Below are 56882 nucleotides of genomic sequence, written 5' to 3'. Positions count from 1 at the left end.
ATACACCGCGCCCGGGTGCACCGAGGCCGGGGCTCGATCGACACCCGCGCTGCCGAGCAGCCGCCCCGTATCGGCCTCCACGATGACGATCTGGCCGCCGGCCGACCCGCGGATGTCCACCGCGCCGTGCGGTTCGATCCCGGCGGCCGGAAAGTATTTGCCGTTACGGCGCCGCAGCAGCCCCTGCTCAACCAGGGAGTCGACCAGGCCCTGCGCTGCCTCGGCGGGGCCGAAGTTCCGCACCTCCGCCTCGTCGAGCGGCATTTCCGTTGCCGCGCAAAGCAATTGGGGGCCCACGATGTAGGGGTTGGCGGGATCGATGACCACGCGTTCGACCGGCTTGCCCAGCAGCGCGTCGGGGTGGTGGACCAGGTAGGTGTCCAGCGGATCGTCGCGGGCGATCAGCACCACGAGCGCGCCCTGACCGCGCCGGCCCGACCGGCCCGCCTGCTGCCAGAACGAGGCGACGGTCCCCGGGAACCCGGCGAGCACCACCGCGTCCAGCCCGGCGATGTCGACCCCCAGCTCCAGCGCATTGGTGGTGGCCAGGCCGCGCAGCCCGCCCTCGGCCAGCGCCCGCTCCAGCGCGCTGCGGTCCTCGGCCAAATATCCGGCCCGATACGACGCCACCTTCTGCGCGAGCTCGGGCGCGATGTCGGCCAGCCGCGCCTGCGCCCCCAGCGCGGTCAGCTCCGCGGCGCGCCGCGACCGCACGAACGTCAGCGTCTGCGCCCCTTCGGCGATCAGGTCGGCCATCACCCGCGCCGCCTCCGCGCCGGCCGAGCGGCGCACCGGGGCGCCGTTCTCGCCGACCAGGTCGGCCAGCAGCGCGGGCTCCCACAGCGCCACCGTCCTGGACCCCTGCGGCGAGCCGTCCTCGCTGACCTCCTCGACCGGAAGGCCGATGAGCTCGGCGGCGGTCGCGCCGGGCGAATCGGTCGTCGCGCTGGCGAAGATGACCGTCGGGGCGCTCGAGTACCGCCCGCACAACCGCAGCAGCCGGCGCAGCACCATCGCCACGTTGGAGCCGAAAACGCCGCGGTAGTAATGGCATTCGTCGACGATCACGAACCGCAGGCCGCGCAACAACACCGCCCAGCGGGCGTGGTTGCGCAGGATCGACAGATGGATCATGTCGGGGTTGGAAAACAACCAGCGGGAGCGTTCGCGGGCGAAGCCGCGCACCTCGGCGGGGCTGTCGCCGTCGTAGGCGGTGGGCGCGACCGCAAAACCGGGCTCTTGCAGCCGCGGGATGGCCGCGGTCAGCGCGTGCGCGGCGCGCAGCTGGTCGTGGCCGAGCGCCTTGGTCGGCGACAGGTACAGCACCCGGGCCCGCGGGTCCGTCGCCAACGCGTTGAGAACGGGAAGCTGATAGGCCAGCGACTTGCCCGACGCGGTGCCCGTGCTGACCACCACGTGGCGCCCCGCGTGCGCCAGCTCGGCCGCGACGGCCTGATGCGACCACGGGCGGCTGATGCCGCGGCCGGCGAACGCGCGCACCACGTCGGGATCGGCCCATTCCGGCCAGGCGTGCGGCCGGCCGGTGCGCGCAGGCAGCTCGGCGACGTGGCGCAGGGGGCCTTCGCCCGCCGCGGTACCGGCGAGCGCGACGGCAAGCAGGTCGCTGCCGAAACTCGCCAAGTTCACACCCTCCTAACATCAGCCGGTCACACAAGTCTGTCGCCGACGCGATGAACATGATTGGATGATTGCGGTCGCAGCTTCTGTGTTCGTGTCAAACTTTCGCAGGAACAATGTTGCGGCCGCGGTTCCTGCGAGGTTATCGGTCGGGTGAAGTTCCGGCGACTACGCGAGGTATGGCGGTCGCAGCTGGCCCGGGGCACCGAAAGGCGGTGCACCGCACCCATAAGAGAAGGAAAAATCAGGAAATGCCACAGGGAACTGTGAAGTGGTTCAATGCGGAGAAGGGGTTCGGGTTCATTGCCCCCGAAGACGGTTCCGCGGATGTTTTTGTCCACTACACGGAGATCCAGGGTTCGGGCTTCCGCACCCTCGAGGAAAATCAGAAGGTCGAGTTCGAGATCGGCCACAGCCCTAAGGGCCCCCAGGCCACCGGAGTCCGCTCCGTCTAAGGAGAGCAGACACTCCACCGGAACCCCCCGTGCAGTCCCGCCCAGCGGGCCCCGCCGGGGGGTTTTCGTTTCGGCGTCCCGTGCCGCCCAAACCGCCGCCGCGCCGGTTAACTGAACGCGCGGAGGGGCGAGCTGGCCTACTGTCGGTGGCGTGAGCCAGCTTTCCTTCTTTACAGCGGAGTCGGTGCCGCCCGCGGTCGCCGACCTCTCGGGGGTGCTGGCGGCCTCTGGCCAGATCGTGTTGGTCGGTGCCCCGGAGGCGCAGGGCGCCCGGCTTTCAGTGGTCGTCGACCACGAGTGGCGGGCCGCGGCGCTGGCCGAGATGATCCAAGAGGCGGGCCTAAAGCCCGAAATCGGGCGCACCGACGAAGACACCCCGCTGGTGCGGACGGCGGTGACGCCGTCGTTGGTGGCCCTGGCGGCCGAGTGGACCCGCGGCGCGGTCAAGACGGTGCCGCCGCGATGGCTGCCCGGCCCGCGGGAGCTGCGGGCGTGGACGCTGGCGGCCGGTCGCCCGGAGGGCGGGCACTACCTGCTCGGTCTGGACCCGCACGCCCCCGACACCCATTCCCCCCTGGCGTCGGCGCTGATGCGCGTCGGCATCGCGCCCACCCTGATCGGCACCCGCGGCGGCCGGCCGGCGCTTCGGATCAGCGGCCGCCGGAGGCTATCGCGCCTGGTAGAAAACGTTGGGGAACCTCCCGACGACTCGGCGGCGTTGCCGCTGTGGCCCCGCAGTGCGCCGTCGGTTACGGCGTGATTTTCGGCTAGCCGGTTTGCGCAGCCACGCCCGAGGGTGCGAAATTGTCAGGTGCCCCAAAGCGAAGGAACGCCGGCGTACCTGAAGTTCACCGGAATTTCAGGCGCCGGCCTGTCATTCTTCCTGCAGGGCGGTCTCGTAGGGGGGCCGGGATAAGAGATGGAGCGTAAGCGCAGTTGGCTGACCCGAAGCTAAAGGACCCACAAAGCCCGACCAGTGGCGGAAATGGGACCCCTAGGCGACTCGTGATCGTCGAGTCGCCCACCAAGGCGCGCAAACTGGCCAGCTACCTGGGCTCCAGGTACATCGTCGAGTCCTCCCGCGGACACATCCGCGACCTGCCGCGGGCCGCGGCCGACGTCCCCGCCAAGTTCAAGTCCGAGCCTTGGGCCCGGTTGGGGGTCAACGTCGACGCCGACTTCGAGCCGCTCTACATCATCAGCCCGGAGAAGAAGAGCACCGTCAGCGAGCTCAAGGGGCTGCTCAAGGACGTCGACGAGCTCTACCTGGCCACGGACGGTGACCGCGAAGGCGAGGCCATCGCCTGGCACCTGCTGGAGACCCTCAAGCCGAACATCCCGGTCAAGCGGATGGTGTTCCACGAGATCACCGAGCCGGCCATCCGCGCCGCCGCCGAGCACCCCCGCGACCTGGACATCGACCTGGTCGACGCCCAGGAGACGCGCCGCATCCTGGACCGGCTGTACGGCTACGAGGTCAGCCCGGTGCTGTGGAAGAAGGTCGCCCCGAAGCTGTCGGCGGGGCGGGTCCAGTCGGTGGCCACCCGGATCATCGTGCAGCGCGAACGCGACCGCATGGCGTTCCGCAGCGCGTCGTACTGGGACATCGTCGCCCAGCTGGACGCCAGCGCGTCCGACCCGCAGGCCCAGCCGCCCGTTTTCGCCGCCCGGTTGGCCGGCGTCGACGGCCTGCGCGTGGCCACCGGCCGCGATTTCGACTCGGCGGGCCAGCTGCGCAATAGGGGCGGCGAAGGCCCCGCAGAAGTCGTAGTGCTGGACGAGGCGGCCGCCACCGAGCTGGCCGCCGGGTTGCGGGGCGCTCAGCTGTCCGTCGCGTCGGTGGAGGAAAAGCCCTACACCCGGCGCCCCTACGCGCCGTTCATGACGTCGACGCTGCAGCAGGAGGCCGGGCGCAAGCTGCGGTTCTCCTCGGAACGCACGATGAGCATCGCCCAGCGGCTCTACGAAAACGGCTACATCACCTATATGCGCACCGACTCCACGACCCTGTCGGAGTCGGCGATCAGCGCCGCGCGCACCCAGGCGCGTCAGCTCTACGGCGAGGAGTACGTCTCGCCGGCGCCGCGCCAGTACACCCGCAAGGTGAAGAACGCGCAGGAGGCGCACGAGGCGATCCGGCCGGCCGGCGAGACGTTCGCCACCCCGGACGCGGTGCGCCGGGAGCTCGACGGCGACGAGTTCCGGCTTTACGAGCTGATCTGGCAGCGCACGGTGGCCTCGCAGATGGCCGACGCCCGCGGCACGACGCTGAGCCTGCGGATCGCGGGCAGGTCTGGGGGGCCGCAGACCCCAAGAGAGGTCGTGTTCGCCGCGAGCGGGCGCACCATCACCTTCGCCGGCTTCCTCAAGGCCTACGTCGAGACCGTCGACGAGCTCGCCGGCGGCGAGGCGGACGACGCCGAGCGCCGGCTGCCGCGCCTGACCGAGGGGCAGCGGCTAAACGTTATCGAGCTCACCCCTGAGGGGCACGCCACCAACCCGCCGGCGCGCTACACCGAGGCTTCGCTGGTCAAGGCGCTCGAGGAGCTGGGCATCGGCCGCCCGTCGACGTATTCGTCGATCATCAAGACCATCCAGGACCGCGGCTACGTGTACAAGAAGGGCAGCGCGCTGGTGCCCTCGTGGGTCGCGTTCGCCGTCACCGGCCTGCTCGAGCAGCACTTCGGCCGCCTGGTCGACTACGGCTTCACCGCGGCGATGGAAGACGAGCTCGACGCGATCGCATCGGGCAACGAGCGGCGCACCAACTGGCTCAACAACTTCTACTTCGGCGGCGAGCACGGGGTGCCCGACTCGGTGGCACGCTCGGGCGGCCTCAAGAAGTTGGTGGGCGTCAACCTGGAGGGCATCGACGCGCGAGAAGTCAACTCCATCAAGGTGTTTGACGACGCGCAGGGCCGGCCGGTCTATGTTCGGGTCGGCAAGAACGGGCCCTACCTGGAACGCATCGTCACCGGTGACGACGGGGAGCCCACGCCGCAGCGGGCCAACCTCAACGACTCGCTGACCCCCGACGAGCTGACGCTGGAAGTGGCCGAGGAACTCTTCGCCACCCCCCAAGAGGGACGCGTGCTGGGCGTGGACCCCGAAACGGGTCACGAGATCGTCGCCAAGGACGGCCGCTACGGGCCGTACGTGACCGAGGTGCTGCCGCCGTCCGAAGACGACGACGGCGGCGCCCCGGCGAAGAAGGGCAAGAAGCCCACCGGACCCAAACCCCGCACCGGTTCCCTGCTGCGCGGCATGGACCTGCAGACCGTCACGCTCGAGGACGCGCTGAAGCTGCTGTCGCTGCCCCGCGTCGTCGGCGTCGACCCGCAGACCGGCGAGGAGATCACCGCGCAGAACGGGCGCTATGGCCCATACCTTAAGCGCGGCAACGATTCTCGCTCGCTGGCGACCGAGGACCAGATCTTCGATATCACCCTCGAGGAAGCGCTGAAGATCTACGCCGAGCCCAAACGCCGTGGCAGGCAGAGCGCTTCGGCGCCGCCGCTGCGCGAACTGGGGAACGATCCGGCGTCGGGCAAGCCGATGGTCATCAAGGACGGCCGGTTCGGGCCGTACGTCACCGACGGCGAGACCAACGCCAGCCTGCGCAAGGGCGACGACGTGATGTCGATCACCGACGAGCGCGCGGCCGAACTGCTCGCCGACCGGCGGGCCCGGGGCCCGGTGAAGCGGGTTGCCAAGAAGAGCACCCGAAAGGCTGTTGCCAAATCGGGGGCCAGGAAGGCGGCCAAGCGCAGCTAGCGCGCGGCGTCAAAAACTCGGCCCGATGGACTCGCTGGACACCTGGTCCGGCCTGGCCCGCCCCGGCTGGGAGGCCGTGACTCCGGCGAGCTTCGCCGGCCGCGCCAGCTGAGTGGGTGCCGTGCGCCCGCGCAGCTCGACGACCTCGCCGACGTCCCAGCACAGCGCCTCGGCGTCCAGGGCGCCGCTGACCGCGATCGCCGACGCCAGCACGTGGCCGGCCTCCAGCTTGGCCAGCTCGGTGAGCCGCGCGGCCTCGTTGACCGGATCGCCGATCACCGTGTATTCGAAGCGGGCCTGCGCCCCGATGTGGCCGGCGATGGCCCGGCCGGCCGACACCCCGATGCCGAACTCCGCCGAGCCGATCACCGGCAGCAGCGCGTCGTGCAGCTCGCGGGCCGCCGCGAGCGCCCCGCCGGAGGCGTCCGGGTGCTCGATCGGCGCGCCGAAGATGGCCAGCGCCGCGTCGCCCTGGAACTTGTTGACGAACCCGCCGTGCTTGCCGACGGTGTCGACCACCACGCGGAAGAACTCGTTGAGCAGGTGGACCACTTCGGCGGGCGGCCGCGTCGCGGCCAGCTTGGTGGAGCCGACCAGGTCGACGAAGAGCACCGCCACGTTGCGCTCCTGGCCACCCAGCTCGGTGCCGCGCTCGAGGGCCCGGCGGGCCACGTCCTCACCCACGTAGCGGCCGAACAGGTCGCGCAGCCGCTGCCGCTCGGACAGGTCGCGCACCATATCGTTGAAGCCGGCCTGCAGCAGGCCCAGCTCGCTGGCGTCATAGATCTGCATGTGCGCGTTGTAGTTTCCGCGTTGCACCTCGCTCAGCGCCCAGCGCAGCTGACGCAGCGGGTCGGCGATCGACATGGCCACCAACAGGGTGCTGACCAGGCCGATGCCCAGCGCGGCCAGGGCCAGCAGCAGGATCGGGTTGAACAGTTTTTCGGGGGTGGCGTGCAGCAGGGAGGCCTTGTCGGCCACCACGGCCAGCACGATGGCCAGCAGCGGCACCGCGGTGGACAGCATCCAGCTCAGCATCTGGCGCAAAATGACCCCGGGCGCCTTGACGTTCTCGGGCACGCCGCTGCGCAGCGCCGCGACCGCCACGGGCCGCAGCACCCGCTCGGACTGCAGATAGCCGATGATCGCCGTGGCGGCCGCGCCCAACGCCACGGCGACCGCGACGACGGGCGCCGTGTACTTGGCCACCGACCAGCTGGCGATGATGAACACCAGCCCGCCGATGCACCAAGCCACCCCACTGGTGAGCGTGCGGTAGAACGGCATGCGCAGCGCGCGGCTGCGCGCCAGTTCGGTCTCGGCCGGATCGGCCTCGGCCAGCAGGTTGTCGCGGCGCTGCCAGCGAAAGACCGGCAGCAGCAGCTTGAGGTTGAACACGATGCCGGCGAGGAACAGCGTGATCACGACGCTGATGAAGATCGCCAGGTTGACCGGGGGCAGATCCTGCAGCTGGATGCGGTCCTGGGGCGGCAAGCCGTAGCGCAAGAAGCCCAGCACGAACAGGCCGCCGATGATGTCGGCCTGCAGCATGCTCAGCGAAAACAGCGGCCACGGGGTGCGCACCACCCACCGGACGAATTCGCTGATCCGCCCCGGCAGTTCCGCCATGGTTGCCACCGATCCACCGTATCGGTCGGTATGGACTTGACGGAAAAGTTCGCGCGACTCGGCACGTCGCATATAGCTGCTGAAACGGCCCGGGAAGTTACGGAAATATCGCGATCCGATGGCGGATCGGTATCCGTCGGCAGGTGTCACTACTGTTGCCGGTGATGTCCGGGGTGTTTACACGGCTGGTAGGCCAAGAGGCGGTGGTGGCCGAACTGCTCGCCGCCGCCCGTTCCGCGCGCGGTGATTCCACTCACAGCGAGTCCGGCGCCGGAACTATGACACATGCCTGGCTGATCACCGGCCCCCCCGGTTCGGGGCGCTCCATCGCCGCGGTCTGCTTCGCCGCGGCGCTGCAGTGCACCTCCGATGGCGAGCCTGGCTGCGGGCGGTGCCGGGCCTGCTCGACGACGATGGCCGGCACCCACGCCGACGTGCGCCGAATAATCCCCGAGGGCCTATCCATCGGTGTGGACGAGATGCGCGGCATCGTGCAGATCGCGTCGCGCCGCCCGACCACGGGACACCGGCAGATCGTCGTCATCGAAGACGCCGACCGGTTGACTGAGGGGGCCGCGAACGCGCTGTTGAAGGTCGTCGAGGAGCCGCCGCCGTCCACGGTGTTTTTGCTGTGCGCTCCGTCGGTGGATCCCGAGGACATCGCGGTCACGCTGCGGTCCCGGTGCCGCCACGTCTCGCTGGTCACCCCGTCGACCGAGGCCATCGCGCGCGTGCTGGTCGACGGCGGCCTGGATGCCGACACGGCGAAGTGGGCCGCCTCGGTCAGCGGCGGGCACGTCGGGCGCGCCCGCCGCCTGGCCGTCGACGCCGACGCCCGGCAGCGACGCGAGCGGGCGCTGGGGCTGGTGCGTGACGCCGCGACCCCGTCGCGCGCCTACGCCGCCGCCGAGGAGCTGGTGGCCGCGGCCGAGGCCGAGGCCGTGGTGCTGACCGCCGACCGCGCCGAGGCCGAAACCGAGGAGCTGCGAACCGCTTTGGGCGCCGGCGGCACCGGGAAGGGCACCGCGGGTGCGCTGCGCGGAGCCACCGGCGCGCTCAAGGACCTGGAGCGGCGGCAGAAGTCGCGGCAGACCCGGGCGTCGCGCGACGCGCTGGACCGGGCGCTGATCGACCTGGCCACCTACTTTCGCGACGCGCTCGTGGTGTCGGCGGACGCGGGGGGCGTGCGGGCCAACCACCCCGACATGGCCGATCGAGTGGCGGCGCTGGCCGCCCACGCCTCGCCCGAGCGGCTGCTGCGCTGCATCGAGGCGGTGCTGGAGTGCCGAGAGGCGCTGGCGATCAACGTCAAACCCAAGTTCGCCGTCGACGCCATGGTCGCGACCATCGGGCAGCAACTTGGGTGACTCGGGACGCCTGCCGTAGACTCGTGCCGCCCGGCAGGGCACGCCACCTTAGCTCAGTCGGTAGAGCGGCTCACTCGTAATGAGCAGGTCAGGAGTTCGATTCTCCTAGGTGGCTCCAGTTTTATGTCGCAGTTGTCGCGCGAGAGGGGTATCGCCCTTCCGCGTCGCGCGTCGGCGGTTCGCACGATCAGGCGGGCGCGACGAAGCCCACGGGTCCCGACGCGAGGCACAACGCCAGTGCGGCGGTGTTGGCCCGCACCGTGATGGCGTCCCCGGCGCCGGGCAGCCGGACGAAGATCCGGTTGAGGCCGGGACGCACCGGCACCCTGACGTCGGGCCCCTGGCTCAGCGACAGCGTCATGGAACCGTCGCTGTTGGCCAGGTAGTTGAGTTCGACGGTCCAGTCGGCCGGCAGCAGCGGCCCGTCCAAGACGAGCCGCGCCGGCTTGTCCGGTTGCGCGAAATAGCCGCACCGCGGCATGGGGCCGGGGGCGATCGTGCGGATCCAGGTCACCCGCCCGTAGATCAGCCGGCCCGAGCTGTCGATCATGCGCAATTGCGTTGTCGCAGAGGAAAATTCGGGCCGATCGCGCAGCAGTGCGAACATGTGGCTGGCCAGGTTCTGCGGCGCCGCCACCCGCTGCAGCACCAGCGGATCGACCTCCTGGTCGAGCAGCGGCGCATCCGAGGCCGCGCGCGCGGCGGCCAGGCCGGCCCGGGCGTTTTGCAGGTAGGGCTGCGCGGGGTTGTCGCGCCAGCTGGCCAGAAACGTCGCCGTCGAATACAGGCTGCTGGCCACGAACGCGACCGCCAGACCCGCCGTCACCGCGGCGCGCTTGGGCGCGGCATCCAGCCACCGCGGCGCGGCCGGTCGGTTCGGGGCGCACAGCGCGACGGCGGCCAGCAACGCCAGCACCACCGCGAGGTCCGGCAGGTAGCGCAGGGTCTGGGCGAGTTCGAGGGCGGTCTGCTTGGACGAGCGCATCAGATAGATCGGCACCTGACACGCCACGGCATAACCCGCCGCGGTCAGCCACACGGCACCGATGCGCTGCTTGCGCAGCAGGGACACCGCCACCACCCCGGCGAGCACCAGCCAGCCGAGCGCCATCACCGACGGCGGGGGCGTGGCCCACGGCGACGCCGGCGCCCACCGGTCCCAGCGCCACGGCCCGCCGGCCAGTGCCGGCACGATGCCGTGGGTGATCGACCGCCACAGCAGCGCGCCCGTCATCGCCAGGTCGGTGCTCCAGCGCCGCTGGTCGACGACGCCCAGATACAGCCCGACCCAGCCGGCGGTCAGCGCCAGCGACGCCACCCACAACCGCAGACCGGCCCGCCACACCGTCCGCACCGCCGACCCGTCGCCGGTCACGTGCCACAGCAGGGCCGCCACGGCGAACGCCACGAACGGGATCACGGCGGCCTTCTCGAAGAACAGCAGCCCGCCGAGGTACGCCAGGACGCCGGTCACCGCGTAGCGCTGGTTTCCCGTGCGCACCAACAGGATCGCGTCGGCGCACGTCCACGCCAGCGCCGCCAGCATCGGCAGCGAGTTCAGCGCCGCCGCCCACCACGCGAAACCCGGCACGGCCAGCGGCGTGAACAGCGCGAAGGTCAAGGGGGCCAGCAGCGCCCGGCGCCAGCCCAGGATGACGTGCAGCGCGCGCAGCAGCGCCAGCGACGCCAGCAGTTGCAGCGCCAAAAGGCTGACCGCCGGCCAGGTCCAATCCAGCGGCGCCGCCCGGATGATCGCGCCGGCGACCAAAAAGGCGCCCGGCATGACGTGGCCGTCGTGGTCGTCGAACAGGTATGACGGCGACAGCAGCCCCTCGGTTCCCGCCTTGCCGACCAGAATCAGGTCGTCCCAGTAGAAGTAGCCCCCGAACGCCAGGACCGCGCGGATCGTCAGCTGGACGGCGATCAGCGCGGCGGCGGCCAGCGCCACCCGAGGTAGCCGCGCGGACCGCCGGTATGGTGGGCCGGTGCACGCACTGGTCACCGGGGCAGCCGGATTCATCGGCTCGACGCTAGTCGACCGCCTGCTGGCCGACGGCCACACGGTGGTGGGGCTGGACAACTTCGCCACCGGCCGCGCGACCAACCTTGAGCATTTGGCCGGCAACCCGGCGTACGCCTTCGTCGAGGCCGACATCGTGGCCGCCGACCTGCGGGCCATCCTTGACGAGCACCGCCCGGAGGTGGTGTTTCACCTGGCGGCCCAGATCGACGTGCGGCACTCGGTGGCAGACCCGCAATTCGACGCCTCGGTCAACGTCATCGGCACCGTGCGGCTGGCGGAGGCGGCGCGCCGGGCCGGGGTGCGCAAGATCGTGCACACCTCGTCGGGCGGATCGATCTACGGCACGCCGCCGGTCTACCCCACCCCGGAGACGGTGCCCACCGACCCGGCCTCGCCGTACGCCGCGGGCAAGGTGGCCGGCGAGATCTACCTGAACACCTTCCGCAACCTGTACGGCCTGGAGTGTTCGCACATCGCGCCGGCCAACGTCTATGGCCCGCGCCAGGACCCGCACGGCGAAGCGGGCGTGGTGGCGATCTTCGCCCGGGCGCTGCTGTCGGGCAAGCCCACCAAGGTGTTCGGCGACGGCACCAACACCCGCGACTACGTGTTCGTCGACGACGTGGTGGACGCCTTCGTCAAGGCCTCCGGGGACGCCGGCGGCGGGCAGCGGTTCAACATCGGCACCGGCGTCGAAACGTCGGACCGCCAACTGCATTCGGTGGTGGCCGCGGCCGTCGGTGGACCCGACGACCCGGCGTTCCACCCCCCGCGCCTGGGCGACCTGAAGCGGTCCTGCCTCGACATCGGTTTGGCCGCAGAGGTTTTGGGTTGGCGCCCCCGGGTTCAGCTGGACGAGGGTGTGCGCCGCACGGTGGAGTACTTCCGCAGCGTGCGCACCGGCTAGCCAAGCTAGCGCGGTTCGGCCACCTCTTCGGGTTGCTGCGCGCCCTCCAGCGCCACGGCCCGCGCCAGCCGCGCGTACCGCAGCTCGAGATCCTTGAACCGCATGTAGGTGCTCAGCGTGGTGAAGCTGAACGCCATGATCAGCGCGTAGAGCATCAGGTCGGTGCCGCGGCGCACCCCGAACCAGTGCTCCACCACCGTCGTGTCGTCGGGGCGCAGCACGGCATAGATGCCGCCCAGCACGAACAACACGTATCCGACCTTTACCCAGGCCCGCGACCGCGCGTTGCGGCGCGACCGCAGCAGGTAGACCAGCAGCGCGACGATCGAGGAGATCAGCAGCACCTGGATCCAGTTCATCGTTGCGTCCTATTCATCTTGGAATCCTCCCTCGCAGGAACCCGTCGAAGACGATGTTGACGCCGTTGAGCAGCGGCTGCCCCTTGGACTTCGAGTATTCGGTGTAGAGCACCTCGACCGGGTATTCGGTTACACGCCAATGGTTTTCGGCGATCATCACGATGATTTCGTTGGCGTGGCTCATCCCGCTCATGGTGATGTCCAGCCCGTCGGCGACCTTCTTGTTGAAGACCCGCAGCCCATTGTTGGTGTCCGTCAAGCCAAGTCGCCGACCGCGGCGGCTCAGCCTGGCCGCGGTGCGCAGCACCATCCGCTTGACGAACGGCGGCCGGCTGCCCTCGTCGGTGCCGAACCGCGTCCCGATCACGACGTCGACGTCACCGGCGCCGAGCCGGTCGATCATCGCGACCAGATCCTTGACGCGGTGCTGGCCGTCGGCGTCGAAGGTGGCGAAAACCAGCGCGCCGGGCCGCTTCCGGGCGTATTCGACTCCGGTCTGGATGGCCGCGCCCTGACCCAGGTTGATCGGGTGGCGCACCAGGTGGGCCCCGGCCTTCCGGGCGATTTCGCCGGTGCCGTCGGTGCTGCCGTCGTCGACGCAGACGACGTGATCAAAGACCGAGCGGACGTCGGCGATCACCTCGCCGATGACGGCGGCTTCGTTGAAGGCGGGAATGACGATCCAGACGCCCGGGTAATGCGTTTCACTGTCCATTCAAGCCCACAAGGTACACGGGATCAGGCGGTCGGGCGCCCGGCGCGCGCCAGCGACACCAGGTGCACCGCGATTCCCACCAGCGGTCCGCACAGCAGGCCGACGACGGTCCGGGTCTGCAGGGGCAACGGCAACAGCAGCAGCAGCCCCGAGGCGACCGTCGCACCCACCCAGCCCGCGGCGTAGGCCCGGTGCATCGCGGCGGCGACGGCGGCGGCCCCGGTCAGGGTCAGCATCGCGATCGCGAGGGCGGCCGCCGTCAGCCAGGCCAGCAGCGCGCTGCTGGCCTGGTACTGCGCCCCGAAGGCCACCCGCAGCAGCCACGGCCCCACCATCCCCGCGGCCGCCACCCCGACCGCGCCGATGCCGGCGACGATCGCCGCCGGCGTCACCAGCGCCCGAACCCGGTCGGTGCGCTCGTCGACGAAATGGGCGATCAGGTTGCCTTGCATCGCCGTCAGCGGCACCAGCAGCGGCGCGCGCGTCAGCGTCACCGCCAGGATGATCACCCCGCCCTCCGCCCCCAGTTGCGTGCTGGTCAGCTTCAGCAGCACGGGAAAACCCATCACCAGGATCGCGCTGGCTCCCGCCGCGGTGATGGAGTGGGCGGCGCCGCGCAAAAATGTCGCGGTGCCGCCCGGCGTCAGCAGCCGGGCCGCGACCCGGGCGGTCGGGGAGGCGCCCAGCACGATCAGCCAGGCCGCCGCACCCGCCACGGTCGCCCACAGGAAGCCGGCCAGCCCCCAGCCGATCACGAAGGTCGCCCCGGCGACCGCCACCCGGATCACGGCGTCGGTCACCATCAGCGACCCGTACACCGTCCACTGATTGGTGCCGGCCAGCATCCCCAACAGCGTGGCGTGCAGGCAGAACCCGGCGAGTCCGACGGCCAGCAGCGCCACCGACAGCCAGCGCGCCTCGACGAACACCCGCCCGCCCCACAGCGGCGAGCTTCCCGCGATCACCGCGGGGGCGGCGACGCCGACCATCGCTGCCACCCGCAGCGGATGGGTCCGGCGGCCGACGACCTCGATGTACTGCGTCGAGCGGACCTCCCGGGTGGCCTCCTGCAGCAGCCCGTTGGCCGCGCCGGTGACCAACCCGAACGCGCCCCAGAACACCCCGAACACCGAAAAGCCGCTCGGGGCCAGGTCGCGGGCGGCCAGGTAGATCACCGCGTAGCCGCACAGCGCGGTTACCGCGGTCGCGGTGGCGACCCGGGCCACGCTGCCGCGCGCGATCGGGCCGGCCCCGGTGGAGGCTTCGGTACCGTCGACTTCGGGCATCGCCACAATTTGAAAATAGTAAGTGCGCAGGACTGGCGGCCCGGGTCGGCGAAACGGATCGCTAGGGTTGGCGACTGTCGAGAAAGGATCCATGGCCGCGCTCCGCACCTTTGGTTTTTCGCTGTTGTGCGCCATCGCGGCCCTCGTTGTCGGCTACGCGCACGGCGGCCTGAACGCCATGTTCCTGCTGCTGGTGCTCGCCATGCTCGAAATCTCGCTGTCCTTCGACAACGCCGTCATCAACGCGGCGATCCTCAAGCGGATGAGCCGCTTTTGGCGGCGGATGTTCCTGACGGTCGGGATCGTGATCGCCGTGTTCGGCATGCGGCTGGTCTTCCCGTTGGTCATCGTGTGGGCGACCGCGGGCATCGGGCCGGTGCGCTCGATGGAGCTGGCGCTCGATCCGCCGGCACACGGCGCGCTGGAGTACCCCGACGGCTCGCCCAGCTACGAGAAGCTGATCGTCGCGGCTCACCCGCAGATCGCGGCCTTCGGAGGGACGTTCCTGCTGATGCTGTTTTTGGATTTCCTCTTTCACGACCGAGACATCAAGTGGCTCAAGTGGATTGAGGTGCCTTTCGCCCGCGTTGGCCGGCTCGGACAGGTGCCGGTGGTGGTGGCCGGCGTCGCGCTGGTGCTCGCCGGGACCGCATTGACGCACTCCAGCGACGAACGCGCGACGGTGCTCAACGCCGGGGTGCTGGGCCTGGTGACCTACCTGGTCGTCAACGGATTGAGCCGGGCCTTTCGGCCAACCGACGTCGACGTCGGGACCGCCCGCACGGCCGTCGGCAAGGCGGCGCTGGGCCTGTTCGCATATCTCGAGGTGCTCGACGCCGCCTTCTCGTTCGACGGGGTGACCGGCGCCTTCGCGATCACGTCCGATCCGATCGTCATCGCGCTGGGCCTGGGGCTGGTGGGCTCGATGTTCGTCCGCTCGATCACCATCTACTTGGTCCGGCAGGACACGCTGGACCGCTACGTCTACTTGGAGCACGGCGCGCACTGGGCGATCGGCGTGCTGGCCGTGATCATGCTGCTCTCCATCGAGCCGCGGTTCGAGGTCCCCGAGGTCGCCGCCGCCTCGGTGGGCGTGGTCTTCATCGGGGCGGCGCTGGCCTGGAGCGTGTGGCGCAACCGGCGCAACGCGCGCCCGCCCTGGCCGGTCAAACCTGACCGGTCAGGCCCCGATCTGGCCGGCGATGCGCCGCTCGATGCTGGCCCGCGCCGGGGCCGGTAGCACGATCAGGCCGTCGAGCTCCTTGCCGGCACGCGCGTAGACGCTCTGCCGCTCCTAGTGGGCAGCGCCCGCATCGACGCTTCGGCGCGCCGCGGTTACGCCGGAAGCGTCAGCGGGCCCTAATGTTCGGCCGCTTTGAACCGCTCCACCGAACGCTGCACCTCGGCTTCGGCTTCGGCCCGGTCGACCCAGTTGGCCGTCTTGACGAACTTGCCCGGCTCGAGCGCCTTGTATTGCGAGAAGAAGTGCTTGATCACGTCGAGCTCGAATTGCGGGACGTCCCCGATGTCCTGGATGTGGTCCCACCGGAGGTCACCGGCCGGAACGCAGAGCACCTTGTCGTCGCCACCGGCCTCGTCGACCATCCGGAACATTCCGACCGGACGCGCCTCCACGATCACGCCGGGGAACACCGGCTGCGGCAGCAGCACCAGCGCATCCAGCGGGTCGCCGTCCTCGCCCAGCGTGTCCTCGATGAAGCCGTAATCGGTGGGGTAGGCCATCGACGTGTACAGGTAGCGGTCCAGGCGCACCCGCCCGGTTTCGTGATCGACCTCGTACTTGTTGCGCTGGCCTTTCGGAATCTCGATGGTCACGTCGAATTGCACCGTGCCGGCTCCTTTATGAGGGATAGTCCTGGGTAGCTCAGTTGGTCGGGCATCACCCTAGTCGAGCGTTACCGGGCCGATTCGGCAGAATGGGTTCAAACAGTCAGGAGAGTGATGGGTCCGACTCGCTGGCGGAAATCCACCCAGGTGTTCATCGGGTTGGCCGTGCTGGCGTTCGTCGCCGCCGTGGTGGCCGCGGCGACGTTTTTCACCACGGGCGGTCACGGCGCCGGGGCCGCACACGTCCCGGTGCCCCCGCCGCGCCCGCCGACCGTCAAGCCGGGGATGGTCCCCGTCGCCGACACCGCCGAGACGCCCAGCCCCGCCGGGGTGGCGGCCACCCTGGGCCCGGCGGCGGCCGACCCCAACCTCGGCAGGCTCGGCGGGCGCATCACCGACGCCATCACCGGCAAAGAGCTGTGGCAGGTCGCCGAGGACCTGCCGCTGACCCCGGCGTCGACCAACAAGGTCCTGACCGCGGCCGCGGCGCTGTTGACGCTGGACCGCCAGGCCCGCATCAGCACCCGCGTGGTGGCCGGCAGCCAAAACGCGCAGGGGCCCGTCGTGCTGGTCGGCGCCGGTGACCCGCTGTTGTCGGCCGCGCCGCCCGGCGTGGACACCTGGTACCGCGGGTCGGCGCGCATCAGCGACCTCGTCGAGCAGATCCGCCGCAGCGGCATGACACCGACGTCGGTACAGGTGGACACCTCCGCCTTCAGCGGCCCGACGATGGCGCAGGGCTGGGATCCGGCCGACGTCGACAACGGCGACATCGCGCCGATCGAGTCCGTGATGGTCGACGCCGGGCGCATCCAGCCCACCACGGTCAATTCGAGGCGGTCCAAGACGCCGGCGCTGGACGCGGGGCGGGAGCTGGCCAAGGCGCTGGGCCTGGACCCCGCCGCGGTGACGATCGCGACCGCGCCGGCCGGGGCGCGGCAGCTCGCCGTGGTGCAGTCCGCGCCGCTCATCCAGCGGCTGCAGCAGATGATGGACCACTCCGACAACGTGATGGCCGAGTGCATCGCTCGGGAGGTGGCGGCCGCGATCAACCGGCCCCGCAGCTTCGCCGGCGCCGTCGACGCGGTCACCAACCGGTTGAGCACCGCGCACGTCGACACGGCCGGGGCCGCGCTGATGGATTCCAGCGGCCTGTCGGTCGACGACCGCTTGACGGCCAAGACGCTCGACGGCGTCGTGCAGGCGGCCGCCGGCCCGGACCAGCCGGCCCTGCGCGCCCTGCTGGACCTGCTTCCCATCGCCGGCGGCAGCGGGACGCTGGCCGACCGGTTCCTCGACCCGGCCACCGACCGCGGTCCGGCCGGGTGGCTGCGGGCCAAGACCGGCTCGCTCACCGACATCAACTCCCTGGTCGGGGTGCTCACCGACCGCACCGGGCGGGTGCTGACGTTCGCCTTCATCTCCAACGCCGCCGGACCCAACGGCCGCAACGCGATGGACGCCCTGGCCAGCAGGTTGTGGACCTGCGGGTGCGCATGACCCCATCGTCGAACCTGACCCTGGGAACCGCCGTGGACTGGCGGTTCGCGGCCACGGTCGGCCAGCGCCTGGCACGGCCGGGCCCGGCGGCCAGTGACTACACCCGCCGCCGGGTGATCGACGAACTGACCGACGCGGCCGCCAAGGCCGAACCGCCGGTGCGCGACGTCACGGGCCTGGCCACCAATGGGGCGGTGCCGCCGGCCCGCATCGTCGACCGCGCCGAATGGATTGGGGCCGCGGCCGAGTCGATGCGAGTGATGACCAAGGGTGGCGAAAAGCCGCGCGGCTTTTTCACCGGGCGCATCACCGGCGCGCAGACCGGCGCGGTGCTGGCGTTCGTGTCGTCCGGCATCCTCGGCCAGTACGACCCGTTCGCCACCGGTAACGGGGCCGGGGCGGGCCTGCTGCTCCTGGTGTATCCGAACGTCATCGCCGTCGAGCGCCAGCTGCGGGTGGAGCCGTCCGACTTCCGGTTGTGGGTGTGCCTGCACGAGGTGACTCACCGGGTGCAGTTCACCGCCAATCGCTGGCTGGCCGACTACATGTCGGAGTCGCTGGGGCTGCTCACCCAGGACGCCGGCGAAGACATCACGCACGTGGCGCGCCGGCTCGCCGAGTTCGTCCGCAACCGCGGCGCCGGGGACGGGCCCGACGCCGGCTCGCCGATTCTGGGCCTGGTGCGCGCCGTGCAATCCGAGCCGCAACGCAAGGCCCTCGATCAGCTGCTGGTGCTCGGCACCCTGCTGGAGGGCCACGCCGACCACGTCATGGATGCGGTCGGGCCGCGGGTGGTGCCGTCGGTGGCCACCATCCGGCGGCGGTTCGACGAGCGTCGCCACCGCAAGCAACCCCCGCTGCAGCGGCTGTTGCGCGCGCTGCTCGGTCTCGACGCCAAGCTGAGCCAATACACCCGCGGCAAGGCGTTCGTCGACCACGTGGTGGGCAGGGTCGGGATGGAACGGTTCAACGCCGTCTGGTCGGGTCCCGAGACGCTGCCGCTGCCCGCCGAGATCGAAGACCCTTCGCGATGGATCGACAGGGTGCTGTAGGGCAGCTGCGCACGGCTGTCGAAGCGTTCGCCCGGACCCATCTCGGCGGCGAGGAGCGCTGGTGCGTGGCGCTGTCCGGCGGCCCCGACTCGCTGGCGCTGACCGCCGTCGCGGCCCCGCTGCGGCCCACCACCGCGCTGATCGTCGACCACGGCCTGCAGGCCGACTCGGCCGCCGTCGCCGAGACCGCGCGACAGCAAGCGCTCGCGGTGGGATGCGTTGCTGCGCAAGTGCTTTCGGTGCAGGTCGGGGTGGAGGGCGGCCCGGAGGCGGCCGCGCGCACCGCCCGTTACGCCGCGCTCGACTCGCGGCGCGACGGGCCGGTGCTGCTGGCCCACACCCTCGACGATCAGGCGGAGACGGTGCTGCTGGGCCTGGGGCGCGGCTCGGGGGTGCGCTCGATCGCGGGGATGCGCCCGCACGACCCGCCATGGTGCCGGCCGCTGTTGGGGGTGCGACGCGCCGTCACGCACGCCGCGTGCCGGGAGCTGGGCCTGGCCGCGTGGCAGGACCCGCACAACAGCGACCGCCGATTCACCCGCGCGAGGCTGCGTCTCGAAGCGCTGCCGCTGCTGGAGGACATCCTGGGTGGCGGTGTGGCCGAGGCGCTGGCCCGCACCGCCACGGCGCTGCGCGAGGACACCGAGCTGCTCGACGCGCTCGCCGAGGAGGCCCGCCCCGGCGTGCAAGAGGATGCGGGGCTGGTCGCCCGGGACTTGGCCGAGCTGCCCGGGCCGGTGCGGCGCAGGGTGATCCGCGGGTGGCTGCTGGCCGCGGGCGCGACCGGGTTGACCGACAAGCAGATCCGCGGCGTGGACGCGTTGGTCACCGCCTGGCGCGGGCAGGGCGGCGTGGCGGTGGGCTCGGCGTTGCGCGGTGAGCGGTTGATCGCCGGGCGGCGCGACGGCCTGCTCACGATGTGGCGCGAACCTGTGTAAACGGGGGCCGCCGTTGGTTATCGGCCCGTGCGCGTGGCACTCTGTGGGCGTGGCCCAGATCTCCCCGGCGAGCACCCCGGCTGAGTCCGCGGAGCTGTACCCGGGGGACATCAAGTCGGTGCTGCTCACCGCCGAGCAGATTCAGGCCCGCATCGCCGAGTTGGGCGAGGAAATCGGCAACCACTACCGCGACCTGGCCGCCGAGACGGGCCAGGACCTGTTGCTGATCACCGTGCTCAAGGGGGCGGTGATCTTTGTCACGGACCTGGCGCGCGCGATCCCGGTGCCGACCCAGTTCGAGTTCATGGCGGTCAGCTCGTACGGGTCGTCCACGTCGTCGTCGGGCGTGGTGCGGATCCTCAAGGACCTGGACCGCGACATCCACGACCGCGACGTGCTGATCGTCGAGGACGTCGTCGACTCGGGGCTGACCCTGTCCTGGTTGCTGCGCAACCTGAAAAGCCGGCAGCCGCGCTCGCTGCGGGTGTGCACGCTGCTGCGCAAGCCCGATGCGATGCGCGCCAAGGTCGAAATCGCGTACGTGGGCTTCGACATCCCCAACGAATTCGTCGTGGGGTACGGCCTGGATTACGACGAGCGTTACCGCGACCTGTCCTACATCGGCATGCTGGACCCGCGCGTCTACGAGCAGTAACGGGTCAGGCAAGTTCCCACACGGCGGTCACCGAAAAGCTCACCGTCTGCTCGCCCGGCTCTAGGGGAACCGCGGCCGCCGCGCGCGGCGGTGCCGACGGCGCCCCGGCCGCTGGCGCGGCGCCCGAGGCCTCCGAGATCGACAGCACCCTTCCCAGCCGCAGGCCCGACAGTTGGGCGTACTGGTCCGCACGGCTCTTGGCGTCGTTGAACGCCCGCGCGCGGGCATCCTTGATCAGCTGCGAGTCGTCGGCGATGGAGTAACTCACCGAGGTGATGCGGGTGGCGTCGCCGCCGGCGCCGACGATGACGGCCAGCATGCGCGACGCCGCGTCGGTCGGGTGGATCTTGACCTGGATCGCGTTGGTGGCGCGGTAGCCGGTGATGTTGGGGGCGGCGCTGGGTTCGGGGTTGCTGTACTGCGGCTGCAGCGTGACCGTGGTGGTGCTGATGTCCTTGCGGTCCAGGCCCGCGCCGGCCAGGGCGTTGATCACCGCTTGTTGGCGATCGCTGGTTTGGTTCATCGCGGAGGTGACGTCCGGGGCGGTGAACTCGATGCCGACGTTGGCGGTCAGCGTGTCGGGGACGCCCTGCACGTGGCCGGAGCCGACGACGGTCACCTGGCGCGGATTGGCGCCCGGCGGCGCGGCGGCGTGCTCGTCACAGGCCGCCAGCGCGGCGACGGTCACGCCGATCGCCGCGAAAGCGATCGACCTGCGGAGCAACTTGGGGGCGTTCGTTGCGATCGGCATGTGCGGACCTTAGCGCCACCGGTCGGCAATGCATAGTGTGTGCCGCGGCAATCGCATCAAGGGTCATGCCGCACGCTAAACATGTTGCTTTCCAGCAACTTTCGCCGCTTCCCCATAGGGGGCAGCGTATCCGATCCGCTAGTGGGTTGTGGCGCGCCGGGACGGTGCGCGCCTAACCTCTGAGCTGTTTGGTGGCGCCGCCCTCTCCGAAATCCGTTGATCGAACTCACTTTCGGGCAGGACCCCATGTCGCTGGTGATGGTCTGGCCCGAGGCGCTTGCGGCGGCCTGCCCCTGATGGGCTGCGTGACCCAGCCCCCTGCTGGAGGATGACGCAGAGCGGCGGATCAGCCGTCGATGTGCGTGGGTGGGTCGGCGAGGGCGAGATCCGCGGGGTGCTGATCGGGACCCATCAGGTCGCAGCGCCTGTCGGGCACCAGGTAAGAACTCGCGCCATGAGGGACCAGCTGGGGGGCCGCCACGCACCGTTGCCAGGTGCCGTCGGGCTGGACCGGTCCGTCGCACTTGCTGAGAAAGGCTCCGCCGTACTGGCAGCCGGCGCTGGCCGGCGGCGCAAAGGCGAGTAGGCCCGCGGCCACCAGCCAGGCGGCCAAACCTCCGGCGATGCTGCGCTTCATGGTTGCCTCCCGTCGCATCGCAGCTGGGACGTTGCCGACTACTTTGGGGTGGCGAATACCCCTTAGAGCCTCGCAGCACGCGGGACGGTCGGCAAGGCCGTTCGCCCTACGGCGTGACCAGGATCTTGCAGTGCCGCTCGGGATCGGCGAGGTCGTCGAAGGCCTGCCCCACCCCGTCCAGGCCCACCTCGCCGGTGATCAGCGGGGTGACGTCGATCTCGCCCTCGGCCAGCGCTCGCAGCGAATCGGCGAACTCGTCGGGCGTGTAGGCCAGGACGAACTGCACGCTGATCTCCTTGGCGATCGCGAAAAACGGATGCACGGTGTCGGGCTGCATGCACACCCCGGCGACCACCAGGCGGGTGCCCGGCCGGGCCCGCAGCAGCACGTCGTCGATGATCCCCGGCACCCCGACCGCTTCGAACACCACGGCGGGCTTGACGCTGTCGAACGGCGAACCCTGGCCGGCGTCCAGCGTCTGGTGGGCGCCCATCGCGGCCGCCAGCTCGCGGCGCTTCGGCGAAAAGTCCGACGCCACAATCGTTTCCACCCCGCGTGCGCGGAGGGCCGCGACGATGGCGATGCCGATGGGGCCGCAGCCCAGCACCAGGGCCGTCTCGTTCACCGCGATGTTCGACTTGTTGACGGCATGCAGCCCCACCGCCATGGGCTCGGTCAGGGCCGCATGCTTGAGGTCCAGGCCGTTGGGGATGGGCAGCAGCAGCGGCGCCGACAGCAGCATCCGCTCGGCGTAGCCGCCAATCGTGCTGTTGCTGTAGACGATCGGCTCGACGCCCTTGGCCGACAACAACACCGGAAGCGAGGTGACCAGCGTGCCGGGCTTGTGGGTCTCGGTGTCCGGCCCGGCCGCGAGCACCTCGGCGCTGAACTCGTGGCCCATGAAGATGTCGCGGCCCAGGTCGACGTCCATGCCGCCGGTGCCACGGGCCACCTTCGCCGTCATCGCCACCACGTCGGCCCCGTGGGCGGCGAAATGCAAATCGGAGCCGCAGATCCCACACGCCCGCACCCCGACTAGTACCTGACCGGGTTCGGGCACGGGATCGGGCACGTCGTCGCGGTACACCATGCGACCGTCCCGCAAAACCGAAGCGCGCATCAGCTTTCCGCCCCTTTCTGCTCGTCGACGTGCTCGGTGATGGCCTTGACGACGGCCTCACCGGCGCGGCCGATCAGTTGGTCGCGCTTGCCCCTGGCCCAGTCGTGCGACGACCGCGATGCCTCGAGCTGACCCTTGAAGTAGGGCATCACCTTTCGGGCGACCAGGTCATAGCAGTGGTAGGTCGCCTCCGGAGACGCCCAGTCGTGACCCAGCATCAACAGGGTGCCGAAGCCGCCGGAGCGCTCCAGCAGGTCCTCGATGTGCGCGATGGCGTCGTCGGGCGTCCCGATGCAGCAATTGCCTTTGGCCGCATAGTCTTCGACGAATTCGTACGGTGTTTGAGTCTCGCCGTCGACCGTGTTGGACAGCGGAACGAATCCTGCCGCCCCGAAGTAGTTCGCGAAATCGCGCAGGCCGTAGGTGCAATCCTGGATGGCCTGCTCGCGGGTGTCGGCGACGTGCATGATGCTCAGCACGCGCCAGCCGGCCCGGTCGGGCTCGTCGCGGCCGACTTTGGCGGCCTGCTCGCGCACCACCTCCCAGGTGTTTTCCAGCGCGGCGTAGCCGCCCGGCACCGACATCGACAGCGACAGCAGCGACGTCCCCAGCGCACCGGCCAGCCGCGGGCCGGACGGCGAAATCATTGCCGCCGTCGAGATTTCGGGGTAGGGCCAGGTGTACGGGCGGATGTGCAACTGGGCGTCCCGCAACGTGAACCAGTCGGTGTGGCGGTCGATCCGTTCGGTCGGCCCGGCACGGAACAACGCGAGGATCGCCTCGAGGGACTCCTGCATCATGTGCCGTTGGTCGACGGGGTCGATGCCCATCATGTACGCGTCGGACGGCAGCGCGCCGGGCCCCGCGCCGAACATCACCCGGCCGCGGGTCAGGTGGTCGAGCAGCACCCAGCGGTCGGCCACCATCAGCGGATGGTGGTAGGGCAGGGAGACCACGCCGGTACCCAGCCGGATGTGCTTGGTGCGTTCGGCCGCCGCGGCGATGAACACCTCCGGGCAGGCGATCAGCTCGTATCCGCCGGAATGGTGCTCACCGAACCAGGCCTCGTCGAAGCCGAGGCGGTCCAGCGCGACGACGCGTTCCATGTCGTATTCCAGTGCCACGGTTGGGGATTGGCCGATGGGGTGAAACGGCGTGATGAAGACGCCGAACCGCAGGGGCGCGTTCATCGCAGCTCCAATCCGTTGAGGAACTCCAGCAGGAGCGCGTTGACCTCGTCGGGCCGCTCCTGCTGCAGCCAGTGTCCCGCCCCGTCGATCATCACCTGGCGGTACGGCCCGGCGATCAGCTCGGTCGCCCGATCGGCGGGCGTGAACGTCAAGACCGGGTCGGCCGTCCCGCCGATAAACAGGCATGGGACATCGATCTTGGCGTCGGCGAGTTCGGCGGTGGTCTCCCAGTTGCGGTCGAAATTGCGGTACCAGTTCAGGCCGCCGGTGAACCCGGTGCGGGAGAATTCGCTGATGTAGTGGTCGAGTTCCTCCTGGCTCAGCCACTGCGGCAGCGCGTCGGGTTGGGCAAGGCGCTCGACGAAGCCCTCCGGGCCCGGGGCCAGCATCCGCAGCCCGGCCGCCGGGTCGCCGGTTGCGCCGATGCCGGCCATCATCCCGCGCAGGGTGCGGGCGGGATCGGCGTCGAGCTCGGCGTCGGCGACGCCGGGCTCCTGGAAGTACAGGATGTAAAAGAAGTTGTCCCCAAACCTCTTGCGCCACACCTCCGTCGGCGCTCGATGCGGGCGGGGCAGGGCCGGGACGCTGAGCGCCGCGACGGCCGTGACGCGCTCGGGGTGCAGCAGCGGCGCGTTCCATACAACGGCCGCGCCCCAGTCGTGGCCGACCCACACGGCGCGCTCGGCGCCGACGTCGTCGAGCAGCCCGACGATGTCGGCGGTCAGCTCGTGAATGTTGTACGCCTCGATCGCATTCGGGCGCGACGAGCCGCCGTAGCCGCGCTGATCGGGCGCCAGCACGTGGTAGCCGGCCTCGGCGAGGGCCGGTATCTGGTGCCGCCAGGAAAAAGCCAGCTCGGGAAAGCCGTGGGCGAGGACCACGACGGGCGCGCCGCGATCACCGGCCTCGGTCACCCGCAGCTGCACGCCGTTGGTGTCCACTAACCGTTCGGTTGATGAGCGCACCGTCCCACCAAATCACAACGGCCCCCGGCTGAGAAGGGCTCGATCTGGTTGGGATGGACGTAGATATCGCCGGCGGCGGCCGCGCATCATGGGGATACGGCGATCGAAGAAGGCGAGGTGGGTCGGCGGTGCGCATGGACCACGTCGTCCTGTGGACGAGGGATCCGCGGGCGGCCATCGATTTCTATTCGCGGGTCGTGGGGCTGGCGCCGGTGCGGGTGAGCGAATTCGAGGCCGGCGAGGCGCCGTTTCCAAGCGTGCGGGTCTGCGACGAGTCGATCATCGACCTGATGCCCATGGAGATGGCCGACGGTGTCGGGGCGGTCGCGAAGGCCGAAGGCAGCGCCGGCAATCCCGTCAACCACGTCTGTCTCGCGCTGTCCAAGGCCGAGTTCGACGAGCTGGACCGGCGTCTGCGGGCCGAGGGCGTCGATACCGGCGCGCGGATGAACCGCACCTTCGGGGCCCGCGGATGGGCGCCGGAGGCTTTCTATTTCGCCGACCCTGACGGCAACGTCATCGAGGCCCGCCACTACGAGTAGTTCGGGAACCCCCGGTCGTTAATCCTAAGGACGCGGCGACCCGCTTCACCCCGGCTCTGCCGGGGCTCGCGATCGCCGCGGAAACGATGGTGGCGACCCGCTTCACCCCGGCTCTGCCGGGGCTCGCGATCGCCACGGAAACGATGGTGGCGACCCGCTTCACCCCGGCTCTGCCGGGGCTCGCGATCGCCACAGGCGGTAGCCTGGACTTTTCCAGCTTCGTGTATCGGGGAAGGACCTGGCCGAAGAGGCCGATGATTGATGAACCGAAAAAACTTGATTCGCACCATCACGGCGATCGCCGTCGTGGTGGTGCTGGGTTGGTCGTTCTTTTACTTTAGCGACGACACTCGCGGTTACAAGCCCGTCGACACCTCGGTGGCGATGGCCCAGATCACCGGCGACAACGTCCAAAGCGCGCAGATCGACGATCGAGAACAGCAGCTCCGGCTGACCCTGAAGAAGGGCACCAAGGACACCGACAATTCCGACAAGGTCATCACCAAGTACCCCAGCGGATATGCCGTCGACCTCTTCAACGCACTGACCGCCAAGAACGCGAAGGTCAGCACGGTCGTCAACGAAGGCAGCATCCTGGGCGAGCTGCTGGTGTACGTCTTGCCGCTGCTGTTGCTGGTGGGTCTGTTCGTGATGTTCTCCCGGATGCAGGGCGGCGCCCGGATGGGCTTCGGCTTCGGCAAGTCCCGGGCCAAACAGCTCTCCAAGGACATGCCCAAGACCACGTTCGCCGACGTCGCCGGCGTCGACGAGGCGGTCGAGGAGCTCTACGAAATCAAGGACTTCCTGCAGAACCCCAGCCGGTATCAGGCGCTCGGCGCCAAGATCCCCAAGGGCGTCCTGCTCTACGGTCCGCCCGGCACCGGCAAGACGTTGCTGGCCCGCGCCGTGGCCGGCGAGGCCGGGGTGCCGTTCTTCACGATCTCCGGCTCGGACTTCGTCGAGATGTTCGTCGGTGTCGGCGCCTCCCGCGTCCGGGACCTGTTCGAGCAGGCCAAGCAGCACAGCCCGTGCATCATCTTCGTCGACGAGATCGACGCGGTCGGCCGCCAGCGCGGCGCCGGGCTCGGCGGCGGCCACGACGAGCGCGAGCAGACCCTCAACCAGCTGCTGGTCGAGATGGACGGCTTCGGTGATCGCGCCGGCGTCATCTTGATCGCGGCCACCAACCGGCCCGACATCCTCGATCCCGCGCTGCTGCGGCCCGGCCGCTTCGACCGGCAGATCCCGGTCACCAACCCCGACCTCGCCGGTCGCCGCGCCGTGCTACGGGTGCACTCCAAGGGCAAGCCGATCGCGCCGGACGCCGACCTGGACGGGCTGGCCAAGCGGACCGTCGGGATGACGGGCGCCGACCTGGCCAACGTCATCAACGAGGCGGCGCTGTTGACCGCCCGCGAAAACGGCACCGTCATCACCGGCGCGGCGCTGGAGGAGGCCGTCGACCGGGTGATCGGCGGCCCGCGGCGCAAGGGCCGGATCATCAGCGAGCAGGAAAAGAAGATCACCGCCTACCACGAGGGCGGCCACACCCTGGCGGCCTGGGCGATGCCCGACATCGACCCCGTCTACAAGGTGACGATTTTGGCCCGTGGGCGCACCGGCGGCCACGCGGTCGCGGTGCCGGAGGAGGACAAGGGCCTGCGCACCCGTTCGGAGATGATCGCCCAGCTGGTGTTCGCGATGGGTGGACGCGCCGCCGAGGAGCTGGTGTTCCGCGAGCCGACGACCGGCGCGGTGTCCGACATCGAGCAGGCCACCAAGGTGGCCCGCGCCATGGTCACCGAATACGGCATGAGCTCCAAGCTCGGCGCGGTCAAGTACGGCACCGAGCACGGCGACCCGTTCCTGGGCCGCACCATGGGAACGCAGGCCGACTACTCGCACGAGGTCGCCCGCGACATCGACGACGAGGTCCGCAAGCTGATCGAGGCGGCGCACACCGAGGCATGGGAGATCCTCACCGAATACCGCGACGTGCTCGACACCCTGGCCGGCGAGCTGCTGGAGAAGGAAACGCTGCACCGACCCGAGCTGGAGAGCATCTTCGCCGACGTCCAAAAGCGGCCGCGGCTCACCATGTTCGACGACTTCGGCGGCCGCATTCCCTCGGACAAGCCGCCGATCAAGACGCCCGGCGAGCTGGCGATCGAGCGCGGCGAGCCGTGGCCGCCGCCCGTTGCCGAGCCGGCCTTCAAGGCCGCGATCGCGCGGGCCAGCGAGGCCGCCGAAGCCGCGCGGGCGCACGCCGAACGAAATGCCAACGGCGGCAATGGTTCCCACGGCGGTCCGGGCGGCCGTCAGCCCGCGGCGCACGGTCCCACCCAACCGGACTACGGCGCCCCGGCGGGCTGGTACGCGCCGGGATGGCCACCGCAGCAACAGCAGCCGAACCACTGGTACCCCCCGGCCCAGCCGCAGCAGCCCTATTGGCCGCAGCCGCAGCCGCACCCACAGCCGGCGCCGAGTTATCCCGGCCAGCACGCCCCCCAGGCCTACGGGCACGGGCACCCGGCCCATCCGTCCTACCCGCCGTATCCTCCCTATCCGCCGCCCGGGCAGCCCGCCCCGGAGGCGGGAAAGTCGCCTGATAAGCAGGATGACGACGTGAGCCGGTCCAATCCGCCGGCCCACGGCTGACGAACGGAGGATTCCATGGCGCTACCGGATTTGGGCCCCGATACCCGCCACGCGACTCCACGCATCCGGGTGTTCGACCAGCAACGGGCCGAGAACGCGATCCGCGAGTTGCTCTTCGCGATCGGCGAGGACCCCGATCGGGACGGCCTGCAGGACACCCCGGCCCGCGTCGCGCGCGCCTACCGCGAGATGTTCGCCGGGCTCTACACCGAGCCCGACTCCGTCTTGAACACGATGTTCGACGAGGACCACGACGAGATGGTGATCGTCAAGGAAATCCCCTTGTACTCCACCTGCGAGCATCATCTGGTGTCGTTCCATGGGGTCGCCCACGTCGGGTATATCCCCGGCGTGGACGGCCGCGTGACCGGCCTGTCGAAGATCGCGCGACTGGTGGACCTGTACGCCAGGCGGCCCCAGGTGCAGGAGCGGCTGACCAGCCAGATCGCCGACGCCCTGGTGAACAAGCTCGATCCGCGCGGCGTGATCGTCGTGGTCGAGGCCGAGCACCTGTGCATGGCGATGCGCGGGGTCCGCAAGCCCGGCGCCATCACCACGACGTCGGCGGTGCGTGGCATGTTCAAGACCAGTCCGGCCTCCCGGGCCGAAGCGCTCGACCTGATCCTGCGTAAGTGAGCCCGCGCCTGTGCAGGTTATGGGAGTCCTGAACGTCACTGACGATTCGTTCTCGGACGGTGGTCGCTATCTGGATGCCGACGACGCCGTCGCGCACGGCCTAGAGATGGCCGCCGAGGGCGCGGGCATCGTCGACGTCGGGGGCGAATCCACCCGGCCCGGTGCCACCCGCGTCGACCCGCGGGTCGAGACGTCGCGCGTGGTCCCCGTCGTCAAAGCGCTTGCCGCCCAGGGCATTACGGTGAGCATCGACACCATGCACGCCGAGGTGGCGCGGGCGGCGCTGCAAAGCGGCGCGCGGATCGTCAACGACGTGTCCGGCGGGCGGGCCGATCCCGCGATGGCTCCGCTGCTGGCCGAGGCCGGCGTGCCCTGGGTGTTGATGCACTGGCGACCGGTGTCGTCGGACCGCCCGCACGAGGCCCCGTCCTACAGCGACGTGGTGGCCGAGGTGCGTGCCGAGCTGCTGGCTAGCGTCGACGACGCGGTGGCCGCCGGCGTCGACCCGGACAACCTCGTGATCGATCCGGGGTTGGGATTCGCCAAGACGGGACAACACAATTGGGCGCTGCTGCGGGCGCTGCCGCAGCTGGTCGCCACGGGGATCCCGGTGCTGTTGGGCGCCTCGCGCAAGCGGTTCCTCGGCACGCTGCTTGCCGGGCCCGACGGGTCGCCGCGCCCGCCCGACGGGCGCGAGACGGCGACGGCGGTGATATCCGCGCTGGCCGCGCTGTACGGGGCGTGGGGCGTGCGCGTGCACGACGTGCGCGCCACCGTCGACGCGGTCAAGGTCGTCGAAGAGTGGACGGCAACCGATGGCTGATCGAATCGAGCTGCGCGGTCTGGCTGTTCGCGGCCGGCACGGCGTCTTCGAGCACGAGCGCGCCGACGGCCAGGACTTCGTCGTCGACATCACGGTGTGGATCGACCTGGCCGCCGCCGCGGCCAGCGACGACCTCACCGACACCTACGACTACGGCGCGCTGGCCCAGCTGGCCGCCAGGGTCGTCGCGGGGCCGCCGCGCAAGCTGATCGAGGCCGTCGCCGGCGAGATCGCCGACCGGGTGATGGACGATGCCCGGGTGCACGCCGTCGAGGTGGTGGTGCACAAGCCGCAGGCGCCCATCCCGCATCAATTCTCCGACGTAGCCGTCGTGGTTCGCCGGTCGCGCCGCGGTGGCCACGGTTCGGTGATCCCGGCCGGTGGGGCCGTATGAGCCGCGTCGTGCTGTCCATCGGCTCCAACCTCGGGGACCGGCTGGCCCGGCTGCAATCGGTGGTCGACGGGCTGGGTGAGGACGTGCGCGCGGTCTCCCCGGTCTACGAGACCGACCCCTGGGGCCGGGTGGAGCAGGCGCCGTTTTTGAACGCGGTGCTGATCGCCGGGGACCCGACGTGCGACGGGCAGGGCTGGCTGCGGCGGGCGCAAAGGTTCGAACAGGCGGCGGGCCGGGTCCGCGGCGAACGCTGGGGCCCGCGGGCCCTCGACGTGGACCTGATCGCCTGCTACGAGCAGGGCGAAACCGAGGTGGTCGTCCGGGAACCCAACCTCACGCTGCCGCACCCGCTGGCCCACCTGCGGGCCTTCGTCATGGTGCCGTGGCTGGCCATCGAGCCGGACGCGCGGCTGACGGTGGCCGAGGGTGCGCGTCCCGTCGCGCAGCTGCTGGCCGAACTCGACCCCGCCGACCGAGCCGGTGTTCGGCTGTCCAGCCTCACGCTGCACCTCAACCCCAGACAAGATCCGGAACCGGAGCCCTGATGGGGCCGACCCGGAAGCGTGACCTGACGGCCGCGGTGGTCGGCGCCGCGGTCGTCGGCTATCTGCTGGTCCTCGCGCTGTACCGGTGGTTTCCGCCGATCACCGTGTGGACCGGCCTGTCGCTGCTGGGGGTGGCCATCGCCGAGGCGCTGTGGGCGCGCTACGTGCGGACCAAGATCAACGACGGCGAAATCGGCGTCGGCCCCGGCTGGCTGCACCCGCTGGCGGTGGCCCGCACCGTGGTGGTGGCCAAGGCGTCGGCCTGGGTCGGCGCGCTGGTGCTGGGTTGGTGGGTCGGCGTGCTGGTGTATTTCCTGCCGCGGCGGTCGTGGCTGCGGGTCGCAGCGGAAGACACCACGGGGGCGGTGGTGGCGGCCGTCAGCGCGCTGGCGCTGGTGGTGGCCGCGCTGTGGCTGCAGCATTGCTGCAAGTCGCCGCAGGACCCGACGGAGCACGGCGAGGGCGCGGAGAACTAGCGTGCCCCGACCGACCCGGCCGAGAATCGCCGGGGTCGCGCGACACGCGCAGTGACCTCCCGCAGGTACAGTGCAGGCCATGACCGTTCTGTCCCGCGGCGCCAGGGCCCGGCGCGGCGGCCGCAGGCCGGGGTGGGTGCTCTTGACCGCGTTGCTGGTCCTCGCCATGGGGGCCAGTTCCGCACTGGTTTTCACCAACCGGGTGGAACTCCTCAAGCTCGCTGTAATCCTGGCGCTGTGGGCCGCGGTCGCCGGTGCCTTCGTTTCGGTGCTCTACCGCCGCCAAAGCGACGCGGACCAGTCCCGTGTCCGCGACCTGAAGCTGGTCTACGACCTACAGCTGGACCGCGAAATCTCGGCCCGCCGCGAGTACGAGCTGACCGTGGAGTCCCAGCTGCGCCGCGAGCTGGCCTCCGAGCTGCGGGCGCAGGCCGCCGACGACCTGGCGGCGCTGCGGGCCGAGCTGAGCGCGCTGCGCACCAGCCTGGAGATCCTGTTCGACACCGACCTGCAGGAGCGCCCGGCGCTCGAGACCCAGGACAGCGAGGCGCCGCGCGCCCGCGCGTATAGCGACTGGGAGCGCAACGGCGAGGCCGCCCGCGACTGGGTGCCCAGCGATCGCGTCGCGTCGGTCCCGACCGACAACCCGCCCAGCCGGGCCGACGAATCCGCGATCATCGACGTGCCCGAGGAGCCGCTGTTGCCGCCGCGGCAGCCCCCACCCGCGGCGGAACGCGGGCGGGCCCCATACGACGCGCCGCAGGACGCTCGGTACGTGGTCTCGCAGGAGCCGCCGTACATGACCGCGCCGCCGCCCCCGCCGGAGGCGCGGTTCGCGACGCCCCCGCCGCCACCGCCGCAACCGGAGCCGCCACAACCGGAGCCGCCGCAACCGGAGCCGCGGCCCCAGCCGCAGGATTGGCAGCCGCTCGCCGGGAACGGGCAGTGGCAGCCGCCCGGAGCCCCGGGAAGCCAGCGGGGCGGCGCCGATCCGGCCGGCGAGCCGTCCGGGGGGCGGCGCGCCCGGCACTACAGCCCCGACGAACGCGTGGGCGGCGCGCCCGTCGACCCGAGCCCGCCGCCGTACAGCGAGGCCGGCCGCCGCGCGCGGGCGCGGCATTCGGCCGAGTACCGCGACTACGGTGTAAGCAACGTCGGCGGCGCGAACGAGCCGCCACCTCCCGCCTCCGGCGCCCCGCCGCCCCCTGCCTACCCGACGCCGGCACCGCCCGCCGCGCCGCCACCGCAGATGGCCCCGCCGCCGCACGCCGAACGGGCACCCCGGCATCTCGGCGCCGACCCGCTGGCTCGCGGCCCGGGCGGCTCCACCGACGGCCCGCCCAGCGGCGGCCAGTCGGTCGCCGACCTGCTGGCGCGGCTGCAGGTGCAGCCTTCGGGAGGCGGCCGCCGCCGCAGACGCGACGGTCGCGACGAGTGAGCTGGGAGCCTCCTCACATTGGGTGCCACCTGAGAATCGACTAAAGTCTTACCGACCGTCCGGTACCCGCGACACGGGACTGGAACGAACGAAGAAAGCTGTGAGGTCGTCTGCGATGGGGCAGTTCGACGGTTTGCGCCCGGCCAGGCTCAAGGTGGGAATCATCTCCGCCGGACGGGTGGGATCCGCGCTCGGTGTGGCGCTGGAGCGCGCCGACCACGTCGTGGTCGCGTGCAGCGCCGTGTCCCACGCGTCGCGCGAGCGGGCGCGGCGCCGACTGCCCGACACGTTGGTGACGGCGCCGCAGGACGTGGCCGCCGGCGCCGAATTGCTGCTACTGGCCGTTCCCGACAGCGAGCTCGCCGCGCTGGTGTCCGGGTTGGCCGCCACCTCGGCGGTGCGGCCGGGCACCATCGTCGTGCACACGTCCGGCGCCAACGGCGTCGGCATCCTGGCGCCGCTGACCGACGCCGGCTGCACGCCGGTGGCCATCCACCCCGCGATGACGTTCACCGGCTCCGACGAAGACATCAGCCGGCTGCCCGACACCTGCTTCGGCATCACCGCCGCCGACGAGGTCGGGTACGCCATCGGGCAGTCGCTGGTCCTGGAGATGGGCGGCGAGCCGTTCTGCGTCCGCGAGGAGGCCCGCGCCCTCTACCACGCCGCCCTCGCGCACGCCGGCAACCACATCGTCACGGTGCTCGCCGACGCGCTGGAGGCGCTGCGCGCCGCGCTGCGCGGCAGCGAACTGCTCGGGCAGCAGACGGTCGACGACCAGCCCGGCGGCCTCGCCGAACGTATCGTCGGGCCGCTGGCCCGCGCGGCGCTGGACAACACCCTGCTGCGCGGCCAGGCGGCGCTCACCGGGCCGGTCGCCCGTGGGGACGCCGCGGCCGTCGCCGAGCATTTGGCAGCGCTGGGCGACGTCGACGCCGACCTCGCCCGGGCCTACCGCGTCAACGCCCTGCGGACCGCCCAGCGCGCGCACGCCCCCGCCGACGTCGTCGAAGTGCTGGCGCGATGACGGCCCCACGCAAGCCGGCTTTCACCCCAGGCGAACTCAACGTCTACGCGGCGCCGCGCGACGTCACCGACGTCAGCCGCGCGCTGCGCCACACCGGCCGTCGGGTGATGCTGGTGCCCACGATGGGCGCCCTGCACGACGGGCACCTGTCGCTGGTGCGCGCGGCCAAGCGGGTGCCCGGCTCGGTGGTCGTGGTGTCGATCTTTGTCAACCCGCTGCAGTTCGGCGCCGGGGAAGACCTCGAGGCCTACCCCCGGACCCTCGACGACGACCTGGCGCTGCTGCGCGCCGAGGGAGTGGAGATCGTCTTCACCCCGACCGCCGCGGCGATGTATCCCAACGGCCTGCGCACCACCGTGCAGCCCGGCCCGCTGGCCGCCGAGCTCGAGGGCGGCGCCCGGCCCACCCACTTCGCCGGCGTGCTGACCGTGGTGGCCAAGCTGCTGCAGATCGTGCGTCCGGACCGGATCTTCTTCGGCGAGAAGGACTATCAGCAGCTTGTGCTGATCCGGCAGATGGTCGCCGACCTCAACATCGACGTCGCCGTGGTCGGTGTGCCGACGGTGCGGGAAGCCGACGGGCTGGCGATGTCGTCGCGCAACCGCTACCTGGATCCGACGCAGCGGGAACTGGCCGTCGCGCTGTCCGCCGCGCTGACGGCGGGAGCGCACGCCGCGACCCAGGGGCCCCGGGCCGCGCTGGACGCCGCCCGCGCCGTCTTGGATGCCACGCCCGGCCTGGTGCTCGACTACCTGGAGCTGCGCGACGCCGAGCTCGGCCCGGTAGGCGACAACCCTTCCGGCCGGCTGCTGGTCGCCGCCAGGATCGGCAGCACCCGTTTGCTCGACAACGTCTCGATCCAGATCGGAAACTCGCCGGCACCCGTGGGGCCGGACGGGCACGCCCAATCACCTTGGAGGAACTGATGTTACGGACGATGCTCAAGTCGAAAATCCACCGCGCCACCGTCACGCAGTCCGACCTGCACTACGTCGGCTCGGTGACCATCGACGCCGACCTGATGGACGCCGCGGACCTGCTCGAGGGCGAGCAGGTGACCATCGTCGACATCGACAACGGCGCCCGCCTGGTCACCTACGCCATCACCGGCGAGCGCGGCAGCGGCGTCATCGGAATCAACGGCGCCGCAGCGCATTTGGTGCATCCCGGCGACCTGGTGATCCTGATCGCGTACGGCGCCATGGAGGACGCCGAGGCGCGCGCCTACCGGCCGAAGATCGTGTTCGTCGACGCCGCCAACAAGCCCGTCGACCTCGGCCACGACCCGGCATTCGTCCCGGCGGACGCGTCGGAGCTACTCGACCCGCGGATCGGTGCGCGGTAGCCGTGCTGCTCGCCATCGACGTCCGCAACACGCACACCGTCGTCGGACTGATCTCTGGCTCCAAGGAGCACGCAAAGGTCGTGCAGCAGTGGCGGATCCGCACCGAACCGGAGATCACCGCGGACGAATTGGCGCTGACCATCGACGGCCTCATCGGTGACGATTCCGAGCGGCTGACCGGCGCCGCCGCGCTGTCTACCGTCCCGTCGGTGCTGCACGAGGTGCGGATCCTGCTCGACCAGTACTGGCCGTCGGTGCCGCACGTGCTCATCGAGCCCGGCGTCCGCACCGGCATCCCGCTGCTCGTCGACAACCCGAAAGAAGTGGGCGCCGACCGAATCGTCAACTGCCTGGCGGCTTATCACAAGTTCGGCAAGGCGGCCATCGTCGTCGATTTCGGATCCTCCATCTGCGTCGACGTGGTGTCGGCCAAGGGGGAGTTCCTCGGCGGCGCCATCGCCCCCGGAGTCCAGGTCTCGTCGGACGCCGCCGCGGCGCGCTCGGCGGCACTGCGCCGCGTCGAGCTGACCCGCCCCCGTTCGGTGGTCGGGAAGAACACCGTCGAATGCATGCAGGCCGGGGCGGTGTTCGGCTTCGCCGGGCTGGTCGACGGCCTGGTGCAGCGCATCTGCGAGGACGTGAACGGGTTTTCCGGTGACCTGGGGGATCAGTTCGTGGTGGTGGCGACCGGTCACACCGCGCCGCTGCTGCTGCCCGAGCTGCACTGCGTCAGCCACCACGACCAGCACCTCACCCTGCATGGCCTGCGGCTGGTGTTCGAACGCAACCGCGACGCCCAGCGCGGCCGGCTGAAGACCGCGCACTGAGCCGCGTTCCGCGTCGGGCCTTGCGTGCGGCGCGCCGTCAGCTTTGAGTCCGAAAGCACTTTTCAAGCGCCCAGCGCAGGCTCGACGCCGTCGGCGCCGGCTCGACGCCGCGTCCTTTAAGCTGGCACGTCGTGAGCGCTGACCAGCCGGGGGGCGAGCCCGACCTTCCAGAGCAGTTCCGGATCCGCCGGGACAAGCGCGCTCGTCTGCTCGACGAGGGCGTCGATCCCTATCCCGTTGCCGTCGAGCGCACCCACACCCTGGCCGAGGTGCGCGCCGCCCATCCCGACCTGCCCATCGACACCGCCACCGACGACGTCGTCGGCGTCGCCGGCCGGGTCATCTTCGCGCGCAACTCCGGCAAGTTGTGCTTTGCGACACTCCAGGACGGCGACGGCACCACCCTGCAGGTGATGCTGAGCCTCGACAAGGTCGGGAAGCAGGCGCTCGACGCGTGGAAGGCCGACGTCGACCTCGGTGACCTCGTCTTCGTGCACGGCAACGTGATCAGCTCACGACGCGGCGAACTATCGGTGCTGGCCGACTCGTGGCGGATGGCCGCGAAGGCGCTGCGTCCACTGCCGGTCGCGCACAAGGAGATGAGCGAAGAGTCGCGGGTGCGGCAGCGCTACGTCGACCTGATCGTCCGGCCCCAGGCGCGCACGGTGGCGCGGCAACGGATCGCCGTTATCCGCGCGATCCGCAACGCGCTGGAACGGCGCGGCTTTCTCGAAGTCGAAACCCCGATGTTGCAGACGCTGGCCGGCGGGGCGGCGGCCCGGCCGTTCATCACCCATTCCAATGCGCTGGACATCGATCTCTACCTGCGGATCGCGCCGGAACTGTTCCTCAAGCGCTGCATCGTCGGCGGATTCGACAAGGTCTTCGAGCTAAATCGAGTGTTCCGAAACGAGGGGGCCGATTCCACTCATTCTCCGGAATTCTCCATGTTGGAGACGTATCAGACGTACGGCACCTATGACGATTCAGCACTGGTGACACGTGAGCTTATTCAAGAGGTGGCCGACGAGGCGATCGGAACCCGACAACTGCCGTTGCCGGACGGCAGTGTCTACGACATAGACGGCGAATGGGCGTCGATGCAAATGTACCCTTCGCTGTCCGCCGCGCTCGGCGAGGAGATCACACCCGAGACGACCGTCGAACGGCTGTGGTCCATCGCCGACAAGCTGGGGCTGGAGATCCCACGCGACCGCGGTTACGGGCACGGCAAGCTCGTCGAGGAACTGTGGGAGCACACGGTGGGCAACGAGCTGAGCGCGCCCACCTTCGTCAAGGATTTCCCTGTCGAGACAACACCTTTGACCCGCCAGCACCGCAGCATCCCGGGCGTCACCGAGAAGTGGGACCTCTACCTGCGCGGGGTCGAATTGGCCACGGGGTACTCCGAGCTGAACGATCCGATCGTGCAGCGCGAGAGGTTCGCCGCCCAGGCCCGCGCCGCGGCCGCCGGGGACGACGAGGCGATGGCGCTGGACGAAGACTTTCTCGCCGCGCTCGAGTATGGGATGCCGCCGTGCACGGGAACCGGAATGGGTATCGATCGGTTGTTGATGTCTTTGACCGGGTTGTCAATTAGAGACACAGTTTTGTTCCCGATTGTGCGTCCACACAGCAGTTGAAAGCTCAACTGTACGCGTTGCCGCCGGATTGAGTATGCTGCCTTGATATGGCAGATTGGTGACCGGGGAGGTCAGTCCCAACTGCTCAGCAACTGCTCAGGACGAAACGCGAGGGTAAGCCAATGGCGAAAAAAGTGACCGTTACGTTGGTCGATGATTTCGACGGGTCGGGTGCAGCCGACGAAACAGTTGAATTCGGGCTTGACGGGGTGACCTATGAGATTGACCTTTCGTCCAAGAATGCCGCGAAACTCCGCAACGATTTGAAGCAATGGGTCGCCGCGGGCCGTCGCGTCGGCGGCCGCCGGCGCGGCCGTTCCGGCTCGGGCCGCGGGCGCGGCGCGATCGACCGCGAGCAGAGCGCCGCGATCCGCGAGTGGGCGCGCCGCAACGGGCACAACGTGTCCACGCGCGGCCGCATCCCGGCCGACGTCATCGACGCGTTCCACGCGGCCACCTAAGCCGACGGTCAACCGGCGCCCCGGCGTGACGGCTGGGGCGCCGGTTGTTTCACTTTCGCTGGCGGCGAAAACCTCGCCGGCCGACGCGGAAACGCTTTGGTGGTTTTTTCCGTTTAACTGTTGCGGCTTTGTTCAACAGGGGAGACGCGGCCTGGACCGCCAGCCACCGCAACGTTAGGAACCCTGGCCTGGCGACCATTACAGTGGATGGCAGGTACGCGATGCCGAAAGCTGTACCGATGGTGAGGGAGAGCAGGTAACCACCGATGTTCGAAAGATTTACCGACCGTGCCCGCAGGGTGGTCGTCCTGGCGCAAGAAGAGGCCCGGATGCTCAACCACAACTACATCGGCACCGAGCACATCTTGTTGGGCTTGATCCACGAGGGCGAAGGCGTTGCGGCCAAGTCGCTGGAATCGCTGGGGATCTCGCTCGAGGGGGTCCGCAGCCAGGTCGAGGAGATTATCGGCCAGGGCCAGCAGGCGCCGTCGGGCCACATCCCGTTCACCCCGCGCGCCAAGAAGGTCCTGGAGCTCAGCCTGCGCGAGGCGCTGCAACTGGGCCACAACTACATCGGCACCGAGCACATCCTGCTGGGCCTGATCCGCGAGGGCGAGGGCGTGGCCGCGCAGGTGCTGGTCAAGCTGGGCGCCGAGCTGACCCGGGTGCGCCAGCAGGTGATCCAGCTGCTGAGCGGCTACCAGGGCAAGGAGGCCGCGGAGGCCGGCACCGGTGGCCGCGGCGGCGAGTCGGGCAGCCCGTCGACGTCGCTGGTGCTCGACCAGTTCGGGCGCAACCTGACGGCGGCCGCGATGGAGGGCAAGCTGGACCCCGTCATCGGCCGCGAGAAGGAAATCGAGCGGGTGATGCAGGTGCTGAGCCGGCGCACCAAGAACAACCCGGTGCTGATCGGCGAGCCCGGGGTCGGCAAGACGGCCGTGGTCGAGGGACTGGCGCAGGCAATCGTGCACGGCCAGGTCCCGGAGACCTTGAAGGACAAGCAGCTCTACACGCTGGACCTGGGGTCGCTGGTGGCCGGTTCTCGCTACCGGGGTGACTTCGAGGAACGCCTGAAGAAGGTGCTCAAGGAGATCAACACCCGCGGCGACATCATCCTGTTCATCGACGAGCTGCACACGCTGGTCGGTGCCGGCGCCGCCGAGGGCGCGATCGACGCCGCGTCCATCCTGAAGCCCAAGCTGGCCCGGGGTGAGCTGCAGACGATCGGCGCGACCACGCTCGACGAGTACCGCAAGTACATCGAGAAGGACGCCGCCCTGGAGCGCCGGTTCCAGCCGGTGCAGGTCGGGGAGCCGACGGTGGAGCACACCATCGAGATCCTCAAGGGACTGCGCGACCGCTACGAGGCGCACCACCGGGTGTCGATCACCGACTCGGCGATGGTGGCCGCCGCCACGCTGGCCGACCGCTACATCAACGACCGGTTCCTGCCGGACAAGGCGATCGACCTGATCGACGAGGCGGGCGCCCGCATGCGGATCCGCCGGATGACCGCGCCGCCAGACCTGCGCGAGTTCGACGAGAAGATCGCCGAGGCGCGCCGCGAGAAGGAATCGGCGATCGACGCCCAGGACTTCGAGAAGGCGGCCAGCCTGCGCGACCGCGAAAAGCAGCTGGTGGCCCAGCGGGCCGAGCGCGAAAAGCAGTGGCGTTCGGGCGATCTCGACGTGGTCGCCGAGGTCGACGACGAGCAGATCGCCGAGGTGCTGGGCAACTGGACCGGCATCCCGGTGTTCAAGCTGACCGAGGCCGAGACCACGCGCCTGCTGCGCATGGAGGACGAGCTGCACAAGCGGATCATCGGCCAGGAGGACGCGGTCAAGGCCGTGTCGAAGGCGATCCGCCGCACCCGCGCCGGGTTAAAGGACCCGAAGCGGCCGTCGGGCTCGTTCATCTTCGCCGGCCCGTCGGGTGTCGGTAAGACCGAGCTGTCCAAGGCGCTGGCCAACTTCCTGTTCGGCGACGACGACGCGCTCATCCAGATCGACATGGGCGAGTTCCACGACCGGTTCACCGCGTCGCGGCTGTTCGGCGCCCCGCCGGGATACGTCGGCTACGAGGAGGGCGGCCAACTCACCGAGAAAGTGCGGCGCAAGCCGTTCTCGGTGGTGCTGTTCGACGAGATCGAGAAGGCGCACCAGGAGATCTACAACAGCCTGTTGCAGGTGCTCGAGGACGGCCGGCTCACCGACGGCCAGGGCCGCACGGTCGACTTCAAGAACACCGTGCTGATCTTCACGTCCAACCTCGGCACGTCCGACATCTCCAAGCCGGTGGGCCTGGGCTTCACCCAGGGTGGCGGTGAGAACAACTACGAGCGGATGAAGCAGAAGGTCAACGACGAGCTGAAGAAGCACTTCCGCCCGGAGTTCCTCAACCGCATCGACGACATCATCGTCTTCCACCAGCTGACCCGCGACGAGATCATCCGGATGGTCGACCTGATGATCAGCCGGGTCGCGGGCCAGCTCAAGAGCAAGGACATGGATCTGGAGCTGACCGACAAGGCCAAGGCGTTGCTGGCCAAGCGCGGCTTCGACCCGGTGCTGGGTGCCCGCCCGCTGCGGCGCACCATCCAGCGCGAGATCGAGGACCAGCTGTCCGAAAAGATCCTTTTCGAGGAGGTCGGACCCGGTCAGGTCGTCACGGTCGACGTCGACAACTGGGACGGCGAGGGCTCCGGCGAGGACGCGGTGTTCACGTTCACCGGGACTCGCAAGCCGCCGCCCGAGCCGGATCTCGCCAAGGCCGGGGCGCACGCCGCACCCGAAACGCAGTAGCGATGGCAGCAAACGGGCGGTTGATCCCTGACGGGATTGGCCGCCCGTTTCGCTGTGTGAGGACGCCGGTGCGCGCGGTCCCGGTCACCGATGGCGCCGAGCACACCGCAAGCAAGCCGGGGGTGCGGCGTCGCCCCGCCGCGGCACCCACGACCGGTCTACACTGACCACACGACAAATCGATGGGCAACGGAATCCTGGTGAAATCCCAGAACGGTCGCGCCACTGTCACAGTCAGACCCGTGGCCCGTCGACATCCACCAAGCGGGACGCGGCATCCCCGGAAGGAGCCATCCATGTCTAATCGCCCTGCGGCGTCGGCCCGCACCCGGTCGGTCGATCTCTCGGCGGCCAGCGCCGCGCTATGGCTGGCGGCGACCGCCTTCCTGGCGCTGCTGGCGCTGTACTTCGTCGGGATCGACCAGGGTGCGGTGTCGTTGTTCGGCAGCGACTCGCACGTCCACGAATTCGTCCACGACGCGCGCCACCTGCTCGGCTTCCCCTGCCACTGATCGCGTGGAGAAGCGGCTGATCGCGCGCGGTCTGCTGGCCGGCGCAGTCGGGGCCGTGCTGGCGTTCCTGTTCGCGCGCGTCTGCGCCGAGCCGGCGATCGGCCGCGCGATCGCCTTCGAGGATGGCCGCGCCGACGCCGAAAACGCCCACGGTGTGCACGAGCACGGCGCGGAGCTGTTCACTCGCGGGGTGCAGGCCAACGCCGGCTTGGGATTCGGGGTGCTGATCTTCGGTGTCGCGATGGGCGCCCTGCTCGCGGTGGTGTTCTGCGTCCTCGCCGGCCGCGCGAGGGGCATTGGGGCGCGCCGGCTTTCGCTGCTGTTGGCGGCGGGCGCCTTCGTCGCGGTGTATCTGGTGCCGTTCGTCAAATACCCGCCCAACCCGCCGGCGGTGGGCCAGGCCGACACAATCCGCGCGCGCACCGGCTGGTATCTGGTGATGGTGCTGGCATCAGTGGTGCTCGCGGCGGGCGCCGTGTGGCTGGCGCGCCGCCTCGATGCCCGGCTCGGCGCATGGAACGGAACGCTGGTCGCGGCGGGGGCTTATTTGGTGGCCGTCGCGGTAGTCGGGGTGGTGCTGCCCGCCGTCGACGAGACGCCCGGCCCGTTGCGCGACGCCTCCGGCGCGATCGCGTATCCGGGCTTTCCCGCCGACGTGCTCTACGAGTTCAGGTTGGTCTCGCTGGGCGCGCAGCTGGTGTTGTGGGCCGCCATCGGTTTGGTGTTCGGGACGCTTGCCCGACGGGCGCTGGAGGAACGAGTCCCCGCGTGAGCGGCGTCGTCCGGCTGACGATGGTCTCGCACGCGATGACCGACGCCATGGCCGCCGGGCGTTTTCCCGCCGACGAACCCCTGAACGACATCGGCGGGCGGCGGGTGAAAAGCCTTGACACCAAAGCCGACAACCGTCACCTGACCGCACCCGAGCGCCGTGCCCGCCAAACCGCGCAACTGTTGGGGCTGCGCGCCGACACGGAGCCCCGGCTGGCCGACCTCGACTGCGGGCAGTGGCGCGGGCGCACGCTCAAACAGCTCAGCCCCGAAGACCTCGCGGCGTGGCTGACCGAACCGGCCCGCGCGCCGCATGGCGGTGAGTCGATCGTCGAGCTGATCCAGCGGGTGGCCGGCTGGCTGGAGTCACTCACCGAGCACACGGTCGCGGTGACCCATCCGGCGGTGATCCGGGCCGCCATCCTGCACGCCCTCGCCGCGCCGCCGAACGCCTTCTGGCGCATCGACATTGCGCCGGTCAGCTGCACGGTGCTGCATTTCCGTGACGGCCGCTGGACGCTGCGTTTGTGACGTGGTCATTTCACCGGGATCGGAGACGTCCAGAACGACGGCGCCCGCGCCGCTAGCGCGGTGCAATAAGCGCAAAGACCTGCTTGGCGACCTGCAACATCCAGCCCGTGACGTTCGGCCCGTGATCGCGGGGCCAGTTCAGCTGGAAGCTGACCACCCACGGCTGGCCGGTCTTGTCGACGGCGTACCAGCTGAACGTCAGATCACCGGGCAGGCCACCGGCTTTCGCACCGATGTACGGCCACACGTTGCGGTCGAGCTGGATACCCGACACCGCCGAGAGGATCTGCCGGACCGGCGCCGCCGCGCCGACCGCGTCGGCCTGCAGCGCCGCGTGGACGCGGCAGATGTCCTCGGCGTTGCCGTACCACTCCGCGCCGAAGCTCGAGGCCGGGGTGTGCGCGCGAGTCGGATCCGGATGATACGGAGTCGAATTCGCCTGCTCCAGCAGCCGGGCGCGGACTTGGGGCGATCCGCGCTTCCATTGGTCACGCAGATCCGGCTGACCCCAGCCGACGGAAAACAGCTCGTACATGGTGGGAAACGGCGTCATGCTGGCCGGGTCGTGATGGCCGGCGGTGACGAGCGCGTCCTCGACGGCGTGGGTGCCCATCCGCTCGATCAGCAGGTCCGTGGCCATGTTGTCGCTCGTGGCGATCATTTTCTCCGCCGCCGTGCGGACCGAAACATGGTCTCCCGCAGTCAAAGCCAGGCCAGACGAGCCCACGGCCGTGCTCTTGTCGGTGACTGTCATCTGGTCGTCCCACGACACGGTCCCGCTTTTGACCGCACCGGCCAGGGCGTGCAGCACGTACAGCTTGAAAATCGATGCCAGCGGCAAGGATTCGCCGGTGTTGGTTCCGGCGACCGGGTCGCAGTGCCCGTCGTCGACCTTGGCGACCTGGTACGAATAGCGGGCGCCGGTCTTACCCAACACCGCGTCGACGTCGTGCCACGAGCTGACCTTCGGCGCCTGGGTGTCGACGTCGAACCGGTCGACGCGGCCGTCGTCGTCGGTGTGTATCCGGATGTCTTGTCGCGCGCCGTACGAAGAGATCAGGTGCAGCGTGGCCACGCTGGCGCTGATGTCCACGCCGTCGAGGGTGAAGGGGCGGTCCCACCACAACCCCTCCATGGTGGTTTTGACCGTGTCGACCTTGTCGGGCGCGGCCAAGGTGCCGACCCCGATTGGGCCGATGGGCCAGTCGGAGTTGAGCATGTCCAGCGTCTGCTGCGCCCGGATGCCGGGGGGCGTCCGGGTGTCAATCTGGCGGCCCGGATCCGCGGCGTTCGCATGCGGGGAGGGGGGCGGTGCGCAACCCGGCGCCAGGGTCACCACCAGTGCCGCGGCGGCGCTCAACGCCGCGACGCGGCGCCGCGCCGGCCGAGCGCTAGTCAGTCTGGTCGTTCCCGGCAACGTCCAGCACGACCTCGAATTCCAGCAGCGATGCGCCAGTCGCCACCGGGTCGGCGCGGTGCCCGGCATGGGCCTCGATGGCGGGGCCGGTCGCCCACGCCTGGAACGCCTCGTCGGACTCCCAGTGCGTCAGCACGAAGTAGCGGTCCTCGCCCTTGATCGGGCGTAGCAGCTGGAAGCCGAGGAAGCCGGGTTGGTTCTCCACGGCGTGCGCGCGGTGGGCGAACCGCTTTTCCAGTTCGGGACCGGCATCCGCCGGAACCTCGATTGCGTTAATCTTCACCACTTGCGGCATTCCGCTAGGCTACCGCGACCCTCCACTTGCCGGGATCGAGGGCGGGCCACGCAAGATGGTGTCATGCCCAGCGATCTGCTGACCTGCCACGGAGGCCGCGGCGAACCGCTGGTGCTGGTCCACGGCCTGATGGGGCGGGGCACCACTTGGCCGCGTCAGCTTCCGTGGCTGACGCGGCTGGGCACCGTGTACACCTACGACGCCCCGTGGCACCGCGGCCGTGACGTCGAGGATCCGCACCCGATCAGCACCGAACGCTTCGTGGCCGACCTGGCCGAGGCGGTCGCCGGGGTGGGTGCGCCGGCCAGGCTGGTCGGGCACTCCATGGGCGCATTGCATTCGTGGTGCCTGGCCGCCGATCACCCGGAGCTGGTTTCGGCGCTGGTGGTCGAGGACATGGCGCCGGACTTCCGCGGCCGCACCACCGGGCCGTGGGAGCCGTGGCTGCACGCGCTGCCCGTCGAATTCGGTTCCGCCGAGCAGGTTTACGCCGAATTCGGGCCCGTCGCCGGGCGGTACTTCCTGGACGCCTTCGACCGCACCGAGACCGGTTGGCGGTTGCACGGCCACACCTCGCGATGGATCGAGATCGCCGCGGAGTGGGGCACCCGCGACTACTGGGCGCAGTGGCGAGACGCGCGGGTGCCGGCGCTGCTCATCGAGGCCGGCAACTCCGTCACCCCGCCGGGCCAGATGCGCACCATGGCCGAAACCGGTGCCGCCACTCGCTATCTGCGTGTCCCGCACGCCGGTCACCTGATCCACGACGAGGCGCCTGAGGCGTACCGCCAAGCGGTCGAGTCGTTCCTGAGCGTCACCGCCGACCGGTGAGGCCCACCGCCACGACCGTACTGATGGGATTTCGGCAGCCCGAGGTGGCGGCGACGAGCACGGTGGCGTGCCGGCTGCGGCGATGAACCGGCCCGGGTGGGCCCGAAGCCGCACACCTGATAAGTTCTTCAACTGTTAAAACGTAGGAATTATCGAGTCTTCAGGAGAACTGTGGTGTCCGAGCCGCTCAACAAGGTCAAGGCCGAGTTCTTCAAGACGTTGGGCCATCCGGCGCGCATCAGGGTTCTCGAGCTTCTCGTCACCGGGGACAAAACGGTCGCCGAACTGCTACCCGAGGTCGGGCTGGAGTCGTCGAATCTGTCCCAGCAGTTGGGCGTGTTGCGCCGCGCCGGTGTTGTCGACGCGCACCGAGACGGCAACACGATGATCTACTCGCTCGCCTCACCCGATATCGCCGAACTGCTCTTGGTGGCCCGCAAGGCGCTCACCGGGGTGCTCAGCGACCGTGTGGCGGTGTTGGAGGACCTGCGCGCCGGAAGCGCGCAGTAGCGGCCATGGGTTGGATTCGTAAGGCGTTTGCCATCGGTCGGATCGCCGAGCCGGCCCCCGCCCGGCCGCCGCTGACAGCGGAACCTATTGCGGGAGTGCGTGGTTCGCTGCAACTCCGACACGTCGATGCCGGTTCGTGCAACGCCTGTGAGGTGGAGGTCTCGGGCGCGTTCGGGCCGGTATATGACGCCGAGCGGTTCGGCGCCCGGTTGGTGGCCTCGCCGCGCCACGCGGACGCGCTGCTGGTGACCGGTGTCGTGACCCGAAACATGGCGGGGCCCTTGAGGGCAACGCTCGAGGCGACGCCGCACCCGCGGCGGGTGATCGCCTGCGGGGATTGCGCCTGCAACGGCGGCGTGTTCACCGACGGCTATGGCGTGGTCGGCGCGGTGGCGGACGTGGTGCCCGTCGATCTGGAAATACCCGGATGTCCGCCGACCCCGGCGGAGATCGTCGCGGCGCTGAGATCGGTCACCGGCAAGTGACCGCCGCACTGGCGACCGAGGCGGCACCCGCGCCAGATCCGATGGTCAGCAAGGACTTTGGGCCCTTCATTGCGGGAGTGCTGACGTCGTTGCTGGGGGGCCTGGGCCTGTGGGCGGGGTTGCTGGGGGTGTCGGGGTCGGTTCGTTCGGTGCGGATCGGCTGGTTGGTTCCCCTTTCCGGGGTGCAGCTGAACCTGGACCCGTTGGGCGGGTTCTTCATGACCATCACCGGCGCGGTCATGGTCGCCGTCGGGATGTACGTGATCGGCTACGGCCGTCACGGGCACCTGAGCCGGTTCGCCCTTGCGGTGCTGCCGGCGTTCGGCGCGGCGATGCTGCTGCTGCCCGCCGCGGGCTCGGTGACCACCTTCCTGCTGGCCTGGGAGCTGATGGCGGTCACGTCGCTGGTGCTGGTGCTGGCCGATCACACCCGACCGGAGGTTCGGTCCGCCGCGCTGGTGTACGCGGTCATGACGCAGGCGGGGTTCGCGGTGATCCTGGTCGGACTGATGGTGCTGGCCGCGGCCGGGCACGCGGACCGGTTCGCCGATTTCCGAAGCGTTCCGGACGGCGTGCGCACTGCGGTCTTCCTGTTGACGGTGGCGGGGTTCGGGTCGAAGGCCGGGCTGGTGCCCCTGCACGCCTGGCTGCCGCGCGCCCACCCGGAGGCCCCCAGCGCGGTGTCGGCGCTGATGAGCGCGGCCATGGTCAACATGGGCGTGTACGGCATCTGCCGCGTCGACCTGCAGCTGCTGGGCCCGGGACCACGGTGGTGGGGACTCGTGTTGATGGTCTTCGGCGGGGCGTCGGCGCTTTACGGCGTCGTCGAGGCTTCGGTCGCCACGGATCTCAAACGGCTGCTTGCCTATTCGACGACCGAGAACCTGGGCTTGGTCACGCTGGCCTTGGGCGCGGCGACGTTGTTCGCGGCCTCGGGCGCGCACGCACAGGCGACGATCGCCGCGGCCGCGGCCATGCTGCACCTGGTCGCGCACGCCGCGTTCAAGAGCCTCGGGTTCATGGCCGCCGGCTCGGTCCTGGTCGCCACCGGCCTGCGCGACCTTGACCGGCTGGGTGGGCTGGCCCGCCGAATGCCGTTGACCACCACCATGTTCGGGGTGGCCGCCCTGGGGGCGTGCGGGCTCCCCCTGGGCGCCGGCTTCGTCAGCGAATGGCTGCTCGTCCAGTCGCTGATCCACACCGCGCCCGGGCCCGGCACCGTTTTGGCGCTGGCCGCGCCGCTGGCGGTGGGCGCGGTCGCCCTCACCACGGGGGTGGGGGTCGCCGCGATGGTCAAGGCGTTCGGCATCGGATTCCTCGCACGGCCGCGCGACCCGCGGGCCGCCCGGGCGAGCGAGGCTCCCCGCGCGATGCTGGCCGGCATGGTCGCCGCGGCGGCCGGTTGCGTCGTGCTGGCGGTGGCGCCGTCGGTGGTGGCACCCGCGCTGCGTCGGGTGATCGCCGCGCTGCCGGCCGGCCGCGCCGTGCAATTGGGCGATTTCGGTGCCGTGGTGCGCCTGCCGCTGTTGCAGGGTTCGATCGCGCCCGCGGTGATTGCCGGCGGTGTCTGCGTTGCGTCAGCGACCGTCGCGGTGGTGTCCCGGTGCCGGCGGGGCCGACCGGCTCCGGTGACATCGCCGCTATGGGCTTGCGGCGCAGACGGTCTCACCGCCCGGATGGAATACACGGCGACCTCTTTTGCCGAGCCGCTGCAACGGATCTTCGACGATGTCCTGCGCCCCGACACCGATATCGAGATCACCCACGTCGCCGAATCGCGGTATCTGGCCGACAAGATCACGTTCCGAACCCGGATCGCCGACGCCATCGAGGAGCGCCTGTACGCGCCGGTGACCCGGGCGGTGCGGGCCGCGGCCGAAGCGGTGCGGCGCGCCCACAACGGCAGCGTGCACCTGTATTTGTCCTACGGCGCGCTGGGCGTGCTGATCGTGCTGGTGGTCGCCCGATGAACGTCCTGAGCTATCTCGCGGGTGCGGCGCAGATCGGCGCGGTGGCCGCCGGGGCGCCGCTGGTGGTCGGCCTGACCCGGCAGGTGCACGCGCGCTGGGAGGGCCGCGCCGGTGCCGGCGTCATGCAGCCGTGGCGCGACATACTCAAACAGCTTGGCAAGCAACGGGTCACGCCGACCGGCACCACGGTGGTGTTCGCGGCCGCGCCCGCCGTGGTCGCGGGTTCGACGTTGCTGATCGCCGCGATCGCGCCGTTGGTCGCCACGGGGTCTCCGCTGGACGCCAGCGCCGACCTGTTCGCGATCGTCGGCCTGTTGTTCGTGGGCACCGTCGCGCTGACCCTGGCCGGCATCGACACCGGCACCTCGTTCGGCGGGATGGGCGCCAGCCGCGAGATCACCATCGCCGCGCTGGTCGAACCCACCATCCTGCTCGCCGTGTTCGCGCTGTCCATGCCGGCCGGGTCGGCCAATCTCGGTGCCCTGGTGGCGCATACGATGTCCCATCCGGACCAGTCGGTGTCGCTGGTCGCCGTGTTGGCGTTCGCGGCGCTGGCGATCGTGATCGTCGCCGAGACCGGTCGGCTGCCGGTGGACAATCCGGCCACCCATCTCGAACTGACCATGGTGCATGAGGCGATGGTGCTGGAATACGCCGGTCCGCGCCTGGCGCTGGTCGAGTGGGCGGCCGGCATGCGGCTGACCGTGCTGCTAGCGCTGCTGGCAAACCTGTTCGCGCCGTGGGGGATTGCCGGTGACCGGCCCGGCGTGGTGGACATTTTCGTCGGGGTTGCGGCGTTGGTGGCCAAGGTGGCGCTGCTGGCGGGGCTGCTCGCGACCGTCGAGGTGTTCGTCGCCAAGCTGCGCCTGTTCCGGGTGCCCGAACTGCTGGCCGGGTCGTTTCTGCTGTCGTTGCTCGCGGTCACGGCCGCCAACTTCTTCGCGGGGCCGGCATGACGTACGGCGGCTTCGCGGTGCTCATCGACCTGGCGGCCGGCGGCCTGATCCTGGCGGCGGTGTTGATCGTGTGGCGGCGCGACCTGGGGGCCATCATCCGGCTGCTGGCCTGCCAGGGCGTCGCCCTGGCGGCAATCCCCGTCGTGCGCGGCGCCTACGACGGCGACGGCGCACTCGTCGCCGTCGGCGCCGCCGTGCTGGTATTGCGGGGCGCGATACTGCCGCGGTTGCTGGCCCGGGCGATCGGGGCCGAGCCGCAGTCCCGGCGGGAATCCACCCCGCTGCTGAACACCGCCGCCTCGCTGTTGGTCGCGGCGGGGTTGACCCTGGTCGCGTTCGCCGCGGCCGAACCCTTGGTCAAGCTGCAGCCCGCCGCCTCCACGAATGCCGTTCCGGCCGCCACCGCCGTGGTGCTGATCGCGCTGTTCGTGATGGTCACACGGCGGCACGCGCTATCGCAGGCCGCCGGATTTCTGATGCTGGACAACGGGATTGCGGCCACAGCGTTCCTGCTGACCGCAGGGGTGCCGCTGGTGGTCGAACTCGGCGCCTCGCTGGACGTGCTATTCGCCGTCATCGTGATCGGGGTGCTGACCGGCCGGCTGTCCCGCGCCTTCGGCGGCGCCGACCTAGACGCGCTGCAGGAGCTGCACGACTGATGACAGCGCTAGTGCTCGCCGCCATCCTGGCGCCGGTCGCCGCCTCGGTCGCCACCGTGGTCGCCGGGTGGCGCCGTTCGACCGCGGTGCTGATCGTCGCGTCGGCGCTGACGGTCCTCGGCTGTGGCGCCGCGCTGGGCATCGGTGTCGGATCGCGTACCGAGCTCGCGTTGGGCGGCTTGCTGCGGGTCGACGCGCTCACCGTCACCATGCTGATCGTCATCGGGGTCGTCGCCACCCTGGCAACGTGGGCGAGCGTCGGCTATGTCGGCGCCGAACTCGCGGACGGCCACACCGATGCCGGTGGCGTCCGGACCTACGGCGCGCTGACCGCAGCGTTTTTGGCGGCGATGGTTGTTGCGGTGTGCGCCAACAACATCGGCGTCATCTGGGTGGCGATCGAAGCCACCACGGTGATCACCGCCTTCCTCGTCGGACACCGTCGCACCCGCGGCGCGCTCGAAGCGACCTGGAAGTACGTCGTGATCTGCTCGGTGGGCATCGCCATCGCCTTTTTGGGCACCGTGCTGCTCTACTACGCCGCGCAGCATGCCGGCGCGCCGGCCGGGGCGGCGCTGAACCTGGACGTTCTGATGGCGCACGCCGGTCGGCTCGATCCCGGCACCGCGCGGCTGGCGGGCGGCCTGCTGCTGGTCGGCTACGGCGCCAAGGCCGGGCTGTTTCCGTTCCACACCTGGCTGGCCGACGCCCACAGCCAGGCCCCGGCGCCCGTTTCGGCGCTGATGAGCGGTGTGCTGTTGTCGGTGGCCTTCTCGGAACTGATTCGCATCAAACCGATCGTCGACGGCGCCACCAGCCACACCTTCCTGCGGTCGGGGCTGCTGGTGGTCGGGCTGGCGACGCTCGTCGTCGCCGCCCTGATGCTCACGCTGACGCCGGACGTCAAACGCATGCTCGCCTATTCGTCGATGGAGAACATGGGCCTGCTCGCGATCGCGGCGGCCGCCGGCACCACCCTGGCGGTCGCCGCGCTGCTGCTTCATGTGCTCGCCCACGGGCTCGGCAAAACCGTCCTGTTCCTGGCCAGCGGTCAGCTGCAGGCCGCGCACGGCTCAACCGCGATCGCCGATATCAGCAACGTGCTGAGGCGTTCCCGCCTGGTCGGCCTATCGCTTGCCGTCGGGGTGATCGCGCTGCTCGGAATGCCGCCCTTTGCGATGTTCGCCAGTGAGTTGGCCATGGTCCATTCGCTTGCCGACGCCCGGCTCACCTGGGCGCTCGCGGCCGGCATGCTGCTGGTCGCGATCGCCTTCGCCGCGCTGGCGCGCAACTCGGGGCGCCTGCTGTTCGGGGGCCCCGCCACCGCCGCCGCGATCCCGGTGCCACGAACGGTCGCCGCGGCCCTGGTCCTGGGTGTCGCGGCCTCGCTCGTCCTCGGCATCACCGCGGGCCCGCTCACCGGGCTTTTCACCGCCGCCGCCGGCGCCGTCGGGGTAGCGCCGTGATCGCAGACTGGGTGCGCCACCGGGCGTGCGAGGACAGCGTGGCCGAGATGGCAGAAGACCTGCTGTGCAAGGGTTTTCGGTTGGCACTTGTCGCCGCCCATGACGACGACGGAGCCTTTCGCGTCGTCTATCTGTTCCTGGCCGGGCGGCCGGATCGGCGCGTCGAGCTCGAATGCGTCGTGCCTAAAGACGCCCCGGCGGTGCGGTCGTTGGCATACCTGTCGTTCCCCGCAGGCCGATTCGAGCGCGAGATGGCGGACCTGTACGGGATCCGGCCGACGGGTCATCCCAAGCTGCGCCGGTTGGTGCGCCACGCGCACTGGCCCGACGACTGGTATCCGATGCGCAATGCGGTTGCGCCCGAACCGAAATTCGACGGATCCGGCCACTTTCCGTTCGTCCCGGTCGAGGGCCCCGGGGTGTACGAGATCCCGGTCGGCCCCGTCCACGCCGGCCTGATCGAACCCGGCCACTTCCGTTTCTCCGTCGCCGGCGAAACCGTGCTGCGGCTCAAGGCCCGGCTGTGGTTCGTCCACCGCGGGGTCGAAAAGCTCTTCGAAGGCCGGGTGGCCAGCGGCGCGGTCGAGCTTGCCGAACGCATCAGCGGCGACACCTCCGTCGCGCACGCGCTCGCGCACAGCCTCGCCGTCGAAGACGCGCTCGGGATCCGGCTTCCCGAACACGTGCACCGGCTGCGGGCGCTGCTGGTCGAGCTGGAAAGGCTCTACAACCACGCCACCGACATGGGCGCGCTGGCCAACGACGTCGGGTTCGCGATCGCCAACGCCCACGCTCAGCGCATCCGCGAACAACTGCTGCGGCTCAACGCGACCGTCACCGGGCATCGGTTCCTGCGTGGCGCCATCCGGCCGGGCGCGGTCACGCTGCGCGCCCTGCCCGATGTGGCTGTGCTGCAATCGATCGCGGCCGACGTCGCCGAGGTCGCCCAACTGACGCTGCGCAACAGCCTGGTCTACGACCGGTTCGCCGGGACGGCCGTCCTGCACTCCGAAGACGCCCGTGCCCTCGGGTGCCTCGGGTACGTCGCGCGCGCCAGCGGCATGCGCACCGACGCGCGGCTCGAACACCCCACGACCGCGCTGCCGGTGACCGAAATCGCCGCCGAGGAAGGCGACGTGCTGGCCCGCTACACCGTGCGCCGCGACGAATACGCCGCGTCCACCGACTTGGCATGCCACCTGGTCGAATCACACACGGGGCCGGTCGATTACGCGGCGACACCGGACCTGCCGCACGCGGCGAACCGCAGCGGCATCGGCATCGTCGAAGGGTGGCGCGGCACCGTCGTGCACCGCGTCGAGCTCGACGCGGCCAACCGCATCACCCGCGCCAAGGTCGTCGACCCGTCCTGGTTCAACTGGCCGGCGCTGCCCGTCGCGATGGCCGACACCATCGTTCCCGACTTCCCGTTGGCCAACAAGAGCTTCAACCAGTCCTACGCCGGCAACGATCTCTGAAACCCCGACGCTACCCCTCGCCGGCCAACGCGTACCGGCCGTCGGCGGTCCGCGTCACCAGGCCGTCGGCGAGCAGCGACTCCAGCGCCCGGTCACGCTGCGGCGGGTCAGTGAGCCACGCCACGTCCAGCTGGGCCCGGGTGACCGGAGAGTCGTTGCCGCGCAACACGTCCAGCAGGCGCCCGCGGGCCTGCCGGTCGGTGCCGGCGTAGGTCTGCACCCGGCGCGCCGGCCCCTCCGCCGGGGGAGATCCGGCCTCCCGCCACGCGCAGCGGGTGACCGGGCACAGCCCGCACCGCGGGGCCCGCGCTGTGCACACGATCGCGCCCAGCTCCATCAGCGCCGCCGAAAACGTCGGCGCCCGTTCGTCATCCGGCATCAAGGCGGACACGGCGGCGTGGTCGCGCACCGCGGACGGCGCCCCGGCGTCGGCCAGGCCGTGAACGGCGCGGGCCAGCACCCGTCGCACGTTGGTGTCGACCACCGGCACCGGTCGCCGGTAGGCGAAGCAGGCGATCGCTCGCGCGGTGTAGCTGCCGATGCCGGGCAACGTCAGCAGGGTGTCGACGTCGGCGGGGACGACGTCGTCGTGGTCGCGGGCGATGACGGTGGCGCACTCGTGCAATCGCTTGGCCCGCCTGGGATAACCGAGCTTTCCCCACGCGCGCAGCACGTCGGCGGCGCTGGCGGCGGCGGTAGCCGACGGGGTGGGCCAGCGCCGCACCCAATCCGTCCAGATCGGCAGCACCCGCGCCACCGGCGTCTGCTGCAGCATGCACTCGCTGACCAGGATCTGCCACGCGGTGACGCCGGGTTCGCGCCAGGGCAGGTCGCGCCGCGACCGGTCGTACCAGCCGATCAGTTCGTCTGGCGAGACGGTCAGGTGCGTGTGCGGCATGATGCTTGCTATGCCGAACACCAGCCCGGTAACCGCGTGGAAAGCACTCAAAGAGGGTAACGAGCGGTTCGTCGCCGGGACGCCCCAGCATCCCAGCCAGAGCGTCGACCACCGGGCCAGCCTGGCCGCCGGGCAGAGGCCGACCGCGGTCGTGTTCGGCTGCTCGGACAGCCGGGTTGCCGCCGAGCTCATCTTCGACCAGGGCCTGGGTGACATGTTCGTCGTTCGCACCGCCGGGCAGGCCATCGACTCGGCGGTGCTGGGCTCCATCGAGTTCGCGGTGACGGTGCTCGACGTCCCCCTGATCGTGGTTTTGGGCCACAACAGCTGCGGTGCCGTGAAGGCTGCCTTGGCCGCGATCGAGGACGGCGCCATTCCCAGCGGCTTCGTGCGCGACGTGGTGGAGCGGGTGGCGCCGTCGGTCCTGATGGGCCGCCGCGACGGACTGAGCCGCGTCGACGAGTTCGAGGATCGGCACGTGTGCGAGACGCTGGCCCAACTCATGGAGCGTTCGTCGGCCATCTCGGGGCGGGTGTCGGCGGGGACGGTTGCGCTCGCGGGCGTCACCTATCACCTCGCCGACGGGCGCGCGGTGTTGGTCGACCACGTCGGCGACATAGGCGAATAGCACGCCGGGCCGCCAGCAAACATCGCGACACGCCGAGCGGGATGTAACAAATCGGCGTGACCTGGGCCTACGGTGTGACCGTGCTGGATCTGGAACCGCGTGGCCCGCTACCGACCGAGATCTATTGGCGGCGTCGGGGCCTGGCCCTGGGCATCGGGGTCGTCGTCGTCGGCGTCGTCGTCGCCACGGTCATCGCATTCATGGGCCACAGCGCGGGCGCCAAACCCGCCAGCGCCGACAAGCCCAACTCCGCACCGAGCAAGCCGGGCGCGCCCCCACCGCAGGCGCCTCCGCCGCCCGGACCCGCAGGCGCCGCGCCGGTCGCGCCGCCCGCGCAGGGGCTAAACCCCGAGTCACCCACGCCCACCGCCGCGGTCCAGCCGCCGCCGGTGCTCAAGGAGGGCGATGACTGCCCCGATTCGACGCTGGCCGTCAAGGGCCTGACCAACGCTCCGCAGTACTTCATCGGCGACCAGCCGAAGTTCACGATGGTGGTCACCAACATCGGGCTGGTGTCGTGCAAGCGCGACGTCGGGGCCTCGGTGCTGGCGGCCTACGTGTACTCGCTGGACAACAAGCGGCTGTGGTCCAACCTGGACTGCGCGCCGTCCAACGAGACCCTGATCAAGACGTTCACGCCCGGCGAGCAGGTGACGACGGCGGTGACCTGGACCGGGATGGGCTCGGCGCCGCACTGTCCGCTGCCGCGCCCGGCGATCGGCCCGGGCACCTACAACCTCGTCGTGCAGCTGGGCAACCTCCGTTCGCAGCCGGTGCCGTTCATCCTGAACCAGCCGCCACCGCCGCCCGGCCCGCTGCCCGGGCAGCGGGCCGGGCGGCGGTGGCGGCTGGTTCAGGATGAACGGCACCGGCTGCGAACGGAGGTTGCCCAGCTGCACGACGAGGTTGTAGGTGCCCGGGCCGATCGCCGGGCGCGGCAGCGGACAGTGCGGCGCCGAGCCCATCCCGGTCCAGGTCACCGCCGTCGTCACCTGCTCGCCGGGCGTGAACGTCTTGATCAGGGTCTCGTTGGACGGCGCGCAGTCCAGGTTGGACCACAGCCGCTTGTTGTCCAGCGAGTACACGTAGGCCGCCAGCACCGAGGCCCCGACGTCGCGCTTGCACGACACCAGCCCGATGTTGGTGACCACCATCGTGAACTTCGGCTGGTCGCCGATGAAGTACTGCGGAGCGTTGGTCAGGCCCTTGACGGCCAGCGTCGAATCGGGGCAGTCATCGCCCTCCTTGAGCACCGGCGGCGGCTGGACCGCGGCGGTGGGCGTGGGTGACTCGGGGTTTAGCCCCTGCGCGGGCGGCGCGACCGGCGCGGCGCCTGCGGGTCCGGGCGGCGGAGGCGCCTGCGGTGGGGGCGCGCCCGGCTTGCTCGGTGCGGAGTTGGGCTTGTCGGCGCTGGCGGGTTTGGCGCCCGCGCTGTGGCCCATGAATGCGATGACCGTGGCGACGACGACGCCGACGACGACGACCCCGATGCCCAGGGCCAGGCCCCGACGCCGCCAATAGATCTCGGTCGGTAGCGGGCCACGCGGTTCCAGATCCAGCACGGTCACACCGTAGGCCCAGGTCACGCCGATTTGTTACATCCCGCTCGGCGTGTCGCGATGTTTGCTGGCGGCCCGGCGTGCTATTCGCCTATGTCGCCGACGTGGTCGACCAACACCGCGCGCCCGTCGGCGAGGTGATAGGTGACGCCCGCGAGCGCAACCGTCCCCGCCGACACCCGCCCCGAGATGGCCGACGAACGCTCCATGAGTTGGGCCAGCGTCTCGCACACGTGCCGATCCTCGAACTCGTCGACGCGGCTCAGTCCGTCGCGGCGGCCCATCAGGACCGACGGCGCCACCCGCTCCACCACGTCGCGCACGAAGCCGCTGGGAATGGCGCCGTCCTCGATCGCGGCCAAGGCAGCCTTCACGGCACCGCAGCTGTTGTGGCCCAAAACCACGATCAGGGGGACGTCGAGCACCGTCACCGCGAACTCGATGGAGCCCAGCACCGCCGAGTCGATGGCCTGCCCGGCGGTGCGAACGACGAACATGTCACCCAGGCCCTGGTCGAAGATGAGCTCGGCGGCAACCCGGCTGTCCGAGCAGCCGAACACGACCGCGGTCGGCCTCTGCCCGGCGGCCAGGCTGGCCCGGTGGTCGACGCTCTGGCTGGGATGCTGGGGCGTCCCGGCGACGAACCGCTCGTTACCCTCTTTGAGTGCTTTCCACGCGGTTACCGGGCTGGTGTTCGGCATAGCAAGCATCATGCCGCACACGCACCTGACCGTCTCGCCAGACGAACTGATCGGCTGGTACGACCGGTCGCGGCGCGACCTGCCCTGGCGCGAACCCGGCGTCACCGCGTGGCAGATCCTGGTCAGCGAGTGCATGCTGCAGCAGACGCCGGTGGCGCGGGTGCTGCCGATCTGGACGGATTGGGTGCGGCGCTGGCCCACCCCGTCGGCTACCGCCGCCGCCAGCGCCGCCGACGTGCTGCGCGCGTGGGGAAAGCTCGGTTATCCCAGGCGGGCCAAGCGATTGCACGAGTGCGCCACCGTCATCGCCCGCGACCACGACGACGTCGTCCCCGCCGACGTCGACACCCTGCTGACGTTGCCCGGCATCGGCAGCTACACCGCGCGAGCGATCGCCTGCTTCGCCTACCGGCGACCGGTGCCGGTGGTCGACACCAACGTGCGACGGGTGCTGGCCCGCGCCGTTCACGGCCTGGCCGACGCCGGGGCGCCGTCCGCGGTGCGCGACCACGCCGCCGTGTCCGCCTTGATGCCGGATGACGAACGGGCGCCGACGTTTTCGGCGGCGCTGATGGAGCTGGGCGCGATCGTGTGCACAGCGCGGGCCCCGCGGTGCGGGCTGTGCCCGGTCACCCGCTGCGCGTGGCGGGAGGCCGGATCTCCCCCGGCGGAGGGGCCGGCGCGCCGGGTGCAGACCTACGCCGGCACCGACCGGCAGGCCCGCGGGCGCCTGCTGGACGTGTTGCGCGGCAACGACTCTCCGGTCACCCGGGCCCAGCTGGACGTGGCG

The 56882-nt window shown here is 70.3% G+C and carries 54 protein-coding genes, 1 tRNA gene and 2 pseudogenes (2 of these 57 only partly in view); 40 read left to right on the top strand and 17 right to left on the bottom strand.

Annotation, left to right across the window (positions count from 1 at the left end):
* Positions 1-1641, bottom strand: partial view of a DEAD/DEAH box helicase gene (locus tag AWC19_RS18580; protein WP_085079482.1) — the 5' portion only. It extends 699 nt beyond the left edge of the window; 1641 of the gene's 2340 nt are visible here — the first part of the coding sequence; the start codon lies at positions 1639-1641; its stop codon lies beyond the left edge, outside the window.
* Positions 1642-1889: 248 nt separating this feature from the next.
* Here AWC19_RS18580 and cspA point away from each other — a divergent pair, with 248 nt between their 5' ends.
* The 3 genes from cspA (at position 1890) to topA (ending at position 5867) form a co-directional block, all read left to right on the top strand.
* Entirely contained in the window at positions 1890-2093 is a 204-nt protein-coding gene (gene cspA / locus AWC19_RS18575; RefSeq protein WP_007166602.1) for a cold shock protein CspA, read from the top strand.
* Positions 2094-2244: 151 nt separating this feature from the next.
* Positions 2245-2853: a hypothetical protein gene (locus AWC19_RS18570; protein ID WP_085079429.1), complete on the top strand. Its 609-nt coding sequence runs from the start codon at positions 2245-2247 to the stop codon at positions 2851-2853.
* 176 nt (positions 2854-3029) lie between these two features.
* Positions 3030-5867, top strand: coding sequence for a type I DNA topoisomerase (gene topA, locus AWC19_RS18565; RefSeq protein ID WP_085079430.1), 2838 nt, complete (start codon positions 3030-3032; stop codon positions 5865-5867).
* 9 nt (positions 5868-5876) lie between these two features.
* On the opposite strand, the gene AWC19_RS18560 is transcribed toward topA, so the two are convergent.
* Entirely contained in the window at positions 5877-7568 is a 1692-nt protein-coding gene (locus AWC19_RS18560; protein ID WP_245849103.1) for an adenylate/guanylate cyclase domain-containing protein, read from the bottom strand.
* Between the two features lie 92 nt (positions 7569-7660).
* Between AWC19_RS18560 and AWC19_RS18555 the strand changes: the two genes are divergently transcribed.
* Both AWC19_RS18555 and AWC19_RS18550 read left to right on the top strand, forming a co-directional pair.
* Positions 7661-8863: a DNA polymerase III subunit delta' gene (locus tag AWC19_RS18555; RefSeq protein WP_085079432.1), complete on the top strand. Its 1203-nt coding sequence runs from the start codon at positions 7661-7663 to the stop codon at positions 8861-8863.
* 42 nt (positions 8864-8905) lie between these two features.
* Positions 8906-8981, top strand: a tRNA-Thr gene (locus AWC19_RS18550).
* Between the two features lie 69 nt (positions 8982-9050).
* Here AWC19_RS18550 and AWC19_RS18545 read toward each other — a convergent pair.
* Positions 9051-10883, bottom strand: coding sequence for a hypothetical protein (locus AWC19_RS18545; RefSeq protein WP_169718127.1), 1833 nt, complete (start codon positions 10881-10883; stop codon positions 9051-9053).
* Between AWC19_RS18545 and AWC19_RS18540 the strand changes: the two genes are divergently transcribed.
* Complete coding sequence (locus AWC19_RS18540; RefSeq protein WP_085079433.1) at positions 10849-11793, top strand: NAD-dependent epimerase/dehydratase family protein; 945 nt, start codon at positions 10849-10851, stop codon at positions 11791-11793. The two genes, AWC19_RS18545 and AWC19_RS18540, sit on opposite strands and share 35 nt — an antisense overlap.
* Before the next feature lie 5 nt (positions 11794-11798).
* Here the strand turns inward: AWC19_RS18540 and AWC19_RS18535 are convergent, their stop codons facing one another.
* From AWC19_RS18535 to AWC19_RS18525, 3 genes are read right to left on the bottom strand one after another with little or no spacing between them, the layout of a single operon-like run.
* Positions 11799-12152, bottom strand: a complete 354-nt coding sequence (locus AWC19_RS18535; protein WP_085079472.1) for a DUF2304 domain-containing protein — start codon at positions 12150-12152, stop codon at positions 11799-11801.
* A 13-nt stretch (positions 12153-12165) separates the two neighbouring features.
* Complete coding sequence (locus tag AWC19_RS18530) at positions 12166-12867, bottom strand: glycosyltransferase family 2 protein (protein ID WP_085079435.1); 702 nt, start codon at positions 12865-12867, stop codon at positions 12166-12168.
* Between the two features lie 23 nt (positions 12868-12890).
* Positions 12891-14153, bottom strand: coding sequence for a hypothetical protein (locus tag AWC19_RS18525; protein ID WP_085079436.1), 1263 nt, complete (start codon positions 14151-14153; stop codon positions 12891-12893).
* Between the two features lie 91 nt (positions 14154-14244).
* On the opposite strand from AWC19_RS18525, the gene AWC19_RS18520 reads away from it, so the two are divergent.
* Positions 14245-15393 carry a DUF475 domain-containing protein gene (locus AWC19_RS18520; RefSeq protein WP_085079437.1) on the top strand — a complete coding sequence of 383 codons (1149 nt, stop codon included), beginning with the start codon at positions 14245-14247 and terminating at the stop codon, positions 15391-15393.
* Positions 15394-15512: 119 nt separating this feature from the next.
* Here the strand turns inward: AWC19_RS18520 and AWC19_RS18515 are convergent, their stop codons facing one another.
* A complete protein-coding gene (locus AWC19_RS18515) occupies positions 15513-16001 on the bottom strand; it encodes an inorganic diphosphatase (protein ID WP_085079438.1) in 489 nt (162 codons plus the stop codon).
* Positions 16002-16115: 114 nt separating this feature from the next.
* Here AWC19_RS18515 and dacB point away from each other — a divergent pair, with 114 nt between their 5' ends.
* From dacB to hpt, 4 genes are read left to right on the top strand one after another with little or no spacing between them, the layout of a single operon-like run.
* Positions 16116-17501 carry a D-alanyl-D-alanine carboxypeptidase/D-alanyl-D-alanine endopeptidase gene (gene dacB, locus AWC19_RS18510; protein ID WP_142281279.1) on the top strand — a complete coding sequence of 462 codons (1386 nt, stop codon included), beginning with the start codon at positions 16116-16118 and terminating at the stop codon, positions 17499-17501.
* Entirely contained in the window at positions 17498-18553 is a 1056-nt protein-coding gene (locus tag AWC19_RS18505) for a zinc-dependent metalloprotease (protein ID WP_085079484.1), read from the top strand. Before dacB ends, AWC19_RS18505 begins: the two co-directional genes overlap by 4 nt.
* On the top strand, positions 18532-19491 hold the full coding sequence (tilS, locus tag AWC19_RS18500) for a tRNA lysidine(34) synthetase TilS (RefSeq protein WP_085079440.1): 960 nt from the start codon (positions 18532-18534) through the stop codon (positions 19489-19491). Before AWC19_RS18505 ends, tilS begins: the two co-directional genes overlap by 22 nt.
* 43 nt (positions 19492-19534) lie before the next feature.
* Complete coding sequence (gene hpt, locus AWC19_RS18495) at positions 19535-20146, top strand: hypoxanthine phosphoribosyltransferase (protein ID WP_085079441.1); 612 nt, start codon at positions 19535-19537, stop codon at positions 20144-20146.
* A 4-nt stretch (positions 20147-20150) separates the two neighbouring features.
* Here the strand turns inward: hpt and AWC19_RS18490 are convergent, their stop codons facing one another.
* The 5 genes from AWC19_RS18490 to AWC19_RS18470 form a co-directional block, all read right to left on the bottom strand.
* Complete coding sequence (locus AWC19_RS18490) at positions 20151-20897, bottom strand: SIMPL domain-containing protein (protein ID WP_085079442.1); 747 nt, start codon at positions 20895-20897, stop codon at positions 20151-20153.
* Positions 20898-21243: 346 nt separating this feature from the next.
* A complete protein-coding gene (locus AWC19_RS18485; RefSeq protein WP_085079443.1) occupies positions 21244-21534 on the bottom strand; it encodes a CDGP domain-containing protein in 291 nt (96 codons plus the stop codon).
* 106 nt (positions 21535-21640) lie between these two features.
* The gene (locus AWC19_RS18480) at positions 21641-22654 is read right to left on the bottom strand and encodes a zinc-binding dehydrogenase (RefSeq protein WP_085079444.1); all 1014 of its coding nucleotides are present in this window, start codon (positions 22652-22654) and stop codon (positions 21641-21643) included.
* Positions 22654-23844 (bottom strand): LLM class flavin-dependent oxidoreductase, encoded by a 1191-nt coding sequence (locus AWC19_RS18475; protein ID WP_085079445.1) that lies wholly within the window; start codon positions 23842-23844, stop codon positions 22654-22656. Before AWC19_RS18475 ends, AWC19_RS18480 begins: the two co-directional genes overlap by 1 nt.
* Entirely contained in the window at positions 23841-24809 is a 969-nt protein-coding gene (locus AWC19_RS18470) for an alpha/beta fold hydrolase (protein WP_142281280.1), read from the bottom strand. The genes AWC19_RS18475 and AWC19_RS18470 overlap by 4 nt, the downstream gene beginning before the upstream one ends.
* Before the next feature lie 128 nt (positions 24810-24937).
* Here AWC19_RS18470 and AWC19_RS18465 point away from each other — a divergent pair, with 128 nt between their 5' ends.
* The 18 genes from AWC19_RS18465 (at position 24938) to AWC19_RS18380 (ending at position 42239) form a co-directional block, all read left to right on the top strand.
* Entirely contained in the window at positions 24938-25351 is a 414-nt protein-coding gene (locus tag AWC19_RS18465; RefSeq protein WP_085079446.1) for a VOC family protein, read from the top strand.
* Positions 25352-25612: 261 nt separating this feature from the next.
* A complete protein-coding gene (gene ftsH / locus AWC19_RS18460) occupies positions 25613-28009 on the top strand; it encodes an ATP-dependent zinc metalloprotease FtsH (RefSeq protein ID WP_085079471.1) in 2397 nt (798 codons plus the stop codon).
* Between the two features lie 15 nt (positions 28010-28024).
* Complete coding sequence (gene folE / locus AWC19_RS18455) at positions 28025-28645, top strand: GTP cyclohydrolase I FolE (protein WP_085079447.1); 621 nt, start codon at positions 28025-28027, stop codon at positions 28643-28645.
* Positions 28646-28664: 19 nt separating this feature from the next.
* Positions 28665-29468, top strand: a complete 804-nt coding sequence (gene folP, locus AWC19_RS18450) for a dihydropteroate synthase (RefSeq protein WP_085079448.1) — start codon at positions 28665-28667, stop codon at positions 29466-29468.
* Positions 29461-29862, top strand: coding sequence for a dihydroneopterin aldolase (gene folB / locus AWC19_RS18445; protein ID WP_085079449.1), 402 nt, complete (start codon positions 29461-29463; stop codon positions 29860-29862). Before folP ends, folB begins: the two co-directional genes overlap by 8 nt.
* A complete protein-coding gene (gene folK / locus AWC19_RS18440; RefSeq protein WP_085079450.1) occupies positions 29859-30407 on the top strand; it encodes a 2-amino-4-hydroxy-6-hydroxymethyldihydropteridine diphosphokinase in 549 nt (182 codons plus the stop codon). The genes folB and folK overlap by 4 nt, the downstream gene beginning before the upstream one ends.
* The gene (locus AWC19_RS18435; RefSeq protein WP_085079451.1) at positions 30407-30883 is read left to right on the top strand and encodes a DUF3180 domain-containing protein; all 477 of its coding nucleotides are present in this window, start codon (positions 30407-30409) and stop codon (positions 30881-30883) included. Before folK ends, AWC19_RS18435 begins: the two co-directional genes overlap by 1 nt.
* Positions 30884-30962: 79 nt before the next feature.
* Positions 30963-32321: a DUF6779 domain-containing protein gene (locus tag AWC19_RS18430; RefSeq protein ID WP_085079452.1), complete on the top strand. Its 1359-nt coding sequence runs from the start codon at positions 30963-30965 to the stop codon at positions 32319-32321.
* A gap of 115 nt (positions 32322-32436) precedes the next feature.
* A complete protein-coding gene (locus AWC19_RS18425) occupies positions 32437-33348 on the top strand; it encodes a Rossmann-like and DUF2520 domain-containing protein (RefSeq protein WP_085079453.1) in 912 nt (303 codons plus the stop codon).
* Positions 33345-34274 (top strand): pantoate--beta-alanine ligase, encoded by a 930-nt coding sequence (panC, locus tag AWC19_RS18420; RefSeq protein WP_085079454.1) that lies wholly within the window; start codon positions 33345-33347, stop codon positions 34272-34274. Before AWC19_RS18425 ends, panC begins: the two co-directional genes overlap by 4 nt.
* Entirely contained in the window at positions 34274-34693 is a 420-nt protein-coding gene (panD, locus tag AWC19_RS18415) for an aspartate 1-decarboxylase (protein ID WP_085079455.1), read from the top strand. Before panC ends, panD begins: the two co-directional genes overlap by 1 nt.
* A gap of 2 nt (positions 34694-34695) precedes the next feature.
* A complete protein-coding gene (locus AWC19_RS18410) occupies positions 34696-35520 on the top strand; it encodes a type III pantothenate kinase (RefSeq protein ID WP_085079456.1) in 825 nt (274 codons plus the stop codon).
* Positions 35521-35651: 131 nt separating this feature from the next.
* The gene (gene lysS / locus AWC19_RS18405) at positions 35652-37163 is read left to right on the top strand and encodes a lysine--tRNA ligase (RefSeq protein WP_085079457.1); all 1512 of its coding nucleotides are present in this window, start codon (positions 35652-35654) and stop codon (positions 37161-37163) included.
* A 122-nt stretch (positions 37164-37285) separates the two neighbouring features.
* Positions 37286-37624, top strand: coding sequence for a histone-like nucleoid-structuring protein Lsr2 (gene lsr2 / locus AWC19_RS18400; protein WP_085079458.1), 339 nt, complete (start codon positions 37286-37288; stop codon positions 37622-37624).
* A 266-nt stretch (positions 37625-37890) separates the two neighbouring features.
* Positions 37891-40425, top strand: coding sequence for an ATP-dependent protease ATP-binding subunit ClpC (clpC1, locus tag AWC19_RS18395; protein WP_085079459.1), 2535 nt, complete (start codon positions 37891-37893; stop codon positions 40423-40425).
* 296 nt (positions 40426-40721) lie between these two features.
* A complete protein-coding gene (locus AWC19_RS18390; protein ID WP_085079460.1) occupies positions 40722-40937 on the top strand; it encodes a CbtB domain-containing protein in 216 nt (71 codons plus the stop codon).
* A 4-nt stretch (positions 40938-40941) separates the two neighbouring features.
* Positions 40942-41709: a CbtA family protein gene (locus tag AWC19_RS18385; protein WP_085079461.1), complete on the top strand. Its 768-nt coding sequence runs from the start codon at positions 40942-40944 to the stop codon at positions 41707-41709.
* Entirely contained in the window at positions 41706-42239 is a 534-nt protein-coding gene (locus tag AWC19_RS18380) for a histidine phosphatase family protein (protein ID WP_085079470.1), read from the top strand. The genes AWC19_RS18385 and AWC19_RS18380 overlap by 4 nt, the downstream gene beginning before the upstream one ends.
* Before the next feature lie 52 nt (positions 42240-42291).
* Here the strand turns inward: AWC19_RS18380 and AWC19_RS18375 are convergent, their stop codons facing one another.
* Both AWC19_RS18375 and mhuD read right to left on the bottom strand, forming a co-directional pair.
* Complete coding sequence (locus AWC19_RS18375; protein ID WP_085079463.1) at positions 42292-43656, bottom strand: serine hydrolase; 1365 nt, start codon at positions 43654-43656, stop codon at positions 42292-42294.
* A complete protein-coding gene (gene mhuD / locus AWC19_RS18370) occupies positions 43631-43951 on the bottom strand; it encodes a mycobilin-forming heme oxygenase MhuD (protein WP_085079464.1) in 321 nt (106 codons plus the stop codon). The genes AWC19_RS18375 and mhuD overlap by 26 nt, the downstream gene beginning before the upstream one ends.
* Positions 43952-44014: 63 nt before the next feature.
* Between mhuD and AWC19_RS18365 the strand changes: the two genes are divergently transcribed.
* The 8 genes from AWC19_RS18365 to AWC19_RS18330 all read left to right on the top strand — a co-directional run bounded on the left by AWC19_RS18365 (position 44015) and on the right by AWC19_RS18330 (position 52306).
* The gene (locus AWC19_RS18365; RefSeq protein ID WP_085079465.1) at positions 44015-44782 is read left to right on the top strand and encodes an alpha/beta fold hydrolase; all 768 of its coding nucleotides are present in this window, start codon (positions 44015-44017) and stop codon (positions 44780-44782) included.
* Positions 44783-44953: 171 nt separating this feature from the next.
* Positions 44954-45292: an ArsR/SmtB family transcription factor gene (locus tag AWC19_RS18360; RefSeq protein WP_142281282.1), complete on the top strand. Its 339-nt coding sequence runs from the start codon at positions 44954-44956 to the stop codon at positions 45290-45292.
* 5 nt (positions 45293-45297) lie between these two features.
* Entirely contained in the window at positions 45298-45777 is a 480-nt protein-coding gene (locus tag AWC19_RS18355; protein WP_085079466.1) for an NADH-quinone oxidoreductase subunit B family protein, read from the top strand.
* Positions 45778-45818: 41 nt separating this feature from the next.
* Positions 45819-47747, top strand: coding sequence for a proton-conducting transporter transmembrane domain-containing protein (locus AWC19_RS18350; protein ID WP_085079488.1), 1929 nt, complete (start codon positions 45819-45821; stop codon positions 47745-47747).
* Between the two features lie 5 nt (positions 47748-47752).
* The gene (locus AWC19_RS18345) at positions 47753-48703 is read left to right on the top strand and encodes a respiratory chain complex I subunit 1 family protein (RefSeq protein WP_085079487.1); all 951 of its coding nucleotides are present in this window, start codon (positions 47753-47755) and stop codon (positions 48701-48703) included.
* Positions 48700-49362, top strand: coding sequence for a hypothetical protein (locus AWC19_RS18340; RefSeq protein WP_085079467.1), 663 nt, complete (start codon positions 48700-48702; stop codon positions 49360-49362). The genes AWC19_RS18345 and AWC19_RS18340 overlap by 4 nt, the downstream gene beginning before the upstream one ends.
* On the top strand, positions 49362-50828 hold the full coding sequence (locus AWC19_RS18335; RefSeq protein ID WP_085079468.1) for a proton-conducting transporter transmembrane domain-containing protein: 1467 nt from the start codon (positions 49362-49364) through the stop codon (positions 50826-50828). Before AWC19_RS18340 ends, AWC19_RS18335 begins: the two co-directional genes overlap by 1 nt.
* Positions 50829-50875: 47 nt before the next feature.
* Positions 50876-52306, top strand: coding sequence for a hydrogenase large subunit (locus tag AWC19_RS18330; RefSeq protein ID WP_085079491.1), 1431 nt, complete (start codon positions 50876-50878; stop codon positions 52304-52306).
* A 10-nt stretch (positions 52307-52316) separates the two neighbouring features.
* Here AWC19_RS18330 and AWC19_RS18325 read toward each other — a convergent pair whose 3' ends face one another.
* Entirely contained in the window at positions 52317-53204 is an 888-nt protein-coding gene (locus AWC19_RS18325; RefSeq protein ID WP_085079469.1) for an HhH-GPD family protein, read from the bottom strand.
* A gap of 10 nt (positions 53205-53214) precedes the next feature.
* Between AWC19_RS18325 and AWC19_RS18320 the strand changes: the two genes are divergently transcribed.
* Together AWC19_RS18320 and AWC19_RS18315 are read left to right on the top strand one after the other, a co-directional pair.
* On the top strand, positions 53215-53832 hold the full coding sequence (locus tag AWC19_RS18320) for a carbonic anhydrase (RefSeq protein WP_085079490.1): 618 nt from the start codon (positions 53215-53217) through the stop codon (positions 53830-53832).
* Positions 53833-53912: 80 nt separating this feature from the next.
* Positions 53913-54653 (top strand): annotated as a pseudogene (locus AWC19_RS18315) (hypothetical protein); the annotation flags it as partial.
* Here the strand turns inward: AWC19_RS18315 and AWC19_RS18310 are convergent.
* Together AWC19_RS18310 and AWC19_RS18305 are read right to left on the bottom strand one after the other, a co-directional pair.
* A pseudogene (locus AWC19_RS18310) lies at positions 54654-55394 on the bottom strand (hypothetical protein); the annotation flags it as partial. It abuts the pseudogene before it with no gap.
* Between the two features lie 80 nt (positions 55395-55474).
* A complete protein-coding gene (locus AWC19_RS18305) occupies positions 55475-56092 on the bottom strand; it encodes a carbonic anhydrase (protein ID WP_085079490.1) in 618 nt (205 codons plus the stop codon).
* 10 nt (positions 56093-56102) lie between these two features.
* On the opposite strand from AWC19_RS18305, the gene AWC19_RS18300 reads away from it, so the two are divergent.
* Positions 56103-56882, top strand: the 5' portion of a protein-coding gene (locus AWC19_RS18300; protein WP_085079469.1) for an HhH-GPD family protein. 108 nt of this gene lie beyond the right edge of the window; only the first 780 of its 888 coding nucleotides appear in the window; its start codon is at positions 56103-56105; its stop codon lies off the right edge, out of view.

Source organism: Mycobacterium palustre (assembly GCF_002101785.1).
GTDB lineage: Bacteria > Actinomycetota > Actinomycetes > Mycobacteriales > Mycobacteriaceae > Mycobacterium > Mycobacterium palustre.
This window is presented reverse-complemented; position numbering and strand designations above follow the sequence as displayed.

Coding starts and splice junctions, on each gene's coding strand:
- cspA (WP_007166602.1), top strand. CDS start 1,890: ATGCCACAGGGAACTGTGAAGTGGTTCAATGCGGAGAAGGGGTTCGGG.
- AWC19_RS18560 (WP_245849103.1), bottom strand. CDS start 7,568: ATGCGACGTGCCGAGTCGCGCGAACTTTTCCGTCAAGTCCATACCGAC.
- AWC19_RS18555 (WP_085079432.1), top strand. CDS start 7,661: ATGTCCGGGGTGTTTACACGGCTGGTAGGCCAAGAGGCGGTGGTGGCC.
- AWC19_RS18545 (WP_169718127.1), bottom strand. CDS start 10,883: ATGAATCCGGCTGCCCCGGTGACCAGTGCGTGCACCGGCCCACCATAC.
- AWC19_RS18535 (WP_085079472.1), bottom strand. CDS start 12,152: ATGAACTGGATCCAGGTGCTGCTGATCTCCTCGATCGTCGCGCTGCTG.
- AWC19_RS18530 (WP_085079435.1), bottom strand. CDS start 12,867: ATGGACAGTGAAACGCATTACCCGGGCGTCTGGATCGTCATTCCCGCC.
- AWC19_RS18525 (WP_085079436.1), bottom strand. CDS start 14,153: ATGCCCGAAGTCGACGGTACCGAAGCCTCCACCGGGGCCGGCCCGATC.
- AWC19_RS18520 (WP_085079437.1), top strand. CDS start 14,245: ATGGCCGCGCTCCGCACCTTTGGTTTTTCGCTGTTGTGCGCCATCGCG.
- dacB (WP_142281279.1), top strand. CDS start 16,116: ATGGGTCCGACTCGCTGGCGGAAATCCACCCAGGTGTTCATCGGGTTG.
- AWC19_RS18505 (WP_085079484.1), top strand. CDS start 17,498: ATGACCCCATCGTCGAACCTGACCCTGGGAACCGCCGTGGACTGGCGG.
- tilS (WP_085079440.1), top strand. CDS start 18,532: ATGGATCGACAGGGTGCTGTAGGGCAGCTGCGCACGGCTGTCGAAGCG.
- AWC19_RS18490 (WP_085079442.1), bottom strand. CDS start 20,897: ATGCCGATCGCAACGAACGCCCCCAAGTTGCTCCGCAGGTCGATCGCT.
- AWC19_RS18485 (WP_085079443.1), bottom strand. CDS start 21,534: ATGAAGCGCAGCATCGCCGGAGGTTTGGCCGCCTGGCTGGTGGCCGCG.
- AWC19_RS18480 (WP_085079444.1), bottom strand. CDS start 22,654: ATGCGCGCTTCGGTTTTGCGGGACGGTCGCATGGTGTACCGCGACGAC.
- AWC19_RS18475 (WP_085079445.1), bottom strand. CDS start 23,844: ATGAACGCGCCCCTGCGGTTCGGCGTCTTCATCACGCCGTTTCACCCC.
- ftsH (WP_085079471.1), top strand. CDS start 25,613: ATGAACCGAAAAAACTTGATTCGCACCATCACGGCGATCGCCGTCGTG.
- folE (WP_085079447.1), top strand. CDS start 28,025: ATGGCGCTACCGGATTTGGGCCCCGATACCCGCCACGCGACTCCACGC.
- folP (WP_085079448.1), top strand. CDS start 28,665: ATGGGAGTCCTGAACGTCACTGACGATTCGTTCTCGGACGGTGGTCGC.
- folB (WP_085079449.1), top strand. CDS start 29,461: ATGGCTGATCGAATCGAGCTGCGCGGTCTGGCTGTTCGCGGCCGGCAC.
- folK (WP_085079450.1), top strand. CDS start 29,859: ATGAGCCGCGTCGTGCTGTCCATCGGCTCCAACCTCGGGGACCGGCTG.
- AWC19_RS18435 (WP_085079451.1), top strand. CDS start 30,407: ATGGGGCCGACCCGGAAGCGTGACCTGACGGCCGCGGTGGTCGGCGCC.
- AWC19_RS18430 (WP_085079452.1), top strand. CDS start 30,963: ATGACCGTTCTGTCCCGCGGCGCCAGGGCCCGGCGCGGCGGCCGCAGG.
- AWC19_RS18425 (WP_085079453.1), top strand. CDS start 32,437: ATGGGGCAGTTCGACGGTTTGCGCCCGGCCAGGCTCAAGGTGGGAATC.
- panC (WP_085079454.1), top strand. CDS start 33,345: ATGACGGCCCCACGCAAGCCGGCTTTCACCCCAGGCGAACTCAACGTC.
- panD (WP_085079455.1), top strand. CDS start 34,274: ATGTTACGGACGATGCTCAAGTCGAAAATCCACCGCGCCACCGTCACG.
- lsr2 (WP_085079458.1), top strand. CDS start 37,286: ATGGCGAAAAAAGTGACCGTTACGTTGGTCGATGATTTCGACGGGTCG.
- clpC1 (WP_085079459.1), top strand. CDS start 37,891: ATGTTCGAAAGATTTACCGACCGTGCCCGCAGGGTGGTCGTCCTGGCG.
- AWC19_RS18390 (WP_085079460.1), top strand. CDS start 40,722: ATGTCTAATCGCCCTGCGGCGTCGGCCCGCACCCGGTCGGTCGATCTC.
- mhuD (WP_085079464.1), bottom strand. CDS start 43,951: ATGCCGCAAGTGGTGAAGATTAACGCAATCGAGGTTCCGGCGGATGCC.
- AWC19_RS18365 (WP_085079465.1), top strand. CDS start 44,015: ATGCCCAGCGATCTGCTGACCTGCCACGGAGGCCGCGGCGAACCGCTG.
- AWC19_RS18355 (WP_085079466.1), top strand. CDS start 45,298: ATGGGTTGGATTCGTAAGGCGTTTGCCATCGGTCGGATCGCCGAGCCG.
- AWC19_RS18350 (WP_085079488.1), top strand. CDS start 45,819: ATGGTCAGCAAGGACTTTGGGCCCTTCATTGCGGGAGTGCTGACGTCG.
- AWC19_RS18340 (WP_085079467.1), top strand. CDS start 48,700: ATGACGTACGGCGGCTTCGCGGTGCTCATCGACCTGGCGGCCGGCGGC.
- AWC19_RS18335 (WP_085079468.1), top strand. CDS start 49,362: ATGACAGCGCTAGTGCTCGCCGCCATCCTGGCGCCGGTCGCCGCCTCG.
- AWC19_RS18330 (WP_085079491.1), top strand. CDS start 50,876: ATGGCAGAAGACCTGCTGTGCAAGGGTTTTCGGTTGGCACTTGTCGCC.
- AWC19_RS18325 (WP_085079469.1), bottom strand. CDS start 53,204: ATGCCGCACACGCACCTGACCGTCTCGCCAGACGAACTGATCGGCTGG.
- AWC19_RS18320 (WP_085079490.1), top strand. CDS start 53,215: ATGCCGAACACCAGCCCGGTAACCGCGTGGAAAGCACTCAAAGAGGGT.
- AWC19_RS18305 (WP_085079490.1), bottom strand. CDS start 56,092: ATGCCGAACACCAGCCCGGTAACCGCGTGGAAAGCACTCAAAGAGGGT.